General features: G+C 64.3%; 46 protein-coding genes. 19 read left to right on the forward strand and 27 right to left on the reverse strand.

What is annotated here, in order from left to right; translation table 11 throughout:
• A partial coding sequence (locus GSQ89_RS11400) for a DUF2889 domain-containing protein (protein WP_158925098.1) occupies positions 1-399 on the reverse strand: 399 nt, incomplete at its 3' end.
• A 400-nt stretch (positions 400-799) separates the two neighbouring features.
• Between GSQ89_RS11400 and hemA the strand changes: the two genes are divergently transcribed.
• The 5 genes from hemA to ccmI all read left to right on the forward strand — a co-directional run bounded on the left by hemA (position 800) and on the right by ccmI (position 6,945).
• On the forward strand, positions 800-2,017 hold the full coding sequence (gene hemA, locus GSQ89_RS11405; protein ID WP_158925101.1) for a 5-aminolevulinate synthase: 1,218 nt from the start codon (positions 800-802) through the stop codon (positions 2,015-2,017).
• A gap of 208 nt (positions 2,018-2,225) precedes the next feature.
• Positions 2,226-4,214 carry a heme lyase CcmF/NrfE family subunit gene (locus GSQ89_RS11410; protein WP_158925103.1) on the forward strand — a complete coding sequence of 663 codons (1,989 nt, stop codon included), beginning with the start codon at positions 2,226-2,228 and terminating at the stop codon, positions 4,212-4,214.
• A 3-nt stretch (positions 4,215-4,217) separates the two neighbouring features.
• Positions 4,218-4,766, forward strand: coding sequence for a DsbE family thiol:disulfide interchange protein (locus tag GSQ89_RS11415; RefSeq protein ID WP_158925105.1), 549 nt, complete (start codon positions 4,218-4,220; stop codon positions 4,764-4,766).
• Between the two features lie 248 nt (positions 4,767-5,014).
• The gene (locus tag GSQ89_RS11420; RefSeq protein WP_158925107.1) at positions 5,015-5,530 is read left to right on the forward strand and encodes a cytochrome c-type biogenesis protein; all 516 of its coding nucleotides are present in this window, start codon (positions 5,015-5,017) and stop codon (positions 5,528-5,530) included.
• Positions 5,527-6,945 (forward strand): c-type cytochrome biogenesis protein CcmI, encoded by a 1,419-nt coding sequence (ccmI, locus tag GSQ89_RS11425; RefSeq protein ID WP_158925109.1) that lies wholly within the window; start codon positions 5,527-5,529, stop codon positions 6,943-6,945. Before GSQ89_RS11420 ends, ccmI begins: the two co-directional genes overlap by 4 nt.
• Before the next feature lie 20 nt (positions 6,946-6,965).
• Here ccmI and gspD read toward each other — a convergent pair whose 3' ends face one another.
• Positions 6,966-9,248 carry a type II secretion system secretin GspD gene (gspD, locus tag GSQ89_RS11430; protein ID WP_158925111.1) on the reverse strand — a complete coding sequence of 761 codons (2,283 nt, stop codon included), beginning with the start codon at positions 9,246-9,248 and terminating at the stop codon, positions 6,966-6,968.
• A 184-nt stretch (positions 9,249-9,432) separates the two neighbouring features.
• Positions 9,433-9,849 carry a lytic transglycosylase domain-containing protein gene (locus tag GSQ89_RS11435; RefSeq protein ID WP_371734242.1) on the reverse strand — a complete coding sequence of 139 codons (417 nt, stop codon included), beginning with the start codon at positions 9,847-9,849 and terminating at the stop codon, positions 9,433-9,435.
• Between the two features lie 226 nt (positions 9,850-10,075).
• On the opposite strand from GSQ89_RS11435, the gene gspG reads away from it, so the two are divergent.
• A complete protein-coding gene (gene gspG, locus GSQ89_RS11440) occupies positions 10,076-10,519 on the forward strand; it encodes a type II secretion system major pseudopilin GspG (protein WP_158925113.1) in 444 nt (147 codons plus the stop codon).
• A 69-nt stretch (positions 10,520-10,588) separates the two neighbouring features.
• Here the strand turns inward: gspG and GSQ89_RS11445 are convergent, their stop codons facing one another.
• Genes GSQ89_RS11445 through GSQ89_RS11475 form a run of 7 tightly spaced genes read right to left on the reverse strand, consistent with a single transcriptional unit; the run spans position 10,589 to position 16,831 of the window.
• Entirely contained in the window at positions 10,589-11,398 is an 810-nt protein-coding gene (locus tag GSQ89_RS11445; RefSeq protein WP_158925115.1) for a general secretion pathway protein GspK, read from the reverse strand.
• Positions 11,395-12,441, reverse strand: coding sequence for a PilN domain-containing protein (locus GSQ89_RS11450; protein ID WP_158925117.1), 1,047 nt, complete (start codon positions 12,439-12,441; stop codon positions 11,395-11,397). Before GSQ89_RS11450 ends, GSQ89_RS11445 begins: the two co-directional genes overlap by 4 nt.
• Positions 12,442-12,454: 13 nt before the next feature.
• Complete coding sequence (locus tag GSQ89_RS11455; protein WP_158925119.1) at positions 12,455-13,057, reverse strand: prepilin-type N-terminal cleavage/methylation domain-containing protein; 603 nt, start codon at positions 13,055-13,057, stop codon at positions 12,455-12,457.
• Complete coding sequence (locus GSQ89_RS11460; RefSeq protein WP_158925121.1) at positions 13,054-13,431, reverse strand: prepilin-type N-terminal cleavage/methylation domain-containing protein; 378 nt, start codon at positions 13,429-13,431, stop codon at positions 13,054-13,056. Before GSQ89_RS11460 ends, GSQ89_RS11455 begins: the two co-directional genes overlap by 4 nt.
• Positions 13,418-13,897 (reverse strand): GspH/FimT family pseudopilin, encoded by a 480-nt coding sequence (locus GSQ89_RS11465; protein WP_158925302.1) that lies wholly within the window; start codon positions 13,895-13,897, stop codon positions 13,418-13,420. Before GSQ89_RS11465 ends, GSQ89_RS11460 begins: the two co-directional genes overlap by 14 nt.
• Positions 13,881-15,104: a type II secretion system F family protein gene (locus GSQ89_RS11470; RefSeq protein ID WP_158925123.1), complete on the reverse strand. Its 1,224-nt coding sequence runs from the start codon at positions 15,102-15,104 to the stop codon at positions 13,881-13,883. The genes GSQ89_RS11465 and GSQ89_RS11470 overlap by 17 nt, the downstream gene beginning before the upstream one ends.
• Positions 15,104-16,831, reverse strand: coding sequence for a GspE/PulE family protein (locus GSQ89_RS11475; protein ID WP_254073171.1), 1,728 nt, complete (start codon positions 16,829-16,831; stop codon positions 15,104-15,106). Before GSQ89_RS11475 ends, GSQ89_RS11470 begins: the two co-directional genes overlap by 1 nt.
• 124 nt (positions 16,832-16,955) lie before the next feature.
• Between GSQ89_RS11475 and GSQ89_RS11480 the strand changes: the two genes are divergently transcribed.
• From GSQ89_RS11480 to GSQ89_RS11490, 3 genes are all read left to right on the forward strand, one after another.
• The gene (locus GSQ89_RS11480; protein WP_254073172.1) at positions 16,956-17,720 is read left to right on the forward strand and encodes an A24 family peptidase; all 765 of its coding nucleotides are present in this window, start codon (positions 16,956-16,958) and stop codon (positions 17,718-17,720) included.
• A 375-nt stretch (positions 17,721-18,095) separates the two neighbouring features.
• Positions 18,096-18,611, forward strand: a complete 516-nt coding sequence (locus tag GSQ89_RS11485; RefSeq protein ID WP_158925125.1) for a hypothetical protein — start codon at positions 18,096-18,098, stop codon at positions 18,609-18,611.
• Positions 18,612-18,631: 20 nt separating this feature from the next.
• A complete protein-coding gene (locus tag GSQ89_RS11490) occupies positions 18,632-18,811 on the forward strand; it encodes a hypothetical protein (RefSeq protein WP_158925127.1) in 180 nt (59 codons plus the stop codon).
• On the opposite strand, the gene ubiG is transcribed toward GSQ89_RS11490, so the two are convergent.
• Complete coding sequence (gene ubiG, locus GSQ89_RS11495; protein WP_158925128.1) at positions 18,783-19,475, reverse strand: bifunctional 2-polyprenyl-6-hydroxyphenol methylase/3-demethylubiquinol 3-O-methyltransferase UbiG; 693 nt, start codon at positions 19,473-19,475, stop codon at positions 18,783-18,785. The genes GSQ89_RS11490 and ubiG overlap by 29 nt on opposite strands.
• Positions 19,476-19,536: 61 nt before the next feature.
• Here ubiG and GSQ89_RS11500 point away from each other — a divergent pair, with 61 nt between their 5' ends.
• The 3 genes from GSQ89_RS11500 (at position 19,537) to GSQ89_RS11510 (ending at position 22,281) form a co-directional block, all read left to right on the forward strand.
• Positions 19,537-20,766, forward strand: a complete 1,230-nt coding sequence (locus GSQ89_RS11500) for an aspartate kinase (RefSeq protein ID WP_158925130.1) — start codon at positions 19,537-19,539, stop codon at positions 20,764-20,766.
• Positions 20,759-21,778 (forward strand): nitronate monooxygenase family protein, encoded by a 1,020-nt coding sequence (locus GSQ89_RS11505; protein ID WP_254073173.1) that lies wholly within the window; start codon positions 20,759-20,761, stop codon positions 21,776-21,778. The genes GSQ89_RS11500 and GSQ89_RS11505 overlap by 8 nt, the downstream gene beginning before the upstream one ends.
• A gap of 110 nt (positions 21,779-21,888) precedes the next feature.
• Positions 21,889-22,281 (forward strand): GxxExxY protein, encoded by a 393-nt coding sequence (locus GSQ89_RS11510; protein ID WP_158925134.1) that lies wholly within the window; start codon positions 21,889-21,891, stop codon positions 22,279-22,281.
• 120 nt (positions 22,282-22,401) lie between these two features.
• Here GSQ89_RS11510 and GSQ89_RS11515 read toward each other — a convergent pair whose 3' ends face one another.
• The 3 genes from GSQ89_RS11515 to GSQ89_RS11525 all read right to left on the reverse strand — a co-directional run bounded on the left by GSQ89_RS11515 (position 22,402) and on the right by GSQ89_RS11525 (position 24,195).
• Positions 22,402-23,127, reverse strand: a complete 726-nt coding sequence (locus GSQ89_RS11515; protein ID WP_158925136.1) for a hypothetical protein — start codon at positions 23,125-23,127, stop codon at positions 22,402-22,404.
• A gap of 180 nt (positions 23,128-23,307) precedes the next feature.
• Complete coding sequence (locus GSQ89_RS11520; protein WP_158925138.1) at positions 23,308-23,700, reverse strand: GxxExxY protein; 393 nt, start codon at positions 23,698-23,700, stop codon at positions 23,308-23,310.
• 87 nt (positions 23,701-23,787) lie between these two features.
• Positions 23,788-24,195 carry a GFA family protein gene (locus tag GSQ89_RS11525; protein ID WP_158925139.1) on the reverse strand — a complete coding sequence of 136 codons (408 nt, stop codon included), beginning with the start codon at positions 24,193-24,195 and terminating at the stop codon, positions 23,788-23,790.
• Between the two features lie 634 nt (positions 24,196-24,829).
• Here GSQ89_RS11525 and GSQ89_RS11530 point away from each other — a divergent pair.
• Positions 24,830-25,564 carry a VRR-NUC domain-containing protein gene (locus tag GSQ89_RS11530; RefSeq protein ID WP_158925140.1) on the forward strand — a complete coding sequence of 245 codons (735 nt, stop codon included), beginning with the start codon at positions 24,830-24,832 and terminating at the stop codon, positions 25,562-25,564.
• 277 nt (positions 25,565-25,841) lie between these two features.
• Here the strand turns inward: GSQ89_RS11530 and GSQ89_RS11535 are convergent, their stop codons facing one another.
• From GSQ89_RS11535 to GSQ89_RS11545, 3 genes are all read right to left on the reverse strand, one after another.
• Positions 25,842-26,873 (reverse strand): tetratricopeptide repeat protein, encoded by a 1,032-nt coding sequence (locus tag GSQ89_RS11535; RefSeq protein WP_158925141.1) that lies wholly within the window; start codon positions 26,871-26,873, stop codon positions 25,842-25,844.
• Positions 26,870-27,160 carry a recombinase family protein gene (locus tag GSQ89_RS11540; RefSeq protein WP_158925142.1) on the reverse strand — a complete coding sequence of 97 codons (291 nt, stop codon included), beginning with the start codon at positions 27,158-27,160 and terminating at the stop codon, positions 26,870-26,872. Before GSQ89_RS11540 ends, GSQ89_RS11535 begins: the two co-directional genes overlap by 4 nt.
• Positions 27,161-27,335: 175 nt before the next feature.
• On the reverse strand, positions 27,336-28,736 hold the full coding sequence (locus GSQ89_RS11545) for a short-chain fatty acyl-CoA regulator family protein (protein WP_158925143.1): 1,401 nt from the start codon (positions 28,734-28,736) through the stop codon (positions 27,336-27,338).
• Between the two features lie 143 nt (positions 28,737-28,879).
• Between GSQ89_RS11545 and aceA the strand changes: the two genes are divergently transcribed.
• Positions 28,880-30,250 (forward strand): isocitrate lyase, encoded by a 1,371-nt coding sequence (gene aceA / locus GSQ89_RS11550; RefSeq protein ID WP_158925144.1) that lies wholly within the window; start codon positions 28,880-28,882, stop codon positions 30,248-30,250.
• A 158-nt stretch (positions 30,251-30,408) separates the two neighbouring features.
• Positions 30,409-30,711: a putative quinol monooxygenase gene (locus GSQ89_RS11555; RefSeq protein ID WP_158925146.1), complete on the forward strand. Its 303-nt coding sequence runs from the start codon at positions 30,409-30,411 to the stop codon at positions 30,709-30,711.
• A gap of 45 nt (positions 30,712-30,756) precedes the next feature.
• Here the strand turns inward: GSQ89_RS11555 and GSQ89_RS11560 are convergent, their stop codons facing one another.
• Positions 30,757-31,716, reverse strand: a complete 960-nt coding sequence (locus tag GSQ89_RS11560; protein ID WP_158925148.1) for a hydroxymethylglutaryl-CoA lyase — start codon at positions 31,714-31,716, stop codon at positions 30,757-30,759.
• Positions 31,717-31,875: 159 nt separating this feature from the next.
• Between GSQ89_RS11560 and GSQ89_RS11565 the strand changes: the two genes are divergently transcribed.
• Positions 31,876-34,050, forward strand: coding sequence for a glycogen debranching N-terminal domain-containing protein (locus GSQ89_RS11565; RefSeq protein WP_158925150.1), 2,175 nt, complete (start codon positions 31,876-31,878; stop codon positions 34,048-34,050).
• A 105-nt stretch (positions 34,051-34,155) separates the two neighbouring features.
• Here GSQ89_RS11565 and GSQ89_RS11570 read toward each other — a convergent pair whose 3' ends face one another.
• The 3 genes from GSQ89_RS11570 to GSQ89_RS11580 are packed head-to-tail and all read right to left on the reverse strand — an operon-like array spanning position 34,156 to position 36,454.
• Entirely contained in the window at positions 34,156-34,908 is a 753-nt protein-coding gene (locus GSQ89_RS11570) for a DUF2182 domain-containing protein (protein ID WP_158925152.1), read from the reverse strand.
• A gap of 20 nt (positions 34,909-34,928) precedes the next feature.
• Entirely contained in the window at positions 34,929-35,426 is a 498-nt protein-coding gene (locus tag GSQ89_RS11575) for a hypothetical protein (protein WP_158925154.1), read from the reverse strand.
• A gap of 14 nt (positions 35,427-35,440) precedes the next feature.
• Positions 35,441-36,454 (reverse strand): tyrosinase family protein, encoded by a 1,014-nt coding sequence (locus GSQ89_RS11580; protein WP_158925156.1) that lies wholly within the window; start codon positions 36,452-36,454, stop codon positions 35,441-35,443.
• Between the two features lie 361 nt (positions 36,455-36,815).
• Here GSQ89_RS11580 and chrA point away from each other — a divergent pair, with 361 nt between their 5' ends.
• Positions 36,816-38,000 (forward strand): chromate efflux transporter, encoded by a 1,185-nt coding sequence (chrA, locus tag GSQ89_RS11585; protein WP_158925158.1) that lies wholly within the window; start codon positions 36,816-36,818, stop codon positions 37,998-38,000.
• Between the two features lie 21 nt (positions 38,001-38,021).
• Positions 38,022-38,240 carry a hypothetical protein gene (locus GSQ89_RS11590; protein ID WP_158925160.1) on the forward strand — a complete coding sequence of 73 codons (219 nt, stop codon included), beginning with the start codon at positions 38,022-38,024 and terminating at the stop codon, positions 38,238-38,240.
• Between the two features lie 27 nt (positions 38,241-38,267).
• On the opposite strand, the gene GSQ89_RS11595 is transcribed toward GSQ89_RS11590, so the two are convergent.
• Together GSQ89_RS11595 and GSQ89_RS11600 are read right to left on the reverse strand one after the other, a co-directional pair.
• Positions 38,268-38,669 (reverse strand): type II toxin-antitoxin system HigA family antitoxin, encoded by a 402-nt coding sequence (locus tag GSQ89_RS11595; RefSeq protein WP_158925162.1) that lies wholly within the window; start codon positions 38,667-38,669, stop codon positions 38,268-38,270.
• Entirely contained in the window at positions 38,653-38,952 is a 300-nt protein-coding gene (locus GSQ89_RS11600) for a type II toxin-antitoxin system HigB family toxin (protein ID WP_158925164.1), read from the reverse strand. Before GSQ89_RS11600 ends, GSQ89_RS11595 begins: the two co-directional genes overlap by 17 nt.
• 101 nt (positions 38,953-39,053) lie before the next feature.
• Here GSQ89_RS11600 and GSQ89_RS11605 point away from each other — a divergent pair, with 101 nt between their 5' ends.
• On the forward strand, positions 39,054-40,148 hold the full coding sequence (locus GSQ89_RS11605; RefSeq protein WP_158925166.1) for a mandelate racemase/muconate lactonizing enzyme family protein: 1,095 nt from the start codon (positions 39,054-39,056) through the stop codon (positions 40,146-40,148).
• On the opposite strand, the gene GSQ89_RS11610 is transcribed toward GSQ89_RS11605, so the two are convergent.
• From GSQ89_RS11610 to GSQ89_RS11625, 4 genes are all read right to left on the reverse strand, one after another.
• Entirely contained in the window at positions 40,138-40,854 is a 717-nt protein-coding gene (locus GSQ89_RS11610) for an FkbM family methyltransferase (protein ID WP_158925168.1), read from the reverse strand. The genes GSQ89_RS11605 and GSQ89_RS11610 overlap by 11 nt on opposite strands.
• 70 nt (positions 40,855-40,924) lie before the next feature.
• A complete protein-coding gene (locus GSQ89_RS11615; protein ID WP_158925170.1) occupies positions 40,925-41,296 on the reverse strand; it encodes a hypothetical protein in 372 nt (123 codons plus the stop codon).
• A gap of 193 nt (positions 41,297-41,489) precedes the next feature.
• Entirely contained in the window at positions 41,490-41,921 is a 432-nt protein-coding gene (locus GSQ89_RS11620) for a heme-binding protein (protein WP_158925172.1), read from the reverse strand.
• Positions 41,922-41,945: 24 nt separating this feature from the next.
• Positions 41,946-43,127, reverse strand: a complete 1,182-nt coding sequence (locus tag GSQ89_RS11625; RefSeq protein WP_158925174.1) for an acyl-CoA dehydrogenase family protein — start codon at positions 43,125-43,127, stop codon at positions 41,946-41,948.
• Positions 43,128-43,187 lie beyond the last annotated feature (60 nt).

Genomic DNA, 43,187 nt, shown 5'->3' on the forward strand with positions numbered 1-43,187 from the left:
CGTCGTCGCCATCTGCTGCAGCAACTCCCGCAGATGCGTGCACCCCACGGTGCCGCCGACCGCATGGGTCGCCTCCCGCAGGAACCCAGCCTTGATCTGCATGCCCTTCAGCCGGACAAAGTTGGGCGCCGCGGCCGGACACGCCGCATACGGGGTCTTATCGCTGACCGCCTCCACCCCCTGGATGATCATTTTTTCATCCACCGTCAGGCGCAGCCACATGTCGTGGACCGGGTCGCCAATATCGATATAGCCACGGTCGAAATTGGTCTGCCCAAAGCTCTTCACATCGGTCAAATGCGCCTCGATGTCGAAGCATCCGTCGGCTCGGCGATACCCGTTGATCTCGATGGCACGCGTATGCAGACGCTCGCGTTCGACGGGCTGGCTCAACGGCATGCCTGACTCCTAAACGGTCGTAAATGGGACGGTCGTGGACAGATATTGCGATGCAACATGCCTCTATGACATCCCAGCCACGGCATTGCAAAGCCCGTTGACGGCATGACAGCCACGCGCCCAAATCCACCGCCCAGCATTTGATTTTTCAAGAAATGGATCGTTTCCGACAAGCGACCCGCCGTTCAGCACAGATTTCTTAATTCGTGTTCATTTACGATCCCAAATTCCTGCTGGCGGCGGCCAATAGCCAGTTGACGCGAAATGCAATCGGCGCATGTTCCCGCCCGCACGCTGGAAGAACGTGTGTTGATCCGGATCAATGGTTCCCGGTATGCGTCTACGTCAGACGCGCCGATCGGCTTTTCCCCGGGTTTGGCGAACTGAGGGCTCACGTAGGATGAATGCGTTCAAGGACCACTGCCGCCGCTCCCTCGATTCGATCCGCGATCAGGGCCGCTACCGCATTTTCACCCCGCTGCAGAAGCGCGCCGACGGCTTCCCCTACTACCTGAGACCCGACGGCTCCCGAGTCCTCGTGTGGTCGTCCAACGACTACCTCGCCATGGGCGGCCACCCCGTCCCGGTCAACGCGGCGTGCGAGGCCGCCCAGACCATGGGCGCCGGCGCCGGCGGCACCCGCAACATCAGCGGCACCAGCCCGGTGCACGACGCGCTAGAGGCCGAACTCGCCAACCTGCACGGCAAGCAAGCCGGCCTGCTGTTCACCTCCGGTTTCGTGTCCAACCAGGCGGCGCTGTCGACCATCCTGAACAGCTTCCCCAACGGCCCCACCCATCCCTGGCAGGTCTACTCCGACGCCAAGAACCACGCCTCCATGATCGCCGGCATCAAAGGCTCCCGCGGCGTCGTCAACATCTTCCGCCACAACGACATGGCGCACCTTGAAGCCCTGCTGCGTGCCGCCCCGGACGGGTCACCCAAGCTGATCGCTTTCGAGTCAGTCTATTCGATGGACGCCGACATCTCTCCCATCAACGCGATCTGCGACCTGGCCGACACATACGGCGCCATGACCTACCTCGATGAGGTCCACGCCGTCGGCATGTACGGCCCCAATGGCGGCGGCGTGTCCGAACGCGACGGCGCCGCCCACCGGGTCGACATCATCGAGGGCACACTGGCCAAAGCCTTCGGCTGCCACGGCGGCTACATCACCGGCGACGCGGACGTCATCGACTTCATCCGCTCCACCGCCCCCGGCTTCATCTTCACCACCTCACTGCCGCCGATGACCGCCGCCGCCGCCCTGGCCAGCGTGCGCCACGTGCGCACCGACCACGCCCGCCGCACCAAACTGTTCGAACGCGCCGACGCCCTGAAGGCCCGCTTCGACGCCGCCGGCCTGCCGCGCATCGACTCCGTCAGCCACATCGTGCCGCTGCATATCGGGGAGGCCTCGCTTTGCATGGATGTCAGCCAGCGCCTGCTGAAGGAATTCAGCATGTACGCCACCCCCATCAATTACCCCACGGTACCACGCGGCGAAGAACGCCTGCGCTTCACCCCCGGCCCCCTGCACACCGACGCCATGATGGACGAACTGGTCACCGCCCTGACCAAAATCATCCCCCTGGAACGGCGCCGAGCGGCGTGATCGGTTGTCGTAGGAAGGCCAGGGCTCTGCCCTGGACCCGCAAAGGGGCCGACGGCCCCTTTGATCCCATTAATTGGGTGTGTGGTCAGGAGGGGGCGACTGAGACGTTGCAACCCGCACCTAGCCCCCTCCTGACCACCCACCCAGTACGGAGTTCCAAGGGCGGTCCGCCCTTGGCGGGGTCGAGGGGCGGAGCCCCCGCCTTCCTATGATCACCGAACTCGGCCACTTCGCGCTGATCCTGGCGCTGTTTGTCGCGGTCATTCAGTCGACGGTGCCGTTGATTGGCGCCGCGCGTCGCCATCTGGGGTGGATGGCGGTTGGCCGGTCGTGTGCCCTGATCGGGTTCGCGCTGACGGCGCTGTCGATGCTGGCGTTGATGCACGCCTATGTCACGTCGGACTTCACGGTGATCAACGTCGTGGAGAACAGCCACACCGACAAGCCGCTGCTGTATCAGATCACCGGAGTCTGGGGGAACCACGAGGGTTCCATGCTGCTGTGGGTGTTCATGCTGTCGCTGTGCGCGGCCGCAGTGGCGCTGTTCAGCAACAATTTGCCTCCGGCCTTGCGTGCCCGCGTGCTGGCGGTCCAGGGCATGATCGCGGTTGGATTTCTGCTGTTCATCCTGCTGACATCCAACCCGTTCCTGCGCACGTTTCCGCCGCCGCCGAACGGTCAGGGCCTCAATCCGGTGCTGCAGGACCCTGGCCTGGCGTTCCACCCGCCGTTTCTCTACCTGGGTTATGTTGGGTTTTCGGTGGCGTTTTCCTTCGCCGTCGCCGCGCTGATCGAGGGCCGGGTCGATGCCGCCTGGGCCCGCTGGGTGCGGCCGTGGACGCTGGCGTCGTGGTGTGCGCTGACAGTCGGCATCGCGATGGGGTCCTGGTGGGCGTATTACACGCTGGGCTGGGGCGGCTGGTGGTTTTGGGACCCGGTCGAGAACGCATCCTTCATGCCGTGGCTCGTCGGCACCGCGCTGATCCATTCGTCCATCGTGGTGGAAAAGCGCGACACGCTGAAATCCTGGACCATCCTGCTGGCGATCATCACCTTCTCGCTGTCGCTGGTCGGCACGTTCCTGGTGCGATCGGGCGTGCTGACCTCGGTGCACGCCTTCGCCACCGATCCGCAGCGGGGCATGTTCATCTTGCTGCTGCTGGTCGTCGCCATCGGCGGATCGCTGACGCTGTATGCCATACGAGCACCGGCGCTGAAGGGCGGCGGCCTGTTCGCGCCGATCTCGCGTGAGGGTGCCCTTGTCCTGAACAACGTGCTGCTGTCCTGCGGTTGCGCGACGGTATTCCTAGGCACGCTGTATCCGCTGTTCCTGGACGCCGTGGGCGGCCCGAAACTGTCGGTCGGGTTCCCATTCTTCAACCGCACCTTCGCCCCGATGATGGTGCCGATGGTGATCGCGGTCGGGATCGGCCCGATGCTGGCCTGGAAGCGCGGCGACATCCTGGGCGCGCTGCAACGCCTCTGGGTCGCCTACATCGCCACCGCCCTGGTAGTGCTGGTTGCGTTCTACGTCACCTATGGCGGGCCGGTGCTGGCGGTCCTCGGCCTGGGTCTGTCCGCTTGGCTGGCCACCGCCGTGCTGACCGAGTTCGCCGAACGCATCCGCCTGTTCCGAACCCCGTTTGGCGATAGCCTGCGCCGCGCCATCCATCTGCCCCGCGCCACATACGGCATGTCGATCGCGCATTTCGGCCTGGCAGTGTCGGTCGCCGGCTTCGCCGCGTCGGCCTGGGCGCAGGAGGCGATCCAGATCCTCCAACCCGGCGGCAGCATCGACCTCGCCGGCTACCACCTGACTTTGGAGCACGTCGACCACGTCCCCGGCCCGAATTTCTCGGCAGACGAGGCCTTCATTCGGGTCACCAAGGCCGGAGAATTCATCGCCGAGATGCACCCGGAACGGCGCTTCTTCCCGCTGCAGCAGCAGACCACGGGTGAAACCGCGATCCGCACCAACCTGCTCGCCGACCTCTACGTCGCGCTCGGAGACTCCGACACCGCCGGCGACTGGACCGTGCGAGTGTACTGGAAGCCACTGGTGCCGTGGATCTGGATGGGCGCCATCATCATGGCGTTCGGCGGCGTGGTCAGCCTCAGCGACCGGCGCTGGCGCGTGGGCGCGGCAGCCCGAGCCACCAGACGCGGCCCGCAACCGGTTCCCGCCGCAGGCGAGTAGAGCATGAAACGCCTGATCTATCTGCTGCCGCTGGTGGTGTTCCTGGTGCTGGCCGCCTATCTCGGCCGGATGCTGCAACTGACGCTGCGGCCGAACTACGATATCCACGAAATACCCTCGGCCATGATCGCGAAACCGGCCCCTGCCTTCGACCTCGCCGGCCTGGCGGATGGCAAGCCCCTGGCGCTGGACGCGCTCAAGGGCCACCCGTTCGTGGTGAATTTCTTCGCCTCCTGGTGCGTGCCGTGCCGCATCGAACACCCCCTGCTGATGCGCCTGGCGACCGAGAATCACCTGCCGATCTACGGCATCGACTACAAAGACAAACCGGCAGACGGCGCCCACCTGCTGGCCACCTTCGGCGACCCGTACCGCCTGGTCGGCATGGACCGAGACGGCAGCGTCGGCCTGAACTTCGGCGTTTACGGCGTCCCCGAGACCTACGTCATCGACAGCACCGGCATCATCCGCAAACGCTTCGTCGGCCCCCTGACCGCCGAGCAGGTGGACAAGGAACTGCTACCCCTGCTGAAGCAGTTGGGTCAGACATGAGGATCCTGTCCGCCCGACACGCTCTCTCCGCCATGGCCCGACACTCCCTCCTCGTCATGGCCGAGCACCCTCTCGCCGTCATGATCCGGCACCGTCCCCTCCCCGTCATGGCCGGGCGTGTCCCGGCCATCCGCGCTTCATCGGCTGGTACCGCCGCAGTCCGGCACGCTCTCACCGTCATGGCCGGGCGCGTCCCGGCCATCCGCGCTTCATCGGCCGGTGCGAAGATGGCCGGGACACGCCCGATCATGACGGGCAAACCGCGGCAAGCCCACCCCCACGGCCACCGGCGCATCCCACTCCTCCCCATCGCCCTCGCCACCACCCTCCTCCTAGCCGCCACCCCCACCCACGCAGTCGAACCCAGCGAACGCCTGGCCAACCCCGTCCTGGAAGCCCGCGCCCGCACCATCAGCGAGGGCCTCCGCTGCCTCGTCTGCCAGAACGAGTCGATCGACGAATCCGGCGCCGACCTCGCCCACGACATCCGCATCTTCCTGCGCCAACGCCTGACCGCCGGCGACACCGACGCCCAGGCCATCCAGGCCGTCGTCAACCGCTACGGCCAGTTCGTCCTGCTGAAGCCCCCCGTCGAACCCGCCACCTACATCCTCTGGTACGGCCCCCCAGCCCTGGTCGTCATCGGCCTGGCCGGCAGCCTGCTGTGGCTCCGCCGCCGCCAGCCCATTCCAGCCGACACCGCCCCCCTAAGCCCCGAGGAAACCACCCGCCTCGACGGACTGATGCAGGAGCACGACGGTTGATCCTACCGTTCCTGCTGGCGCTGCTCGCGTTCCTGGCGCTGCTGCCCATCCTCGCCCCGCTCCTCCGAGGCAGCCGGCCCACAGCCGCGCGCGCCACCTTCGACCAGGCGGTCTACCGCGACCAGTTGCGCGAACTCGACCGCGACATCGCCCGAGGCGTCCTCACCCTCACCGAAGCCGACGCCGCTCGGCTTGAGGTCCAACGCCGCCTGCTCGCCGCAGACAGGCAACCGACCGCCCCGCAGCGCCTGACCCGCAGCCCGATCCTCGCCATCATCGTCTTCATGTTCGTCGCCGCCGGATCCCTCGCCAGCTACCTATGGCTCGGTGCCCCCGGCATCCCGGACGAGCCATTTTCAGCGCGCCAAGTCGAACTGGCAAAGGCCAACACGCCATCGCCACTGGAACGCGCCACCGAAACCCTGGCGGAGAAGCTGAAACAGAACCCATCGGACGCAAACGGCTGGCTGCTGTACGGCCACAGCCTGGCGATGCTGCGCGAATGGGACCAGGCCGAGGCCGCCTACAGCAAAGCCATCGCCCTGGGCCAAAACAGCCCCGACGTCCTCGGCGACCACGCCGAAATCATGGTGATGCAAGCCGGCGGCACCGTCACTCCGGCGGCGGAAGCCGCCTTCCAGCAGGTCCTGAAAACCGATCCCAGCAGCGGCAGCGCCCACTACTACCTCGCGGTCGCCGCCATGCAGGCCGGCGAGCCACGCAAGGCCATCGAGGGCTTCCAGACGCTGCTGGCCCAACTACCCGAAGATTCATCGCTGCGCCCGCAACTCGGCCAGAAAGTGGCCCAGGCCGCGCAGGCCGCCGGCATCCCCGTGCCCGAACTGGCGAAAGGAACCCCGCCACCGGCACCCGGCCCCGACGCCAAGACGATGGCCGACGCGGCGAACATGCCCGACGCACAGCGGCGAGCGATGATCGACAGCATGGTCGCCGGCCTGGCCGCGAAACAGGCCGCCGATCCGGCCAATCTGGATGGCTGGCTGCGCCTCGGCCGAGCCTATGCCGTGCTGCATCAGGCCGACAAAGCCGCCGACGCCTACGACAAGGCGGCGGCATTGAAACCGGGCGATACCTCGATCCGCCTGCAGGAAGTGCGAGCGCTGCTGCAAGACCACGCGCCCACGGACAAACTGCCGCCTCGGGTGATCGACCTGCTCAATCATGTCCAGACGACCGATCCGGACCAACCGCTGGTGCTGTGGTATCTGGGCATCGCGGCCGCCCAGGACGCTCACCTCGATGACGCTCGGCGCTACTGGACCAAACTGCTGACCCTGGTGCCGCCCGGCAGTGACGACGCGCGCATGCTGCGTTCCGCCCTGGACGCACTGTCCGCGCATCGATCCGACCCCCAGACGCCACCCGGGGCTTCGCCCCAACCCGCGGCACACTAGGCGGCACGGGTCACCAAGCCTCATTCAAGGTGCAGCTTCCGGCGCAGAGCCTGACCCGGATCGGCGGACCCCGACGCGGGCAGATGCTGCATTTCCTGGGGCACACTGGCCGCGTTGCTCATCTGGTCGCGCAGGTCCTGTGTCAGCGCCCTTGCATCCTGCTGGTCGTGGATGACATGCGGCGTGATCAACACCAGCAGCTCGGTCCGGGTACGCTGGTTGGACTGCTGGCCGGCCAGGAAACCCAGCACCGGGATGTCCTTCAGCCACGGAATGCCCTGGTTGCTGCGGCTGACGTTATCGGTGATCAGCCCGGCCAACCCCACTGTCTGCCCATCCTGCACAACCACGCGGGAAACGACCTGCCGTTCGTTGAACGTCGGTGAGTTGATCCCCGACGTGCCCGACACGGCGGTGGTCGATGTCGCGACACTGCTGACCTGCTGCTGCACATCCAGCGTGACCAGGCCACCGCTGTTCACGCGCGGCGTCACCTGCATGATGACCCCGGTCGGCTGATAGTTGATCGAGTTGGTGACGGCCGAGTCCGCGGTCAGCGTACTGGTCGTGGTGCCGGTCAGATAAGGCACCAGGCTGCCGACCATCAACGATGCCTGCTGGTTATCCAGCACCATGATTTCGGGCGACGACAGCACATGCACGGTGGTCACCGCCTGTAGCGCGGACAGCACGAACGGCGCCCCGCCCGACCCGGTGCCGCCCACGACGAAACCCGGAAAATTCGTGTTGAGCTGGGAGGCAACCAGCCCCGCCGGCCCCAGCGACTGCGACGCCCCGCTCAGCACGCCGTTCACCCCGCCGGAGCGGAAAAACCATTGCGTGCCGTATTGCAGCGCGTCGTTCAACGTCACCTCGGCGATGGTGGCGTCGATGCGGACCTCCAGCGGCAGGATATCGACCTTGTGCAGCATCGTTACGACCGCCTCCTGCTCCCGCGGCGTCGCATAGATCATCACGGCATTGTTCTGCTCGTCTGGAATAATCCGTATCCCATCCGAAACGTCAGCATTGTTGCCGCCGTTCAATCCACCCAACAGCGGGCTTGCATCCGCCGCTGCCTGCTGTGTGCCGCCCGAGCCCGCGGCCGGCGCGTTGTTCTGCGTCCCCACCCCCTGCGCACCACCGACACCCGAGCCGGTGCCTGGCGCCGCGCCGCCGCCGATCCCGCCGGACAGGCCGCTCAACGATGACGACGCACCGCCGCCGCCGCCCGTCTGGCCGGACATCAGGCTGTTCATCGCTGCCGCCTTATGGCTGCTGGGCCGCGCCGTGACATTGTTCGGCGTGTAGGCCTGCTGCAGCAGGTACGCGACATCGTCGCTATGACTGTTCTGCAGATAGTAAACGTGCCAGTTGCGCACCGTTTCCTGCCAGGTCCGCGCGACCATCGCGTAGATCCGGCGCGAGTCGTCGATGTAGCGCTGCTGGCTCGACACCAGCAGCACACTGTTCATCCGCTCCATCGGCATGGCGCGCACGACCCCCGCCAACGGCTCGCCACGCTGGCTGCCGAACGCGTCCATCAGGGCGGAGGCGAAATCCTTCGCGCTGCCCGCGGGGACCGGCAGCAACGCATAGGACTGTCCCGCCAGGGCATCGACGTCGAACGCCTGCACCAGGCTGACAAGCGCCTCCCGGGCACCGGGCTCGCCACCGACGATCAGGGTGTTGCTGCCGCCGCCGGCAATGATCTTGGCGTTGTTTCCGGCGTACGGTTGCAGCAGCTTGGCGAGATCCTCGGCCGACGCGTAGCGCAATCGCACGACAACGCTTCCCGCGGCCGCGCTGCTACCGGCCAGCGCGGGTGCGGCCGCGGCCCCGGCCGGCACGACGCGATACAGCGAACCCGATTGCAGCAACGCCGCCCCGCTCTGCGCCAGCATCGTCTGCAACGCAGCAAGCAGCTCCGTCTGGTCGAGCGGCCGGACCGTGCGGAACGTCGCGGTGCCATGCACGGTTGGATCGATCGCGTAATTGACCTTCAGCATGGTGCCAAGGATCTGCGCCACCACCTCCCGTATGTCAGTGTCGGCGAAATTGAGCACGACGTTCCCCGTCCCGCCCCCGTTCGGCACACTCACGGCCGTTCCCGGTTTCGTTCCATATGAAACCTGTGCCGGCAGCATCGCGTCCGGGACGCCGACGCTGCCGTCGATCCGCGGGGACGCCGCGCCGGCCGAACTCGAAACCGGCGGCAGTGGCTCCAACGCAGGGTTCACCGCCGGGGCGCAGCCCGCGAGTGCCGTCAAAGCCGCCAGCGTCGCCGGGAAACATCGGTTCACGTTGCATTATCCTACGCGATCGGCCCGATATCGGTCCTCGGGACGGGTAAGCCGGATGCTCCGGCGGGGTAGAAATCCATGAAAACGGCCAGAATCGGCTGCCGGACGCCGCCACCAAGCTCAAACCCGTGCGGACCCCTCTAACCCAGGTCGAACGGACAGTCGGCGCTCAGGTCAGGCCACGTCATGGCGGGCGATGTCCGGAATGGACGAACATCATGGTTGCCGAACGAATAACCTGGGCCTGATATGCCTGGTTGAGGACGGGTGTGTGGGAATGGTAGTCGCCGATCGCACGCAGCAGATCGCCCCGCGTCTCCACCAGATAGGAATGGAGAATAAGGCCGGCGGCCGCGATGTTGAAACACGGCTGGTCAAGCAGGCGGCCGCGTACATCCGCCTCGCTCAGGTGGGTCAGATGGGACAGCGGCGATATCCAAAGCGTGTTGACCTGCATCACGCCGAGATCCTCGGACCCATCGGTATTCCGATGCACGACCCCGACGCCGCCCCCTTCCACGGCCTGGATCGAGGGCAGCACGCGTGGCGGAAGATGATACGCTGAGGCGACGAGAACCATGCAGGTCACAAACGGGATCACAATGGCTCTACGTCCTCTGTCCGGCGCGAAGATCATCCACGAAGACCCATCGTCTCGCGGGGCGGCGGTGCCAGGTGCATTCCATTCAGGCCGTATATCGCAGCCGATGTCCGGGGAAAACCGCTCGTTCTGTAGTGAAGACAACTTGTCACCAGACTGACACTTGCCGCGCTGCGCTTGCCACGCCTACAGGGACGCCGCCAATAGGGGGTCATTCCGGTTTACTATGCGTGACAGTCCGGTGTTATTTCGAAAAGCAACCGAATCCCGCGACCAGGGATTTACCCTTCTGGAACTTCTTGTCGTCATCGTGATTCTCGGGTTGCTGATCGGCCTGGTCGCGCCGGCGGCATTGCGCCAGCTTGGCGGCGCCCGCGTGTCGGTCGCCCACCAGTCGATCGAACGCCTTTCATCGGTGCTTGATCTCTACAAGCTGGACGTCGGACTCTATCCGACGACCGAACAGGGCCTAGAGGCGCTGGTCGAGCGTCCGGCGGATGTCGAGGCGTGGAATGGCCCCTATCTGAAGGGCGGCAAGGCCCCGGCCGACCCCTGGAATCACCCGTATGTTTACAGCAGCCCGTCAACCCGAAGCGGCCACGATTACGACCTGTGCTCGCACGGACCGTCAGGCGGTGACGCGGGGCAGGACATGATCTGCAACCCGTAATGCCAACCGCCGTTGCGTCCGGATTCTTGCCTCCCAGCCTCTCTTACAAACCCCGTCCACCCGCAACTCTCATCGTGACCACGTCAGTATCCGATAGCTCGGCCCACCATCCGTCACGCCGATCCGAACATCCGCATGGCGAGTGAACCGGGCTCCATTGGGCCCACCGGCCGTCGCCGTGATCGCGATCGTGCCGGAGGACGATGCGGGCGTGCCCACGATCTGGCTTCCGGCGACATCAGCCAGCGCCGCCGCGACGGCCGGGTCGGCCGCACCCGGCTCCGGAGCACCCATGTTGTAGATCGACAGATGCGGCGCCAGCCGAACCAGCATGTCCGGCGTCATTCCCAACACATCCCCCAGTTCGGCGATGCTTTGGAACGGCTGCCCCGGCGGTCCGTAAGGCTTCCCGGCCGCGCTGTATTGCGAGGCCTTGGCGCCCCCGGGTAAGGCGGTCGCGTTGTCGCTCCGCCAGTCCACGATGGCCGCCGCGAGTGTCTCGGACGTCCCCTCGGCGACGCCCACGTGCCGCAGCAGCGCCTGCAACAGGGATGGCGGCGCGGTATTCGGGTTGACCTTCCCCGCCTCATTCTCCACCCGGATCCGCACCCGGCCACGGACCATGTCACCGAATGCCAACGGCTGGCCGGACGTGGCCAGCGCATGAAAAACGACGTCGTAGATCGCACCGTCCGCTTCCGCCTGAAGCCGGGCGTTTTCCCGCAGATTGCCGGCCAGTTGCGCCTCGGTACGTCCGGTTCCGGCGATGCCGAAGACCAGCAAGGCCAGCAGGACCATCGTCCAGAGCACGATCAGCAGGGCAAACCCCCGTTCTCGGTGCCTCAGCCGTCCCCCTCGGTCCAACAGTGCCGGACTCACCGCGCGATGCCGGCGCGGATCGAAAACGCATCTGACCCGTTTTCGGCGCGGGTCACCGATGCGACGAAGGCGGGATCCTTGATGACCGGGCTGGCGGCCAGTACGCCGATCAACCTCGCCGCCGCCCTCGACTCGCCGGTGATCTCCAGCCTGCCCGCGCGTATGGTTAGACCTGTCAGGAACGTGTCGTCGGGCAGCGCGGCGGTGACGGCGGACAACACGGCCAGCGGATCGCCGACACGGCCGTGCTCCGCGGCAACCAGGGTGGCGGCCGAGGACGCACGTGCGATCCGCGCCCGCAGCGTCTCCGCCAATCGCACATTCGGCTCCAGCGCACTGATCCGGCTTTCAACGTCCGCTCGGGCGATGGATTGCAGGGCACAGGGCAGCACAATGGCAGCAGCGGCCAGGACCGCGATTCCGCCAAGCCCGATCCGCAGATTGCGCTGCCGTCGTTGCCTGGATGCCGCCATGTGTCCGAACGGGATGATGCGCGCCGCACCCGATGGTGTCGCAGCCTCCAGCCAGGACGCGGCGATGCCGAACGCCTCAATCGCCGCGGTCAAGGACGGCACGGCGGCTTTCGGCACGAAGGAAAGACGGACATGCAGGCGCCGTCGGTCCCGATCGCGCCGTATGACCGACGCGACCCAGAACAGTTCCTCGGCAGCGAACGGCGTGATGCTGTCCATCTCGTAGCGCAGCACGCTCGCCAGGTCGGCTTCCGCCGCGAGCGGCAATGCGAAGGTCCGTTCGAGCAGCACATCGCCGGGAACCTGCACGGCGATCGGATACCGCCGGTCGAGTTTCCGCAGGATGGATCGCGCCTGGTCCGTCCCTGCCGCATCCAGCGCGAAATGGCCGAGCACCGACTCCGTCCCCGCGCGCCGTGTGCTCAGGCGGATCGTCGGTGGCGCCGCTTGCGGATGCCCATCCATCGAAACGACGCAGGCATCCGGCGCACCGTCGGTTCGATTGCGCATGGCCGGTGGGATCAGGTCCAGCATCTGCCTGATCCACCAGCTCGGAAGGTCGTTCAGCATGAAGGCGGCATTGTCATGTTCCGTATGGCTGACGCATCGGGGCCACGATGATCTCCGGCCAGTGGCGCGGGTCGCCCTTGGCAAACGCGATTCGTATGCGCACCAGCGCCGGCAGCGATGAATTGCTCCAGTGCGCCACCCACTGGCCGCCGCCATTTGATGACGGTTCCCAATAGGCGAATTCGATAGGGTCGACACCGCCGAGAATCGCGCTGTCGGTCGCCCGGGGCGGTGGTCCAAACCGCACCGCATGCAGCCTGGGCGTCCATCGCAGCACCAGCCGATGCGCGCCGTCCACCAGCAGGACGGCATCGATCGGCTGCGCATCCAGCCCGGTCGCGCCGTTCGGCAGGATCGTCGCGAAACCCAGGCTGTGTTCGGCGCCCGCCACCATCGTCGGCTGATCGCTGCTGCCGGGGTCCATCTGTTCGATCAGATTGCGCAGGACACGGTCGGTGGTTTCCAGCCCGTCGCGTGCATCGATCGTGCGGGTCTGCATGGCTCGGGCGTGCAGGCCGAACCGCACGCCCTGGCTCAGGCCGATCATCACGAACCCGAACACCACCAGGGCGACCAGGATTTCCAGCAGCGTGAACCCGCGCTCAGCTCGCGTCATGGACCCGGCCGCGTCGCGGCGCCGAGGCGCTCGCTATCGAGTTCCACAGACCGCCGGCTGCCGTCCACCCACGACACGGCGACGCTGACGGCATACAGCGCGGTCAATGCGGTCGTCCCGAGCGGGGTGATTCGCTCCCGCCAATGGAAGCCCTGCCCATCATCACCCTGGCGGTCGCCTGCCGTCAGGCTGCCCGCCGTCAGCGCTGCCAGGCGCGACTGTGCTCTGGTCACTGCTTCCTCGTACCGGCCGGCGATCTGCGCCGAACGCAGTCCCTCCAGCGTGCCATGGAACAACACACCCAGCGCGAGCGCGGCGATCACGAACGCAACCAGCACTTCCAGCAAGGTGAACCCGCGCTCAGCCCGCGCCATCGAGGCTCACCCGCCCGGTCAGCCAGTCGACCAGGACCAGCCGCACAAATCCCCCCTGCCCCAGCGCGATTCGCCCACCGTTGGAACTGCCGTCCGGCGCGAACCGGATGGCGACGATGCGGCCGGTGGCAGGCTGGCCGGTGAACGATGCCGCGGCGACGCCGACGCCGCGCGGCAAGGTCTCGACGGGTGAACCGTCGATCCGCAGGGCATGCGCGGCGATGTCGAGCGAGACGGAAACCGGCTGATCCAGCGCAATGGCCCGCGACCGTGCCAGGCGCATCGCCTGTGCCACCTGCCGCGCCGCCACCCGCGCATCCAGCGCCGCGCTGTGCATCGGACCGCGCGCCATCACCAGGCCAAGCGTCAGGCCCAGCACGACCAGCACCACGATCATCTCGATCAGCGTGAAGCCCGCCGTGGGGTGGCCTTTCACGGCAACGCCGAGGTCAGTTCGCGAGGTCATTGAGGCTCAACATCGCCAGCAGCAGCGATGAGACGATGGCCGCAACAGCGGCGCCCATCACGATGGTGATCGCCGGCACCAGCAGCGAAACCAGCCGCTGCACGCCGATCCGGGTCTTTTCCTCGTGGATTTCCGCGGCACGCAGGGCCATTTTTCCGAGTTGAGCGGTCTCCTCGCCCAGCCGCAGCAGGTAGATCGTGCGGCGTGGAAACACGCCGGACTCGCCCAGCGGGCCGGCGAGTCCGGCTCCCCCCTTGGCGGACGCCGTGGCGCGATCGATCGCCTGCACCCCCGCGCTGTTGCCGACAGTGTCGCGGACGATGGCCAGGGCGCCGATCAGTGGAACGCCGTTCAACACCAGCGTTCCCAGGGTCCGGCTGAACCGGGCGGCGACGATGTCGCGGGACAGCGTGCCGATGACCGGCAGCCGCAGCAGCCACCGGTCCACCAGCAGCCTTGGCGCCGGCATGCGCAGCGCCTGCCGCGCGGCCACACACAGCGCGGCCAGCAGCAACAGGATGTAGATCCCGTCCTGTGAAACAAAAGCGCCGACGGCGATCAGGATCTGCGTCGGACGGGGCAATGCCACGCCGTTCTGCTCGAACAGCGGTACGAACTGGGGCAACACCTCGGTCAGCAGCAGGGTGATCGACCCGATCGCCGCGACCATCAGCAACGTCGGGTAGATCATCGCGGACTGCACCGTGGCGGTCAGGGCGCGCTCACGCTCCAGCAGCGTGGCGAGCCGTTCGAGAATCGCCGCCAGCGTGCCGCCGGCCTCCCCGGCTCGGACGAGGCCGACATAAAGCCGGGAAAAACTGCCGGTATGCCGGGTCAGCGCGGCGGCAAGGGAACTGCCGTCGCGCACTGCCTGCCTGATCTCGTCCAATACCCGTGCAACGCGCGGATTAGGAGCAGTTTCCACCAGGAAACGCAGCGCCCGGTCCATGTCCTGGCCAGCGTCCAGCATGATCGCCAACTCGCGGGTGATATTCGTGACCTCCTGGCGGCTGAGGCCTCGACGGCGGCCGAATTCCATGGTCAGCAGGTCGCGGATCGAGAACCCCGGGGCGGCCGGCTCCACCCGGGCCGGAACCTGGCCTTGCCGCCGCAGTTGCAGGATGACGGCGGCTTCGTCCGCAGCGTCAGTGGTGCCTCGGACCAGTTCCCCGGTTGCGGTTATGGCGCTGTAGCGGAACGCTGGCATCACGCCTCCGAACGGATGCTGCGGGTCAGTTCTTCCAGCGTCGTTGTGCCGGCCAGCACCGCATCCAGACCGGCATCGAACAGCGTGACCATGCCGGCCTCGACCGCGATCCGCTCGACGTCCGCGTGGCCGGCGCCGGCGAAGATCGCCCGTTCCAATGCGACGTCAGGGCGCAGGAATTCCGCGATCGCCAGGCGGCCCCGATAGCCTGTCCCACGGCATTGCGGACACCCCGTGGCGTGCCACAGCCGCACCGGACCGCCGTCGCAGCGCCGTTCCAGCCCGAAGCGGCGGATCAGTTCGGGGGACGCGTCTTGCTGCCGCCGGCAGTGCGTGCACAGCCGGCGCACCAGGCGCTGGGCCAGGACGCCACGCAGCACCGCCGTCAGCAGATAGTCCTCCACGCCCATGTCGCGCAGCCGGGTGATGGTGGCGGCGGCGGAGTTGGTGTGCAGGGTCGAAAGCACCAGATGTCCGGTCAACGCGGCCTGCACGGCGATCTGCGCGGTTTCCAGGTCGCGGATTTCGCCGACCATGATCACATCGGGGTCCTGCCGCAGGATGGAGCGCAGCAGGCTGGCGAAGGTCAGGCCGATCTGCGGCTTCACCTGGATCTGGTTGACGCCGCGCAACTGGTATTCGATCGGGTCCTCCACGGTGACGATCTTGCGCGCCGCGGAATTCAGTGACAGCAAGCCGGTGTACAACGTGGTGGTCTTGCCGCTGCCGGTCGGGCCGGTGACCAGCACGATGCCGTTCGGCAGATCCAGGGCTTCGTTCAGCCGCCCCACCACGTTTTGCGGCAAACCGAGCCTGGCATAGTCGAAGGTGACGGTGCTGCGGTCCAGGATACGCAGGACCACGGTTTCCCCGTACAGCGAGGGGATGGTGGACACGCGGAAATCGATCTCGTGGCCGCGCACCGCCAGCTTGATGCGGCCATCCTGCGGCAGGCGGCGTTCCGCGATATCCAGCCTGGCCATGATCTTGATCCGCGATGTGATCGCGGCGGTCAGGCGGCCGGGGGGCGACTCCGCCTCCGACAGGACGCCGTCATAACGATACCGCACACGCAGGCGGTCCTCGAACGGCTCGATATGAATATCGGATGCCTGGGTTTCCACCGCTCGGGCGATGATCTGGTTGACCAGCCTGATCACCGGGGCCTCACTGGCGAGGTCCTTGAGCCGCTCCGCATCCTCTTCCATCGGTTCGGCGTCGACGCTTTCGGGTTCGTCCCCGGTGGCGGAATCGCCTTCGGGATACAGACGCTCGAACGCGGCCTCCAGCTCGATCGGGGTCGCGATCCGGATGGCGACCGGCAAGCCGGCGGCGGCGGCAACGGATGCCGGAACGAAACTATCGAGCGGATCGGCCACCGCCAGGGCCAGTGTGCCGTTGTCGATTCTCAACGGCAGGGCGCGGACGTTGCGCAGGAACCTGGCGCCGAGGCGTTCGGGAAACAACGGTTCGCCGGCGGGGTACTGATCCGCGGCGACCAACGGAACGCCCAGCGAGATCGCATAGGCTTCCGCCAATGCGCGTTCCGCCACGATACCCAGGCGGATCACCACGATGTCCAGCCGCTGCCCGGTTTCGGCCGCCACGCGGCCCGCGCGCTCGATCGCCTTCTGGTCGCAATGGCCACCGGCGATCAGATGGTCGATAACGCGATTGATGGCGTCGTCGCCTGCGTCCACAATCGTATCTACGCTGATACCCGTCACATTTGCGTAACCTTCGCCAGCCCGTTGACCAGCGGGCGAATTGTCCGAAAGCGGGTGCCATGGCAAGTGACAGGCATGTTGCAGTCGCGTGTCCCTGCCAGCGATCGCGAAAGGAAGTGCTTGCTTGACCTCCTTGTTCCTGCCGGTCCTTGCAGCGCCGTTTGTCGGCAGCTTTCTCGGCGTGCTGATCGCTCGCCTGCCGGCTGGGCTGCCCATCGCCATGGCACGATCGCACTGTGAGACATGCCGACGGACGCTGGCGCCGTTCGATCTGGTGCCGCTTCTCAGCTACGCCGCATTGCGAGGCCGCTGCCGGACCTGCCGCGCGCCGATCGACGGACAGCACCTCGCGATCGAGCTTGCGGCCCTTGGCGTGGCGCTGTGGGCGTTGACGGTGGATGCGGAACCGATCCGACTGTGGATCGATTGCGGATTGGGCTGGGTGCTGCTGGCGTTGGCATGGATCGATTGGCGGCACTTCCGGCTGCCGGACGTGCTGACGCTGCCATTGTTGTTGGCCGGCCTGGCAGTCACCTGGCTGGAAGCGCCAGAGGACGTGACGGACCACGCCATCGGGGCAATCGCCGGCTATCTGGGTTTCCGCACAATTGCCTTGATATACCGCGCGGTTCGCGGGCGGGACGGATTGGGCCAGGGCGACGCAAAGCTGCTCGCGGCGGGCGGCGCCTGGTTGGGATGGATGGTGTTGCCGCAGGTCATCCTGATTGCCGCGATCAGCGGCATCGCCGCCGCCCTGGCCTCCACCATCGTCCGGCACGGCCGGCTGAGTGGCGCCGCGATGATCCCATTCGGCCCGAGCCTGAGCCTGTCGATCTGGATTCTGTGGCTTTACGATCCGAATGGCGGATGGATGTCCTTCTACATGTGATGGTTTCCAACGAAACCGCCATCGCCCTGGCGTCGCGGCATATCACGACACGGTCCGGCATCAGTTGATTCGTCATGGCTCGGCATCTGTCGATTCGTCATGGCCCGGCGGTCAGTCCGGGCCATCCGCCCCAGTAAGATGCCGGACCAGATGACCCGCACTTCACTGACCCAAAACAAGGCCGATGGGTCAACGTCAACGGCCGCCAACATAAAATCGGACCACCGGGGACCGCCCGTGGAGCGAGACCTGCCACGACTTTGTGATGACACGCTTCGCCTCCCGTTCCCTCCCGCCTCGGCCCATGACTAAATTCGCTATTGCGACGCATTCTCATTACTATCACACTTCCCTCCGCAACCTGGAGGTCCGCCCGTGGGCCAGATCGTCGCCTTCCCCATTCCGCCAACGCCCTACCCCGATCTCGCCGCCGATCTGGACCCGGCCGAGTGCGTCCTGCTGATCGCCATCCGGTCCTGGGTCGAATGTCACCGGCAGGACGAGGACCCTATCCCCCGCCTGTGCCTGGGTCTTGAAAGCACAGGTGCACCAGATGCCGCCTTCTCGGTCGACGGGCTGATGACGGTGGTGGCGCGCACCGTTGCCCGTCAGGTCGAAATCCATTGTCCGCACTGTCCGCAGCTATCGCTCGACGAAAAGAACCTCCTGCTGGCGGCCAGCCTGGCGCAGGCAGGCAACCGCCACCTGGCGGAAAAGGTGCTGCGGACGACGCTGCTGTCAGGTCAGGGGGCCGACTCCGCCATCGGCCCGCTGGAAGACCTCGGCGCGCTGTTCGCGGACGCCAAACTGTTCCTGCCCCGCCGCCGACTGCCCACCACGGCCCCATGCGGCGAGCGGGAGGCATGGTCCCCGCCGCGTATGCTGCATTGAACCCGTTCGAGGAGGTGCCCATGACGATCGTCCGCTCCCTTGGCGTCACCATCCTTGTCGCGCTGATGTCCGCCCATCGAGAGGCGGCGGACCGAGGCGGATATGACCAGGACACGATCGAGGCGATCGATGCCTATCTGTGCGGGAAGACGGAACGGCCGGCCGATCCGGCTATCGAACCGCCGCGATCATATAATTGACTGCCATGTCGCGTCCGGTCCGCCACTGACCGGTCAGCGGGTCGGCCAGCAGACCGGTGCTCAGGCCGACCCGCAACCCAGCCGAACGCAGCATCCCGGCCAGTTCCGCCGGCGTGATGAACGCTTTCCAGTCATGCGTCCCCACCGGCAGCATCCGCAGCACGTACTCCGCCCCAAGTTTACCGACGACCCATGACCGCCTGGTCCGGTTCAGGGTGGACAGCACCAGCACGCCACCGGGTTCCAGCAACGCGGCCAGAACGCGGACAAAGGCCGCGGGGTCGGGGACATGCTCGATCACCTCCAACGCGGTGATGACGGGGAAACTCCGGCCCTCGGACAGAAGGTCTTCCGCCAGGCAGGCGCGATAGGTCAGGTCCATCCCCTGCCCCTCGGCATGCGCCCGGGCGGCCTGGATCGCCTCGCCGGCGGCATCGATTCCCAGGACGGCGTGACCTTTCCTGGCCAGGGCCTCGGCCGCCAGGCCCGCGCCGCAGCCGACATCCAGGATCCGGGTCGGCCCGTGCAGCAGGGCCTCGATCCAGCCGATTCGGGCCGGGTTCATCCGGTGCAGCGGCTTCATCGGGCCGTTCGGATCCCACCAGCGCGACGCCAGGCGGTCGAATTTCCCGACTTCCTCGGCCGAGACGGTACCGCTGGTCATGGTTGCTCCTCTTGCCTGTCATCAGTATGTGTGCGCCCGCACATCAACTTGGCAACTGTTCATGGCCCGTATCGTGATGAAATTCGGCGGCACGTCCGTCGCCGACCTCGACCGTATCCGCAACGTCGCCCAGCGCGTGAAACGCGAAGTGGAGCATGGCAACGAGGTTGCCGTGGTCGTCTCCGCCATGTCCGGCGTTACCAACCAACTGGTCAAATGGTGCACCGAGCTGTCGCCGCTGCACGATGCTCGGGAGTATGACGCGGTGGTGGCGACGGGCGAGCAGGTGACGTCGGGGCTGCTGGCAATTTGTTTGCAGTCGATGGGCATCGACGCGCGTTCCTGGCAGGGGTGGCAGATCCCGTTGCGGACCGACTCGGCGCATGGGACGGCGCGGATTCAGTCCATTGAAGGGGCCGAATTGGTGCGGAGGATGGGCACCGGGCAGGTGGCGGTGGTCGCGGGGTTCCAGGGTGTTGCGCCGGATAATCGAATCGCGACGCTGGGGCGCGGCGGGTCGGATACCTCCGCGGTGGCGCTGGCGGCGGCTTTGAAGGCGGATCGCTGCGACATCTATACCGACGTGGATGGGGTTTATACGACCGACCCTCGGATCGTGCCGAATGCGCGCAAGCTGGCGAAAATAGCGTATGAGGAGATGCTGGAGCTGGCATCGGTGGGCGCGAAGGTCTTGCAGACCCGCAGCGTCGAGTTGGCGATGAACGAACGGGTGCGGGTGCGGGTGCTGTCCAGCTTTTCGGACGCGCTGGCGAATGACACCGAAGGCACCCTGGTGGTGGATGAGGACGAGATCGTGGAAAAAGAGAATGTGGCCGGGATCGCGTATTCTCGGGATGAGGCGAAAATCACGGTGACGCGGGTGCCGGACCGGCCGGGCATTGCCGCCGCCATTTTCGGGCAGTTGGCGGAGCAGAACGTCAACGTCGACATGATCGTGCAGAATGTTTCCGCCGATGGGACCACGGATATGACGTTCACGGTGGGCAAGGCCGATCTGCCTCGGGCGCGGGCGGCGCTGGGCGAGATCAAGGGGCAGATCAACTACACCGAGCTGCTGGAAGACCCGAATGTCGCGAAGATCAGCGTCGTGGGGGTGGGCATGCGAAGCCACTCGGGGGTTGCCAATACGATGTTCAGTGCGCTGGCGGACAAGGCGATCAATATCCAGGTGATCTCCACCAGTGAGATCAAAGTCAGCGTGCTGATCGCCGCGGAATATACCGAGCTGGCGGTGCGGGCGCTGCATACGGCGTATGGCCTCGATGCCTGATTTAGAAGCGGCGCGGGAGCGGCTGGACCGGCTTTGGGCTCGGGGGGCGGCGTTCTTGGGCTGCCCGTATGCGATTATGGGCGGGGCGATGAGTTGGGTCAGCGAGAAGACCCTTGTCAGCGCCATTTCCAACGCCGGCGGGTTCGGGGTGATTGCATGCGGGGCGATGTCGCCGGCGCAGTTGGCGGAACAGATCGTGGGGACTCAGGCGCTGACGGATCGGCCGTTCGGGGTGAACCTGATCACCATGCATCCGGAGCTGAATGACCTGATCCGGGTGACGCTGGAGGCTGGCGTCGGGCACATCGTGCTGGCGGGCGGGGTGCCTCCGGGGCCGGCGGTGCGGGCGGTGAAGGATGGGGGGGCGAAGCTGATCGCGTTCTCCCCTGCCCTGTCGTTGGCCAAGCGGCTGGTCCGGTCGGGGGCGGATGCGATCGTGATCGAGGGGTCGGAAGCCGGGGGGCATATCGGGCCGGTGTCGCTGACCGTGCTGGCGCAGGAGATTCTGCCGCATTTGAAGGATGTGCCGGTGTTCGTGGCCGGTGGACTGGGACGGGGTGAGGCGATCCTGGGGTATTTGGAGATGGGAGCTTCGGGGGCTCAGTTGGGGACGCGGTTCGCGGCTTCGGAGGAGTCGATCGCGCATCCGAAATTCAAGAAGTTCTTTGTGCATGCGAACGCCAGGGATGCGATGCCTTCGGTGGAGTTGGACCCTCGGTTGCCGGTGATCCCGGTGCGGGGGTTGGTGAATGATGGGACCCGGAAGTTCCTGGAGCACCAGGCGGAGACTCGGGACAAGCTGGTGGCTGGGGCGGTGACGAAGGAAGAGGCTCAGTTGCTGGTGGAACGTTTCTGGGCCGGGGCGCTGCGGCGGGCAGTGATCGAGGGGGATATCGAGACTGGATCTGTCATGGCGGGGCAGTCTGTGGGGATGGTTACTTCGGTGCAGCCGGTGGCGGAGATCATTCAGGAGCTGATTGGTCAGGCGGTTGGGGCTTTGGCGGGGCGGTAGGCAGATTTGTTTCTTATCGGAAGGATTCATGGTTCGTTAATATCCGCGGCGTAAGACCTTTCGGCGTCGGCACGAACGCCTAGGCAAGTCTTATAAGGCGGATTAGCGGGATGAAGGTGGATGAAGGGGATTTGCGGTTTTTGGCGCCGGTGACCGAACGGGTTATTGGGTGTGCTTTTCGGGTTGCCAATTTGCTCGGGCATGGGTTTGTTGAGAAGGTTTATGAGAATGCCCTGGCGCATGAGATGCGAAAGTGTGGGCTTGGGGTCGTGCAGCAGCGGGGGATCGTGGTCTTTTATGACGGCGTGATTGTTGGCGAATATACCGCCGATCTGCTGGTCGAGGATCAGGTTATCGTTGAACTCAAGGTTGTGGGCGCGCTGAGTGATGTGCATGTCCCGCAATGCCGGAATTACTTGCGGGCGACCGGTAAGTCGTTGTGTCTGCTGATCAATTTTGGCCAGCCCAAAGTCGAAATTCGCCGCATCACCGCTGCGGCCTGATCGCGAGCGCCATCCCTTTCATCCCCCTCTTATCCCGCCTAATCCGCCTTAAAAGAGGGGTGCTATGGCCGGGCACACGGCTTCGGGCGTCCCGGTCTTGACGGTATCCGAAGGGCGGTGTCACGGCGCTTGGTGGTAGCCCGGTCTGGCGGGGCTTGCGCGGCTGTTCGTGGGCAATTCGTGGTTGGCTAAACTGGATCTGGCTATGGCTTCGTGGATGGCTTGGCGCAGGCCGGTTTCATCGGAGTGCTGCTTCCAGGGTTGGGTGCTCAACCATGTCTCAAAAGCCGCGTCCTGAGAATTTAGGTCGTCTTCTGAGACTTGGTGTTCGATCCTGGGGGCTGAGTTCGCTGTTGGTGCCGGCTCGGGCCAGGCGGCTTGGTGGGGGGTGGCCTCCGGATCGACTGCGCCCAGCATTGAGCGTTCGGCGATGTGCAGGGTCCAGGCGTCTTGGTTGGCTGCGCCCTGCGTTGCCTCTCGCTTCTGGCGTAGGGCTTGCACCCGCATCAGGCGGGCGTGGGCGGACAGCGAGGTGCGCACCATCGATACGTATTGGGCGTTCAGGCGCATCATCAGTTGGATGTCGTCGGCGTTCTGACGGGTCAGGCGCAACATCTCCTCGGCCTGGGCCCGAGCGGCGATACACTGGGCGGCGAGATCGGCTTCGTTCGCGTTGACCGGGAGCAGCGCGGCCACCTTGGCGATGGCGGCATGGTCTCGGGTTCGCAACGCCTCCGGCGTGTCGTCAAGCGGCGGCGGCGACAGGGCGGTGAGGGTGTGGACGAGCTGGTAATATAGGTGCGTGGCGAGATCGGTGGTTTGGGGTGGTTGGGCGGAGGTTTCCATTCCTTAGTGGTAGGCTAATATAGGAAATAAGTCAAGGTTTGTTGCTGCTTCTGGTTCGGTTCATCGGGCGAACGTGGGCCGGTCGAGCCTGGCAGTGCCGCTGGATGTGCCGGCAAGGAAGAAAGCAAGAACCTAACGCAGATTTGGGCAAATGCACGCCGAACACGCAAATGGAGAGGATTATAGGCCGTTGGCCACGCGTTTGATCTCCATGCGTGGTTTGCCGAAGTTGAGCAGCAGGCCAAGCCGCATCCCGGATGCTTTGAGGTAATTGAGGCATTGGGCGTGATGCGCCTCGTCCAATGCTTTCGTGGCCTTCAATTCGACCAGAAGCGCCTGCTCGATCATCAGGTCGATGACGTACTCACCAACCACCATGCCATCATACAGAACCGAGACGCCGTGCTGCTGCACGACAGCCAGGCCGGCTTTCCGCAATTCATGCGCCAAGGCGTTTTCATACACCTTTTCCAGAAAACCGGCGCCGAGGGCATTGAGGACAATAAGGGCACAACCAATGACTCGTCTCGATAGGTCATTCAGCCTATTTTCATCTGCGTGTTCCGCGTGCATCGGCTTCCATCTGCGTTAGGTTCTTTCTACGCGATGCTGCCAGCAAAGACTTGCCAAAGGATTAACGCGCCGTCGCCCCGAAGCCGCTTATTGGCCGATGATGCGGGCCGCCTGCACATAGGTGAAACCGCCCTCGCCCGGCCAGGCTCGGCCGTCGGGATAGCGCAGTTCTGTTCCGGCGAGGTCCTTGTCATCCGCCAGGCGGGCGTTGACGCCCATATGGGTGTTTCCGAACCTCGACACGGCGCTGTCGGTCAGGATGAAGTGCGTCGTCGAGCCGCAATTGGCGCAGAACCGGATTTCCGCGGCCGGGTCTGCTTTGTCTGTCCGGCGATATCCGTTCGTTGGTCCGTCGATGCTGACGTCCGAGGGATGGAAATAGGCCCAGCGCGCGCCCGATTTGCTGCAGAGGGTGCAATTGCACTCATTGATGAAGTCCGGTCGCCTTGGGATTTCTAAGCGGACCTGGCCGCAGAGGCACGAGAGCTTCACCATCCCCGTATCATATCAGGAGAGCTGTCGTGCCGGTAGCCGCGGGTTGGTTTCCCACCACCTTTGCCGTCGTAGCTCGGCCGCGCCCGGTACCAGGTGTCAGATTTTGACCACCAGGTTCGCGGCGTCGGAGGAGTCGATCGCGCATCCAAAATTCGAGAGATTCTTTGTCATGCGAATGCGCGGGATGCGGTGCCCTCGGTGAAGTTATACCCCAGGCTGCCGGTGATCCCGACGCGGGTTTTCGGGAGGGTGACAAAAAAGAGGCGCAGTCACTGATGGGACGTTTCTGGGCCGGGGCGCTGTGGCTGGCGGTAGGGATGACGCAGCCACGCAGGAAATGAGATTATTCTCGTTTCGAGTATTCAGCCCCAACTACCGAGGTTCGGCCCAGAAACGGAATGGCGGCTCCGGAGTGAACTGAACCGAAGCCCGCCATTCGCTCTGCCTTGACGCCGTTCAGCCGGCTTCGATCCAAAGCGAACGAATATACATGTTGGGTCCTACCGCGCTCGAATCATTCGCTCATATCGCGTCAACGTGGGCGGTGGATCAAGCCGAACATATGGAAGCGCAGGATTGACGCCCCTAGGGTCTGGTGACAGGTTCTACAAACACAGTGGTCGGAGATCTTTCCATGAAGGTTCGCGAGGCCATCCGGCAATCTTTGTCTGCTTCTTGTCGCGCAGACGGTGTTAAATGCTTCCCTACGATCTCGATTGAGCCGTCGGGCATCTCAATACGGAGAGGCAAAGAGCCAGCTGCTGACGTGGCGCTTCGCTATTATTTGGCTCATGGCTTTGCAGGCGATCGCAGTCGTATGAATGTGCATGGTTATGCCAAAATACTTCGGGATCTTCAAACACCTCCACCGTGGGTAACTGTTGAAATGGAGGATAGTATAGGAACACTTTCGCCGGCGAGAGCCTTACAACTTAGCCCGTTATCACAACAAATAACAGACGTCGATGACGGAGCAATATTAGCGAGGTTTGACGAACATCAGAAGCAAAAATGGGCTACGACGGCGGAAATACTGAAGAATGTCGACTCAAGTTTCATTACGAGTGCGATGGAACGCGATCGTCAGGAGTTCTATAATCTTATTGCTTTGGGTAAAATTCTCGGACCGGATAGGTCCTCCACATTGTACGAGGCTGTGTTCGACGAAGTCGAGGAAATTTATGAAGACATAATTGTAGCTGCAGGATCACCCGATCTGCTGGTGTGGTCACCGGATCCAGAGCGAGGGTTTTGGTTCTTTTCGGAGGTTAAGGCGCAAGGTGACTCGCTAAGTGCAAGCCAAAAAGCCTGGTTGGATCAGAATTGGGAGACAGTCCAGGGCCATTATCTGATCACGACGTTCGGGTGAAAGACATTTTCACGAGAGAAAGGTAACTTCTCAACCGGGCTGAATTACGACCCCCCGTCTAGGACGTCCAGAATTGCCTGATATGCATCTGTGCCCCGGTCGTGCGGCAGTGCCGACGACCACTCGTACGATGGCGACCAGATCGGCGCCCCGCTGGGGGCGGAGGCTGCCCGTGAGCTTGCGGTAGGTAGCTGTCGAGCGCAATGCCCGTTCGCTGCTGTCGTTGTCAGGCAGTGCGTCGGGATGTTCGAAGAAGGAAAACAAGTGGCTGCGTACTTTAGCGCCCTTTCGCCGCAACAAGCCGGCTAATCTCAGGATCCGTCTCGCCGGCAGAGCGGATGAAGACGCTCAATTCACAGTAGCGGCCAATCTCCGATCGGCTAAGCGAGAACGCCTTCTTTAAATGTACCTTTGCTTCAGCGAATTGCCGCTGCGACAAATATAACGTCGCCCGGTCATACTCGACCACTGCCCGCTCCCCGGCTAAACCAGCCCACCATTCAGCGGCTTCAAAGCGCTTCAATGCTGCCTCTACGTTGCCCTGAAGTCCGAGCGTGAGTCCATAGTTAGCGAGAGTTACTGCGTCAGCACCACGGGTGGCTATCGCCGTTTCGAGAAGCTTTCCAGCGTCCTCGATCAGACCCTGCTGGAGATAGAGGAAAGCAGTGTTGTTTAGATTCGGCCTTGTAGGCAAGCGCCTGCCGACAAACGTTGTCAGTATCGGCAGTATGAACCTCATACCGAAAAGTGGAAAAAAAGCGACGATTGCCATTATCCCAGTCAAGATGACCCGCGACGTTTTTGAAAATTTGTTGTCGTCATCCGGATGCAGAGACGACAAAGCAACCAATTCACCTAGCGAATCATTGCTCTGGACTCCGATTGTTGGTAATAAGTCGCTATATCGATGTTCGCCGGATTCTTTAACGAGCATCGAAATCGTCGCGGACTCGGTCGCGGAGAAGTCATCTATGGTGACATCTAGATGTCCGCCAGACGAAGCGTCCTTAAATGTTGCTGCTGGCCCCGACGAAAGGATAATTCTTTTATCTTGCACTGAAGCTATCTGCCCAAAATCAGCCGCGACTCTCAGGTTATGAGCGGATTTAGTCCCGATATTTTTAACGACTAGCGTTACAAATCTGAGGTCGCCTTGGCTTGACGCAAATGTAGCCGAGTTCTCTACATAATATATAATTTTCTCAGCCTCGACTCTTTTATCGCGTGTGAAATAGAATACGAATATTCCAGCAATAATCGCGACCAATAAGCTGATCAAAGCCGTTAAAAGGGTTTCTTTCCATTTCATTGGAATAACCTCGCCGACAGTAGCCGCAATCTGGCTCCGACGCGTTGCATATCGAGAGCGTTGACCAGATGGTCAATCGTGTCACACGACACGCTGTCAACTTCGGGGACCGCCACCACGTCGCCGGCGGCAAGCTTCGCCACCTGTGTCTTACGCCGGGGCTGATCGGCCATCGCGACGCTGATCTTTTGGCAAAAAGGAGCCTTACACCCTGCGGCCTGGAACTGAGCCACTTGGTTGAAGAGACCTTGAACGTCGGTCGAAACGCGGGCGTAGCCGTAAATCATGCTAAATTGTGCCCTAGAAATTCGTATCGGAAAAGCACAATCGAATTGTGCGGGTGGGTTTGATGCATATGTCCAGATTTCGATCGCTCTTTAGGATTGCAAAGGTCGGCTTTTCCTACATGCCAAGCTCACATTAGGGACTGCAACGATTCCAGGATGGCTGCTGAGTGCCCCCTCACCTCACCTTCGCCTCAAACCGATACGGACTCGCCCCCGCCGTCAGCGGGTCCAGGGACAGCCGGTGCTCCAGCGGCGGAAACGCTCGGCTGCCGCAGTCGGGGCGGTCGCACAGGCGGCAGGACAGGCCGATGCCGACTCGGGCCGCGTCCAGGTCCAGGCCGTCGGCGTAGACGACCTCCGCCGCGTTGGTCAGCGCGCAGCCCATGGCGACGACGTGGATCGGCCTCGGCTGGCCCCAGCGCACCGCCGGCTGAACCAGCGCCGACGCAAAACACAGATAGGCGGCGCCGTCGGGCAGTTCGGCGACCTGTACCTGCACCGTTCCGGGTTGGGCGAACGCGGTGTGGACCACCCAGCGGGGGCATGATCCGCCGAAGCGGGCGAACGGGAAGCCGGCGGCGGAGAAACGTTTGGAGACGTTGCCGGCCGGATCGACTCGCAGGAAGAAGAACGGCACGCCGCGGGCGCCTTGGCGTTGCAGGGTGGACAGGCGGTGGCAGGCTTGCTCATAGGACACGCCGAAGCGGGCGGCGATCGCCTCCATATCGTGGCGCAGGCTGGATGCGGCGGCGTGGAAGGCGGCGTAGGGCATGACCAGGGCGCCGGCGACGTAGTTCAGCAGGCCGATGCGCAGAAGCATCGCGGCCTCCTGCGTCGAAGGCGCGGCGTCTTTCAGAACGGATTCGACGGCGTCGCGTGCCTCCAGCAGCGCGAGTTGGAAGGCCATGTGGAAGCCGCGGCTTTCGCGCGGCAGGGATTCCGACAGGGCCAGGCTGTGGGTAGCGGGATCGTAACGGCGCAGCGTCCTATCCAGCGGTTGGACCGTGACGCGGACGCCGTGGACGGTGCGGAGGCGTTCGGCGATGGCGTGGTTCATTTCGGCCGGCGCGGACGGGGCGAGTGCGGCGGCGAGGGCTTCGGCGGCGTCCTCCAATGTCGGAAAATGGTTGGCGTGGTCGTCGAAAAAGTCGCGGACTTCTTCGTTGGGCAGCAGGATGCGGCGGCCGGATGGCAGGGCGATGCCGTTGGCGTCCTCCCGAGCGACGCGCCAGGCGCGGTAGAGGGCGAGGACGGCTCGGGCGGCGTTGGGGCTGCCGGCGGCCAGCGCCTCGATTTCGGTGTCGGCGACGGTGTCGCTGCCCAGAAGCGGGTCGGCGAAGGCTTCGCGCAGGCCGACCTGGAGTTGGCGTTCCTGGGTGCCGGACAGTTCGCCGAGGTCGACGCGGAGGGTCTCGGCCAGCTTGATCAGCAGGGAGGCGGTGACGGCGCGCTGGTCGTGCTCGATCAGGTTGAGGTAGCTGGCGGAGATGCCCAGACGGGTGGCGAGGGACTGCTGGGACAGGCCGCGTTCGGCGCGCAGCCGGCGGACGGTGCGGCCGATCAGCGTGCGGGGCATTCTTTACATCCTTTACAAATTGGGCGTGGTGTTTGTGAAGGTGGTTACGGGATTGCTGGCGTTCTTGGCGTTTAGGGGTTCGCATTCGCGGGTGCAATGTCAATTATTCACTCATCGATTAGCGTGATGAAGGAGCGATGACGATGCGTTCGATCAATTTGTATGCGCCTGATGGGATGGCCGGCGGTGGGGGCGATCCGGAGCGGTTTGCCGGGATCAGGCGGGATTACACGCCGGCGGATGTGGAGCGGCTGGCAGGGTCGTTCCGGATTCGGCACACGCTGGCGGAGATGGGGGCGGCCCGGCTGTGGCATCTTCTGAAGACCGAGCCGTTCGTGAACACGCTGGGGGCGCTGACCGGGAACCAGGCGGTGCAGCAGGTGAAGGCGGGGTTGAAGGCGATCTATCTGTCCGGGTGGCAGGTGGCGGGCGATGCGAACTCGGGTGGGGAGATGTATCCGGATCAGTCGCTGTATCCGGTGGATTCGGTGCCGAAGGTGGTGCGGGCGATCAACAACGCGCTGCGGCGGTGCGACCAGATTGCTCGGTCCGAGGGCGGCGGGGATGGGACGTATTGGATGGCGCCGATCATCGCCGATGCGGAGGCGGGGTTTGGCGGGCCGCTGAATGCGTATGAGCTGATGCGCAACATGATCTCGGCCGGGGCGGCGGGGGTGCATTTCGAGGATCAGTTGGCGTCGGAGAAGAAGTGCGGGCATTTGGGTGGGAAGGTTTTGGTGCCCATCAGCCAGCATATCCGGACGCTGAATGCGGCTCGGCTGGCGGCGGATGTCGAGGGGGTGAATACGGTGCTGCTGTGCCGGACGGATGCTCAGTCGGCGCAGTTGCTGACCAGCGATGTGGATGAGCGGGATCGGCCGTTTATTGGGAATGACCGGACGGCGGAGGGGTTTTTCCGGATCAGGCCGGGGTGTGGGAATGACTACGCGATTGCTCGCGGGCTGGCGTATGCGCCGTATTCGGATCTGTTGTGGTGGGAGACTTCGGAGCCGGATCTGAAGGAGGCGGAGCGGTTCGCCAATGAGATCCATCGGCAGTTTCCAGGGAAGATGCTGGCGTATAACTGCTCGCCCAGCTTCAATTGGAAGAAGAAGCTGCCGGCAGACAAGATCGCGGCGTTCCAGCGGGAGATCGGGCGGATGGGATACCGGTTCCAGTTCGTGACGCTGGCGGGATTCCACAGTCTGAACCTGTCGATGTTCAACTTGGCTCGTGGGTATCGGGACCGCGGGATGGCGGCCTACAGCGAGCTGCAGCAGGCGGAGTTCGCGGCGGAGACGGACGGGTATACGGCGACTCGGCATCAACGGGAGGTCGGGGTCGGTTACTTCGATGCGTTGGCGATGGCGATCTCGGGTGGGCGGTCATCGACGACGGCTCTGGCGGGGTCGACCGAGGCGGATCAGTTCCATGACCATGACGTAGTGCGGGTGGAAGACCAGCATGATGATGGGCTGATGCATGACCACGAAAGGGCTGCGGCCGCGGAGTAAGATCGTCGGCGTTTAGGGAGGGCGACGATCTGGGTAACCAGGCGGCGGGGCGCAGACTCCGCCGCCGTTCCTTCGGCCGGGACCGAAGCGTCTCGTGATGCGCGGGATGGTGGACGGCCGTAAATTCTCCCTCGGGTTTATACCGATGGGAGCGTGTTATGGAACAACGGGACAGCCGGTTGGCTTTCACTGTGACGTGGCAGGTGCGCGAGGGCCAGATCGAAGCGGCGGCGGAAATCGTCGCACGTTTCGCGCCGCTTGCGCGGGCCGAACCGGGGTTGGAACACCTGAGCATTGGCCGATGCACAACCGATCCGTCCCGGTTTTTGTTTTTCGAGATCTTCAAGGATGCGGCAGCGTTCGCGGTGCATCAAGAGACGCCGCATTTCAAGACCATGATCCTGGAGCAGGCGCTGCCGTTGCTGGATCAGCGGGATCGCGTGCAATACGCGCTGGTGTAGCGGCGCCAGCCCCGGGGCGCTGTAGCCTCGGGCTGGCGCCGGCCGTTACGCGGCCTTGCGGCGGAAGGCGTCCAGGCTGCCGGCGTGGATCAGTTCGCTGGGCAGTTGGTGGCCGACGATTTCTTCCGCCAGGCGGCCGACCTCGATCAGGGCGTCGAGGTCGATGCCGGTGTCGATGCCCATTTCCTCGCACAGCATCACCAGTTCCTCGGTGCAGATGTTGCCCGCGGCCTTCGGCTGGCCGGCGAACGGGCAGCCGCCGAGGCCGCCGACCGTGGAGTCGAACTGGGTGACACCGAGTTTCAGCGCGGCGTGGGCGTTGGCGACGGCCAGGCCGCGGGTGTCGTGCAGGTGCAGGGCGATGGTCATGTCCGGCCAGCGGTTGCGGACTTCGTTGATGACGCGCTCGATCCGCATCGGCGTGGCCCAGCCCATGGTGTCGGCCAGCGAGAACAGCTTGATCGTCGCGCCGGCTTCAGCGGCAATGGCGAGGCCGTCTTCCAGCGTGCTGATGACCTGGGCGGGGGCGATGTCGCCCTGGTAGTTGCAGCCGAACGCGGCCATGACGCCGATGCGGGTGACTGCCACGCCCTTCGATTCCTGCAGGGCGCTGTGCTTCTTCATCGCGTCGATGTTTTCCTGCGGCGCTCGGTTCAGGTTCTTGCGGGTGAACCCTTCCGACGCGGTCAGCGAGATCGACCCGTTGATGGTCAGCTTGTCCTTGAATGCCAGCGCTCGGTCGAGGCCGTTGCCGTTGAAAAACAGGCCGGTGTAGTGGACGCCGGGTTTCGCCTTGAACCCTTCAACCACGGCTTCGGCATCGGCCCAGCCGGGCACCAAGCGGGTGTTCACGAAGGAACAGGCCTGGATGTGGTGCAGGCCGGTGTCGGCCAGCGCCTCGATCAGGCGGATCTTGTTGGCGGTGGGGATCGGGCCGGGTTCGATCTGGAAGCCCTCGCGGGGGCCTTCTTCGTGGATTTCGACGTGGCTGGGCAGGTCGGTCATGGTGGCGGTTCCTCGTACTGGATGAGGCAGACTGCACCTTGGGCGCTGATTTTGCCAGGGCCGGGATTTTGCCAGAGCCTGGGGCTCCCGCCGTGTCCAAACCGGCGGCGGCGCGCTATACGGACCATGGCGCGTTTCACATCATGGAGAGTTCCGCCCATGCCATTCAAAGTCCAGGTCGGCCCGCCGCAGATCGCCATTCACCAGGCCATGACGGTCCTGGTGACCGAACCCGACGGGCAGATCGAATGGCCCAGCGACAAGGGGCTGTATTTCTTCGACACGCGCCTGATCAGCGCCTGGGCGGTGTATGCCAACGGTGTGCCGTGGGACCTGCTGAACGGCGGCGCGGTGAACTTCGACGCCGCGCGCATCTTCCTGACCAACCGAGCCTTCGTGACCGAGGATGGGCCGATTTTGCCGCAAACCCTGGCGTTCGAAATGTCGCGCGTGCTGGACCAGGGGCTGCACGAGGACCTGGATATCACCAATCACGGCCAGAAGCCGGTCCGGTTCAACCTGGAAATCGCGATCCGTTCGGATTTCGCCGACGTGTTCGATGTGAAGTCCAAACGCGATATTCGCCGCGGCCATATCGACTCCGAGTGGGCGGAAGCCCGGCAAACCTTGCGTACGACATACAAGAACGCTGACTTTTCCCGGTCGGTCGCGGTCGCGGTGGGCCTAAGCGACTCGCGGGCGGTATTCGCCAATGGACGGTTGAGCTTCGAGATCAGCCTGCCGCCGGCCGGGCGCTGGCATTGCTGCCTGCTGTATGAGTTCTCGGATGGCGTCAAGCGCTACCACGCGCCGAAAGGGTGTGCGGTCGACGCCGGGTCGTCGACGCAGGCCAAGGCGCACCGGGACTGGCGGCAGACGGTGCTGAAAATGCAGACCAGCAACGAGGAGTTCTACCGCTTCTATCACCAGGCCATCGACGACATGGCGGCGTTGCGGCTGCCGCTCGAGGGCACCGACCATATGGTGTTCCTGCCCGCCGCCGGGCTGCCGTGGTTCATGGCGCCGTTCGGCCGCGACAGCCTGATCGTTTCGTTACAGAATATCATGATCTATCCCGAATTCGCCCGTGGCGCGCTGGATATCCTCGGGCGTTGGCAGGCGAAGGAGCGGGATGATTTCCGCGACGCCGAACCCGGCAAGATCATGCACGAGTTGCGATATGGGGAACTGGCGCATTTCAAGCTGATTCCGCACACGCCGTATTACGGCACCGCCGATGCGACTCCGCTGTATCTGGTGACATTGCACGCCGCATGGCGGGCGACCGGCGATCACACGTTACTGGAAAAGCATCTTCCCAACGCCGAGGCCGCGTTGAACTGGATCGACAATTACGGCGACCGGGACGGCGATTTGTTGCAGGAGTATCAGACCCGGTCGCCGGTCGGGTATGAGAACATGGCATGGAAAGATGCCGGCGATTCCATGAGCTACACCGATGGATCACCGGTGCGCGGTCCCAAGGCGCTGTGCGAACTGCAAGGCTATGTCTACGACGCCTGGGTCCGCATGGCCGAGGTGTTCGAGGCCCTAGGCAAGCCGGAGCGGGCAACGGAGCTGCGCGGCAAGGCGGCAGCTTTGTTCAAAAAGTTCAACGAAACGTTCTGGGACGAGGAAGGCGGTTACTACGCGTATATGCTGGATGGCGAGAAGCAGCAGGTCCTGACGGTTGCCTCCAATCCCGGGCACTTGTTGTGGTCGGGGATCGTGCCGCCGGATCGGGCAGCGCGGGTGGTGGCGCGTCTGATGGCGCCGGACATGAACTCGGGCTGGGGGATCCGGACGCTGTCCAGCAAGCATCCGGCGTATAATCCGTATTCGTATCAGAACGGGTCGGTGTGGCCGCATGACAACAGCCTGATCGCACTTGGTTTCAAGCGTTACGGGTTCAGTGCCGAGGCCGGGCATATCGCGCGCGACATCAGCGAGGCCGCCAGCCACTTCCTGCTGAACCAGTTGCCGGAACTGTATGCCGGGGTCGCGCGCGGTGTGGGCAGTTTCCCGGTGCAGTATCTCGGGGCGAACGTGCCGCAGGCCTGGGCGGCCGGATCGTGTTTTGCACTGCTGCAGGCGATGCTGGGCATCCAGCCGGACGCACCGAACGACAAGTTGTACGTCGATCCGGACCTGCCGGCGTGGCTGCCGGACGTTACACTAACGGATATGCGTCTTGGCCGCCGGCATTTGGATATCCGCTTCCGGCGGGACGGTGACAAGACGGTGTGGGAGGTGCTGCGGGGCGACGCCCACGTGGTCAGCTACCGGAGTTGGGTGGCGGCGCGAGAGGCTTTGTGTAGCGGGGCGGGCGGCTGACATTGTTGAAGTCGAGACGCTGATCGTTTGATGCCAAACGCGGTTTCGGCGATCAGCGTGCAACCTGTTGACGCCCGTAACAGTCCGCCACGCGCTTCCCCCAGCCTATCCCGTCTGCGGGGCGATGGCGACGACGAGTCCCACAGCCATCACCGCCAGACCGGCGGCGACCAAACCGGGCCGCAGGCGGATGGCCGGCGGACGGGCGTAGCGTTCGTGTAGCATGATGGGGAAGACCGCAGCCATCAGCCAGAGATGGGCCGATTGCCCAACGAGCGGCATGAGCATGATGGCCCAGCAGGCGGCGATGCACCATCCGGCCGAGGTGATCCCGTACCAGAGGCTCGCGATTTCCGCTCGCATCCCAAACGCCGGCAGGACAGGCGCGCGATGACAAAGCCGCAGCACGGCCGGTTTCGCGGGTGAGCCCTGCCAGAGCAAGCAGAGCCCGAGGGCGGCGAGGAGTGCCGCTGTCTCTGTGCCGAGTACAGCGCGGAGCGCATCGGAGAGCGCCCACAGCCCTGATAGCGCGCCCATCCAGACACAGGCATAGCCGGCGACAAACAAAGCGATCGCGCGCCAGCGTCGCGATGCGAAGGTCAACCCTCTGACCCAGGTCAAATTCTGGGCAAGCAGGGGCGCCATCATCCCGCCCAGCATCGCGGCTGAAAACAGTGCGGCCTGACCATCCAGCCGCCCTTCGAAGATGTCCCCCGCACGATGCAGGCCGCAGAATTGCGCAATCGGCTGGTCCGAGACCAGCGCGAGCATGAGAGCCCAGCAAACGCCGCTCGCCGCCAATAATGGCCAGAGCGGCCCGCCGGCCATGGAACGGATTGCCGCGAGCGAGCGGTCCATTTAGCCCGCCATACCCGGCTTCACTGTCCCGATAGCCGGTAGAGGCTGATCTGATCGACAGTAATCTTGTCGCCGGGCCGGAGAATCCCGCGCGGTGTGATGGTGACGACAAGATCACGGGCTTTCGCCAGTTCCGGCAGATGCTGATCGGCGGCCTGGGTGATCTCGATCGTCTTGGTGAGCCCGCTGCCGCCATGCGCGCTACCTCTTTTCGAGGCGTGTTCGAGCCCAAACAAGGCGAGAGAGCCGACCGGAAATCCCTGCCCCGCACCACCCGGCACGCTGATCGAGACATCGAACATGCAAGCCCCCTGATTACCTCGGATATTGTGCAGTTTGAGGAATATCCGATCCGGCTCGCCCGGCTTGTCCGGTGCCATCGCGTCCCGCGTATAGCTCGCCGCGACCGCCTCAAGCGGCGCCTTGGCGAGCTTCACATGGCTTTCAACCGGCCCGGGTCCGAGCGTGACCGCTGCATCGTTCGAACCGAGCAATTCACTCTTTGGCGCTCTGGCCATGGCTCATCTCCGTCCTATGCGAGGATGCGCGCCGCTTGCGGGGCGAGCCGGTCCAGGCGGTTTCCCCGCCGGGTCATGCCTTCCAGCGGGTCGGATAGATCATCGTAGGTATAGGTTGTCCCGATCAGGCCAATCACATCCTGGGGGTTTGACGGCCGGTCCGCACCGGTCGCGTCATAAAGCCTGAACGGTTGGTCCGTCGGCCCACTCAGCCAAGCCGGATCGGTCGGATTGGCGTCGGCCGTGTTGCGCCGCAACCAAACTTCCCACAGCCGGTCGATATTGCCGTGATGCACCCAAAAAATGGGGTCAGCCGCGGCCGATCTGGGATCGGTCATCAAGCCGCCATTGCCGTTCTGATCCTGCCCGCCGACATCGACATGGACCGGATTGTGGGGCTGATCTTCCAGCCAGCCGCCGTCCTCGCCGGCATGCGAGAACGGTGTTTGCGGGCCGCCGAAACCGGAGTTCGTTCCTTCCTGTTCCCCGATGAAGGTTTGGTGCGGCAGGGTATTGGAGAGATCCGCATCCTGCGCGGCAACCGCGGCCCCAAATCGCGCCGGGACGAGCAGCGGGTTGGGCGTTCCGTCCGGCAGGGTCTGCGCGGTAAAGGCATCGGGGATCGCCAACGGATTCGGGTTGGCTGCGCTTACGGGCGCGCTGTAATTCCAATAGGGTAGCGCCCAATCCTGCGGGGCACCCGGCTGCGCGGTGATCCAGGCGCGCAAGATATCCTCAAACGTCAGGAGATAGGCCCGATGCCAGGGTAGGAAGTACCAGCTTTGATGCTGGCACTGGTTCCAGTAGGCATCCTGTTCCGCCTGCTGCGGCAGCGCCGTTCCGCCGTTGATGAGGTTGAAACCTTGCCAGAGCGCGGTATCAAATCCGTGAATTGCCGCGAGATAGAGCCAGCCGGTCTTGTCGGTCAGCGCCCGCGTATTGAGTGCCTGAACCGCTTTCGCGTACCAAAGCGTGGTCGGGTTCCAAACGTCGCCGAGCGCGCGAATTTCGGTGCGTGTGCGAGCCATCTTCCCCCCTTGCGCCGGTCACAGCCGACAGTTAGCCTGCAGAGGCAGCAGATTTTGAACGCTTTATTCGATCTTCGAAAACCGATGCCAGTAAATTAAACTAAATTCGGACCACTTGCAACGAATATCGAACAGAGTCAGTATTAGGAGCCTGGCGATCCATCTGTGGCCCAATATCCCAACGTCGAGTTCCCAGACGCGGGACGATTTGGTCCAGTCGTGAGCACGTTGTGTGCCGATGAAGCGGGCATCTACTTTTAAGTAATGGGAATCGATCACGTTCGCTCCACACGAAGTTCGGCAAATTGCACGTCCAGCCGTCTGCCTCTACAATTGCATCAACCCAGCCGTCGGAGGAACAATGAATGAAGCCGCCCCGGGCGAGGTCTTCGCGGCGTTCCTTAAACTGGGCCTGACCTCGTTCGGCGGCCCGATCGCCCATCTGGGGTATTTCAGGGCGGAGTTTGTCGAACGGCGGCGATGGCTGACGGAGCGCGCTTTCAGCGATGTGGTGGCGTTGTCCCAGTTCCTGCCGGGACCGGCGTCGAGCCAGACGGGTTTCGCGATCGGGTTGATGCGGGGCGGGTACCTGGGCGGTCTGGCGGCCTGGGTCGGGTTCACCCTGCCGTCCGCGGTCCTGCTGCTGCTGTTCGCCTATGGTGCCGGCGGCATTGCCGACTCGCCGCTGGGCGCCGGGATGCTGCATGGGCTGAAACTGGTGGCCGTCGCCATCGTCGCCCAGGCCGTGCTGGGCATGGCGCGCAGTTTGTGCCCCGACAAACCGCGTGCCTCGATCGCCACCCTCGCCATCATCCTCATGCTGCTGGTTCCGGGTTCGCTCGGCCAGGTCGGCGCGATTGTCCTCGGCGGCATCGCCGGGCTGATGATCTGCCGCGACGAAGCCGAGGTTCGGGCCGACGCGCTCGCGATGCCCGTATCGCGTCCGGTGGGCATCGGGTGCCTCGTTCTGCTGTTCCTGCTGTTGGCTGCGTCCTTTGTCCCGGTGCGGGACAGCACCTTTGCGCTGTTCGGCGCGTTCTACCGTTCGGGCGCGCTGGTGTTCGGCGGCGGTCATGTGGTGCTGCCGCTGCTGCGCGATGCGGTCGTCGCACCCGGATGGGTGTCCGACAACACATTCCTGGCAGGCTATGGTGCCGCACAGGCCGTGCCCGGCCCGCTGTTCACCTTTGCCGCCTACCTTGGGGCCGAGGCGAATGCGGCGCCAGGCCGCATCGTGGGTGCCATGATCGCACTTGTGGCGATCTTCCTGCCGGGACTCCTCGCACTGATGGGCACGCTGCCGTTTTGGCACGCATTGCGCGCCCGGCCAGGCGCCCAAGCCGCCATGCGAGGCGTCAACGCCGCCGTGGTCGGCTTGCTCGGAACCGCGCTCTACAATCCCGTATGGACAAGTGCCGTACTGGACGCTGATGATTTCGCGATCGCCGTCGCCGGCTTTGTCCTGCTGGTCGTCTGGCGCGCGCCGCCCCTGCTTGTCGTGGCGCTGTCCGCCGCCGTGGGCGCAGGGCTGACGACGTTACGCTGATGGACCGTTGGCCGGATTGCGTTGTGGCGCAAGATAACGGGGACATTCAATGTCGGCATCGAGGTGTTCCATCAGACGTCATCGGCCGACAACGTGAAGGAAAGCACCGGATTCAACGTCGGCACCACGTACGATTTTTCCACCAATTGGCATCTTCTGTCCTCGGCCGGCAGCGGCATCCAAAACGCCTTCGGAACCAATCAGTTTTCGTATTTTCTGGCGCTTCAACTGACGTTCTGACCGCGGGACGAATCGCGCCGACCCTCGCTACGCGACCCGCCGCAGCTCATACCCCGTCACCAGCACATCCGCCGGCAGGTCAAGCAACCGACTGAGCGCCCGGATCATCGGCAGCGTCAGCGCCCGGCGGCGGTTCAGTATCTCCGCCACCCGAGCCCGGCTGCCAATCGCCGGCTCCAGGTCTCGCCGGGTCAGTCCCTTCTGCTCCATCATGAATACGACGGCGGCGATCGGGTCGGGCGCGTCGATCGGTATGTGCTTCGCCTCCCAGGCTTCAACCAGGCTGACCAGCACGTCCAGCCGGTCGCCCTCCGGCGTGTCGGGCGCCGCCGCCATCAACGCCGCGATTTCCGCCAGTGCGGCGCGATGATCGCCGGCGGTTCGCAGCGGGCGCACCAGGACGCCGCCTCGCTTAGATTGTTTTTGCATCGACCCGGTCGTAGTCGCGGTGGGTACCGATGAAGCACACATACACCACTCCATAATGAAAATTGATCCAGGTGATCAGACGATATTTGTTGCCGCCAATATCGAACACGACGCGGCCGTCCCCAAGCATGTCGGCGCTGTTGAACATCGATTTGATCGCCGGCGGACCGGCCCAGGTCGCGGCGCGCACCACCCGAACCCAGGTTCGCAATGGCTGTTCCGCATCACGATGTTCCGGAGTTTCCCAGAACGCCTTCAAAGGCTCAATGGATATGATTCGCATCACGCATGATCATAGTCCGCTCCCGTTGTGGGAGCAAGGTCAATTGCATGTCCGGCGGTCTCCCCGTAGAGTTCGGTCAACCTGCCGTTGGGGAAAAGATCATGAAAATCACCAGTTACGAAGCCACCGCGCTGCTGATCCCGGAAGACGATCCGCTGGCGAACATGCCGGAGGAAGCCGGCCGCAAGCGCCCCGTCATCATCCTGCGCCTGCGCACCGACAACGGCATCGAGGGCATCGGCGTCACCTTCTATGGCGGCAAGATGACCGGCAGCCTGCGCGTCGCGGTCGAGGAACTCGCCGCCCTGACCGTGGGTGAGGACCCCCTGCGCATCGAGAAGATCGTCGCCAAACTGCGCGCCGGCACCGGCGATTCGTGTGGCCCCGGCGGCATCTTCACGCTGGCGCTGTCGGCGATCGACATCGCGCTGTGGGACATCAAGGGCAAGGCGCTGGAGCAGCCGCTGTGGAAGCTGCTGGGCGGGCATCGGGATCGAGTGGCGACTTATGCCTCCGGGTCGCTGCGGCGCGGGTTGACCGACAGTCAGGCACAGCGGGCGGCGCAAATCCTCGTCCAAAAAGGCTTCGTCGAGATGAAGACCCAGATGGCCCTGCCCGGCAACCCGACCCCAGCCGAGGAAGTCCGCCGCATCCGCGTGGTGCGGGAAGCGATCGGACCCGACATCAAGCTGATGTGCGACATCAACCAGCGCTGGCGTCCGGAGCAGGCGATCGATATCGGCAGCCGGATCGAGGATGCCGGACTGTTCTGGCTGGAAGACGTTACGACAGCCGATGATTATCAGGGGCTGGCCAGGGTGACCGCGGCGCTGAAGACGCCGATCGCGGGCGGGGAGTATCTTTACGGGATCGCTCCGTTCCGGCAGATGATCGAAGCCCGTTCCGTCGACATTCCGATGATCGATATCTGCCGAGCGGGCGGGGTGACGCAGTGGATGAAGATCGCGGGGATGGCGGAGGCGTTCAACCTGCCGGTGGTCAGCCACGTGATGCCTGAAATCCTGTGCCATATGGTTGCCGCCTGCCCCAACGGCCTGACGGTGGAATACATGCCGTGGATGCTGGCGCTTTACGAGGAAACACCCGCGATCGAGAACGGCCAGCTCGTGCTTCCGACCAAGCCCGGGCTTGGGCTGAAGTTCGACGAGAAGGCGGTAGCCTCGTTCAAGGCGTAACGACCGGATCGGCACCGGCCAGGAGGGTCCGCATGCGGCGCTCCTGGTCGGTTGCGCTGAACAAATAGGTCGGTGTCGCTGCGTAACGTCCGCGCGGGCGGTAACCAAATCCCAGCAATACCTCGGCCACGGCCACAAAGGCCTGCGTGGTTCCGGCCTCGACCACGATGTCCGGCAGCCAGTGCCGGATCAATGCCGACGCACCCCGCAGAACGGCGACTTCGGCGCCCTCCACATCCACCTTCAGCAAGCCGATTCGCCCGCCTATGGACAGACCGTCGAGGGTTCTGACCGGTGTTTCGCCCGCGCCGAACGACACCCGCGTGGTACCCAGGTTGGTGGCCGGCCCGGGATGCAGCGATCCGACTCCGTCGGTATCGCCGACGGCGCAACACGCGGCGATCACCCGACCCTCCAGCCCATTGGCGGCGATATTCATTTCCAGCAGATCATGGTTCGGCCGGTGCGGCTCGAACGCATGGACGGGCGCGTCGAGAACGGCCCCGAAGAACACCGCGTGATTGCCGATATTGGCCCCTACGTCGATGATCGCGGTGCCGGGCAGATACACCTCCCGGCACTTCATGAGCACGTCCAGTTCGTAGAACGAACGATTGCCGCGGATCATCCGGCCCATGTGATCCGGATCGGGATGCGCCCACAGCTCGATCCGCCGGCCCATGAACTCAAATATCTGCTTTTGCATCAGCACACAGTGCGCGCCGAAGGTTAACCGAGGTTTAACAACCTCCGCCCCGCATGCGCTGAACCCGCACCTACTTCAGGACCGCCAAGGCCGCCAACCCGGCACCGTAGGCCGCGATCAACGCGCACAGGACGCCCCACATGTAAGTCTTGGTGGGCAATCCGGACAGCTTCAGGTTCGTCCCGGACAGCTTTTCGTTCATTTCGGACAGCTTCTGGTTCATCTCGACGCGCAAACCGGAGATCTCCTGACTAACCTCCGCCCGGGTCGCCAGATGCGGCAGCGTCGAGCTCAACGTCGCGTCAATCCGGATAATCATCGGTTCCAGCCGGGACAGCACCGACTTGACGTCCCGCATGTCCAATTCGAGTCTGGCAACACGCTCTTCCATCGCCGGAACGTATGGTTCGCTCAGCGATGTTTCAACATAATTATCAGCCACGAGCGCCGCTTTCCGCACCTACAACACGCACGCCAGCAGACGCACATACTATCGCATTCCAGCACCCATTTTCTCGTCCGCCTACGCCCGAGGCGTCATCGTCCCACCGAAATACATCGCCCACGATCCGCGCCTCCACCGGACGCGCGGATCATACCCAGCGAAAGGTTAACGAAACCCTGCCACCCCCGCGTCAGCTTGGGTCGGCGGTCAATCCGGCGGCGGCCAAACCGGCCAGCGCGGCGGCCTCATCGTTGTCCGACGTGTCGCCGGTGACACCGACGGCGCCGATGATGCTGTTGTCGTCGCCCCTGATCAGCACTCCGCCGGCAACCGGGATCATCGAGCCGCCGATCGCGTTGTTGACGGCGGAGATGAAATGCGGCCGCTCCGCCGCCCGCTTGCCCAGGGTCCGCGAACCGACGCCCATCGACAGCGCACCATACGCCTTGCCGATGGCGATATCCGCGCGCCGCAGCGCGGTGCCTTCCTCGGCGGCAAAGGCTTTCAGCACACCGCGCGCATCCAGCACCGCGATGGCCATCGGCGCGAATGATTTCTCCCGCGCATGCGCCAATCCGACGGAGATGATGGTCTGCGCCTTCGCCAGTGTCAGTTGAGTCATCCTGTTCCCCCAAAAATCGAACGACTACAGGAATAGCCCGTCCGGATCGCCGTTGAACATGACCTTTCCCACGGCCTCGAAATGGGCTTCTCGGGATTGGATCTGCTGCGACAGGGTGTGGATGTCGCGGAAGCGGCGCTCGAACGGGGTGCCGGGGAAGATCGCCGAGGTGCCGGCGGCCTTGTAGACGTAATCGGCGACCTCGACCGCCGAGGTGATCGCATGGGCGCAGCCCAGGCGCACGCGCAGGCGGGCGTTGAGTTCGACCGGGGCGATGTCATCGGCGGTCGACCAGACGTCCTTCAGGATCTCGACGAGCCAGGCTCGGGCGGCGCCGAGTTGCGCTTCCCGCCGAGCGACGTCGGATTGGATGACCGGGCTGTCGGCGAGGCGCAGCATGTTGCGTGGCGTCTTGTCCAGGGCCAGGGCGATGAAGGCGTCCAGCATGGCTCGGGCGATTCCGAGGGCGACGCCGGCGACACCGACGGCGTAGAGGCCGGGGGTGGTGAAGGCGTAGAGCGGGCCTTGGTCGCGGCGCAGCGAGGGGTCTTCGCGGGTGCCGCTGTAGGCCTCGGGGACGAACAGGTCTTTGACGCGATAGCCCTCGGAGGCGGTGCCGCGCATGCCGATGGTGTTCCAGTCGTGGATCGGCTGGGCGTGTTCCTTGCGGAACAGCAGGGTGCGGGTGGTGGGGCGGCCGAAGCGATTCAGGCGCAGGGAGCCGTCCGGTTCGACGACCTGGCAATGCGCGCCCATCCAGTTGGCCTGGCGGCTGCCGCTGGCGAAATGCCATTCGCCGGTGACGCGATAGCCGTTCGGAACAGCGGTCGCCTTGTGCTGGTTGGGTGGTCCCCAGGAGATGATCGACCGCGGGTCGGCGTAGATCTCGCGCGCGGTTTCCAGCGGGATGAAGGGGGCGATGATGGCGGAGCTGTTGGCGACGAACAGGTTCCATCCGAGCGAACCGTCGTGGCGGCTGAGTTCCTCAATCGCGTAGAGGTAGGTCCAGGGTTCGACCTGGTCGCCGCCGACGGATCGCGGCAGCAGCATGCGGGCCAACCGGGATTCGTGAAGTTGGGTCAGCAGCGGTTCGGGGATGCTTTGGCTGCGCTCGATCTCATCGGCGGCGGCGGCGATCGCCGGGCCGAGGTCGCGCGCGCGGGCGACGGGATCGATGTCGGTGGCGTTTAGGCTGACATGGTTCATGAGACGCCCTTTGCGTCGTGGTTGACCCGATTGCGGCGCGGCGGGGGGGGATTGTCAATG

Source organism: Acidisphaera sp. S103 (assembly GCF_009765975.1).
In the GTDB taxonomy this organism is placed as follows: domain Bacteria; phylum Pseudomonadota; class Alphaproteobacteria; order Acetobacterales; family Acetobacteraceae; genus Rhodopila.

What these genes read in the sequence shown, in the direction of transcription:
- hemA (WP_158925101.1), top strand. Translation starts at nt 800, where the DNA reads ATGAATGCGTTCAAGGACCACTGCCGCCGCTCCCTCGATTCGATCCGC.
- GSQ89_RS11410 (WP_158925103.1), top strand. Translation starts at nt 2,226, where the DNA reads ATGATCACCGAACTCGGCCACTTCGCGCTGATCCTGGCGCTGTTTGTC.
- GSQ89_RS11415 (WP_158925105.1), top strand. Translation starts at nt 4,218, where the DNA reads ATGAAACGCCTGATCTATCTGCTGCCGCTGGTGGTGTTCCTGGTGCTG.
- GSQ89_RS11420 (WP_158925107.1), top strand. Translation starts at nt 5,015, where the DNA reads ATGACGGGCAAACCGCGGCAAGCCCACCCCCACGGCCACCGGCGCATC.
- gspG (WP_158925113.1), top strand. Translation starts at nt 10,076, where the DNA reads ATGCGTGACAGTCCGGTGTTATTTCGAAAAGCAACCGAATCCCGCGAC.
- GSQ89_RS11450 (WP_158925117.1), bottom strand. Translation starts at nt 12,441, where the DNA reads ATGCTGAACGACCTTCCGAGCTGGTGGATCAGGCAGATGCTGGACCTG.
- GSQ89_RS11455 (WP_158925119.1), bottom strand. Translation starts at nt 13,057, where the DNA reads ATGACGCGAGCTGAGCGCGGGTTCACGCTGCTGGAAATCCTGGTCGCC.
- GSQ89_RS11460 (WP_158925121.1), bottom strand. Translation starts at nt 13,431, where the DNA reads ATGGCGCGGGCTGAGCGCGGGTTCACCTTGCTGGAAGTGCTGGTTGCG.
- GSQ89_RS11465 (WP_158925302.1), bottom strand. Translation starts at nt 13,897, where the DNA reads ATGACCTCGCGAACTGACCTCGGCGTTGCCGTGAAAGGCCACCCCACG.
- GSQ89_RS11470 (WP_158925123.1), bottom strand. Translation starts at nt 15,104, where the DNA reads ATGCCAGCGTTCCGCTACAGCGCCATAACCGCAACCGGGGAACTGGTC.
- GSQ89_RS11490 (WP_158925127.1), top strand. Translation starts at nt 18,632, where the DNA reads ATGACGATCGTCCGCTCCCTTGGCGTCACCATCCTTGTCGCGCTGATG.
- ubiG (WP_158925128.1), bottom strand. Translation starts at nt 19,475, where the DNA reads ATGACCAGCGGTACCGTCTCGGCCGAGGAAGTCGGGAAATTCGACCGC.
- GSQ89_RS11500 (WP_158925130.1), top strand. Translation starts at nt 19,537, where the DNA reads ATGGCCCGTATCGTGATGAAATTCGGCGGCACGTCCGTCGCCGACCTC.
- GSQ89_RS11505 (WP_254073173.1), top strand. Translation starts at nt 20,759, where the DNA reads ATGCCTGATTTAGAAGCGGCGCGGGAGCGGCTGGACCGGCTTTGGGCT.
- GSQ89_RS11510 (WP_158925134.1), top strand. Translation starts at nt 21,889, where the DNA reads ATGAAGGTGGATGAAGGGGATTTGCGGTTTTTGGCGCCGGTGACCGAA.
- GSQ89_RS11515 (WP_158925136.1), bottom strand. Translation starts at nt 23,127, where the DNA reads ATGGAAACCTCCGCCCAACCACCCCAAACCACCGATCTCGCCACGCAC.
- GSQ89_RS11520 (WP_158925138.1), bottom strand. Translation starts at nt 23,700, where the DNA reads ATGCACGCGGAACACGCAGATGAAAATAGGCTGAATGACCTATCGAGA.
- GSQ89_RS11525 (WP_158925139.1), bottom strand. Translation starts at nt 24,195, where the DNA reads ATGGTGAAGCTCTCGTGCCTCTGCGGCCAGGTCCGCTTAGAAATCCCA.
- GSQ89_RS11530 (WP_158925140.1), top strand. Translation starts at nt 24,830, where the DNA reads ATGAAGGTTCGCGAGGCCATCCGGCAATCTTTGTCTGCTTCTTGTCGC.
- GSQ89_RS11535 (WP_158925141.1), bottom strand. Translation starts at nt 26,873, where the DNA reads ATGAAATGGAAAGAAACCCTTTTAACGGCTTTGATCAGCTTATTGGTC.
- GSQ89_RS11540 (WP_158925142.1), bottom strand. Translation starts at nt 27,160, where the DNA reads ATGATTTACGGCTACGCCCGCGTTTCGACCGACGTTCAAGGTCTCTTC.
- GSQ89_RS11545 (WP_158925143.1), bottom strand. Translation starts at nt 28,736, where the DNA reads ATGCCCCGCACGCTGATCGGCCGCACCGTCCGCCGGCTGCGCGCCGAA.
- aceA (WP_158925144.1), top strand. Translation starts at nt 28,880, where the DNA reads ATGCGTTCGATCAATTTGTATGCGCCTGATGGGATGGCCGGCGGTGGG.
- GSQ89_RS11555 (WP_158925146.1), top strand. Translation starts at nt 30,409, where the DNA reads ATGGAACAACGGGACAGCCGGTTGGCTTTCACTGTGACGTGGCAGGTG.
- GSQ89_RS11560 (WP_158925148.1), bottom strand. Translation starts at nt 31,716, where the DNA reads ATGACCGACCTGCCCAGCCACGTCGAAATCCACGAAGAAGGCCCCCGC.
- GSQ89_RS11565 (WP_158925150.1), top strand. Translation starts at nt 31,876, where the DNA reads ATGCCATTCAAAGTCCAGGTCGGCCCGCCGCAGATCGCCATTCACCAG.
- GSQ89_RS11570 (WP_158925152.1), bottom strand. Translation starts at nt 34,908, where the DNA reads ATGGACCGCTCGCTCGCGGCAATCCGTTCCATGGCCGGCGGGCCGCTC.
- GSQ89_RS11575 (WP_158925154.1), bottom strand. Translation starts at nt 35,426, where the DNA reads ATGGCCAGAGCGCCAAAGAGTGAATTGCTCGGTTCGAACGATGCAGCG.
- GSQ89_RS11580 (WP_158925156.1), bottom strand. Translation starts at nt 36,454, where the DNA reads ATGGCTCGCACACGCACCGAAATTCGCGCGCTCGGCGACGTTTGGAAC.
- chrA (WP_158925158.1), top strand. Translation starts at nt 36,816, where the DNA reads ATGAATGAAGCCGCCCCGGGCGAGGTCTTCGCGGCGTTCCTTAAACTG.
- GSQ89_RS11595 (WP_158925162.1), bottom strand. Translation starts at nt 38,669, where the DNA reads ATGCAAAAACAATCTAAGCGAGGCGGCGTCCTGGTGCGCCCGCTGCGA.
- GSQ89_RS11600 (WP_158925164.1), bottom strand. Translation starts at nt 38,952, where the DNA reads ATGCGAATCATATCCATTGAGCCTTTGAAGGCGTTCTGGGAAACTCCG.
- GSQ89_RS11605 (WP_158925166.1), top strand. Translation starts at nt 39,054, where the DNA reads ATGAAAATCACCAGTTACGAAGCCACCGCGCTGCTGATCCCGGAAGAC.
- GSQ89_RS11610 (WP_158925168.1), bottom strand. Translation starts at nt 40,854, where the DNA reads ATGCAAAAGCAGATATTTGAGTTCATGGGCCGGCGGATCGAGCTGTGG.
- GSQ89_RS11620 (WP_158925172.1), bottom strand. Translation starts at nt 41,921, where the DNA reads ATGACTCAACTGACACTGGCGAAGGCGCAGACCATCATCTCCGTCGGA.
- GSQ89_RS11625 (WP_158925174.1), bottom strand. Translation starts at nt 43,127, where the DNA reads ATGAACCATGTCAGCCTAAACGCCACCGACATCGATCCCGTCGCCCGC.